The sequence below is a fragment of the Pseudorhizobium xiangyangii genome (assembly GCF_020531965.1).
GTDB lineage: Bacteria > Pseudomonadota > Alphaproteobacteria > Rhizobiales > Rhizobiaceae > Neorhizobium > Neorhizobium xiangyangii.
The window spans coordinates 1-56,394 of sequence record NZ_JAJAWH010000011.1; the positions used below are offsets into that span (position 1 = coordinate 1).

Sequence of the window (56,394 nt, forward strand, 5' to 3'; positions counted from 1 at the left end):
TCTCATCACGAAAACAAACGGCCCTTGAGCCGATCTCAAGCGCCGCCCAAAAAGCGGCGCTTTTGCTGTGTAATGGGAAAAGTTCAGGGTATGCTTGTCGTGCGTCCCTTACTCGAGACAAATCGCCTCCGGCAATTTGCTCGGCACTACGCATAAACCGCAACGCGGTTTACGCAATCGCGATAAATCCAAAAGGGATTTACGCTTAACGCGGGGTGGAGCAGCCCGGTAGCTCGTCAGGCTCATAACCTGAAGGCCGCAGGTTCAAATCCTGCCCCCGCAACCAAAACAATCAAACAATCAAACAATCAAACCCAAAAAAGCCCCGCATGGGGCCGTTTGCGTTGCTCACATCTCCACATCCAGCCCGGAAAACAGGTCGTGCAGGGAAGCGCGCTTCTGACGTGTCGTGGAAAGTCCATTCCACCGGGTTCGAAGCCCCATCGTCACGCTGGGTAAAAAAGTGATCCCGGCGGCCTGCAAATTTGCCCACGCAAAAGCCGAAGCCCATGGGGCGGCCGACACCAACTCCGGCCCGGAATTGACTTCCGACGCCTGTCATGTGCACGATGGCTATATTAGCGTCAGCCTCACTTGCCGAGGCCACTGTTCACTTGGAGAATTCCTCACGGTCAGATCGGGTGTCTATATGCGAGATGATGTTGCGCGGATCTTTATCGGGTTCGATTCAAAGGAAGTCGTAGCTTACCACGTCCTATGCCAGAGCATCCTGGAACACTCATCCATCCCCGTGGCATTTTCGCCGATTGTGCTAGATAACCTCCGGGGCATATTCACCAGGGAACGCAACCCTCTTCAGTCCACCGAATTTTCCTTTTCCAGATTTCTTGTCCCCTATCTCAGCAACTTTGAAGGATGGTCGATCTTCATGGACTGCGACATGCTGGCGCGAGCCGATATCGCAGAACTCTGGTCGTTGAGGGATGAGATGTACTCGGCCATGTGCGTGAAGCACGATTATGTGCCGAAGGTGGAGACAAAGTTTCTCGGGCAGACGCAGACGAAATACGAGAAAAAAAACTGGTCGAGCATGATCCTGTTCAACAATGCCAAATGCACGGCGCTGTCGAAGGATTACGTGAACACAGCAACAGGCCTGCAATTGCATCAGTTTAAGTGGCTCGGTAGCGAAGAGCAGATCGGCGAGATCCCGGTCACCTGGAACTATCTGGTCAACGAATATGAGCACAGGACGGATGCCCGCCTTGTGCATTTCACCGATGGCGGCCCGTATTTCGAGGACTACAAAAACGACGACTATGCGGGGGAGTGGTTCGCCCTGCGCGATCGCGTTGTTTCGGTGCAGGAAAAAGTGAGCCAGCCGGCGCAGTAGGATCATGAGCACCATCGAATCCGGAGGAAATCCCGAAGCGAAGAGCATCTCGGGGCTCACTCTATCTGACGATTGGCGCAGGGTTCTGGCACCTTATTCCCACATCGTCCTGGTGGCTAACAGTACAATCGTGAATGTTGCCGATATTGTACGGGAATATCCACCCACAGCGCTCTTCGTGTTTTTCAACAAGGTCTACAAGATTCTGGACGAGCCCTTTGAAGGCAACGCCGTTCTTGTCTCACGAGCACAGCCCAACGGCGCCAATATCGTTTACCGGGGTGAGGTTGGGGAGGTCGTGTCCTTTTTCGAGAAGGCAAACTTCCTGGGGATCATGAACATCCGGCTGGGCCAGGAGGAGAAGCTGAATTCTGCAGCCGACTTCAATGGGGAGCCGACCGCCCATCTAGACCTCGTCGGGCTTTGCCAGGATTTCTATACGGAAGGCAAGCTCCCCACCAGCGGCTTCGCAATGGCATTGTGGCTTGCCGATCTGGGGATCCCGGCGTCGATCGTTCTCGCAGGCTTTTCGGCCAGGCGCAGCGAGAAATGGCGGCTGGTCTCAGTTCATGACTGGAACCTGGAGCAGACCTTCCTTCGGACGTTTGCGCGGCTAGGAAGGATAGATCTTCACGGCGGCATCGAACAGAATGCCTATAAGAACCTCGCAAAACGCTTTCCTGAAATTTCGGCAGAAGACATTGCGCTATCCGCAGCTGAAGTACTGTCCGAAAGGCTTGCAGATACGAATGCTGAAGTTGATAAGCTCATCTCGCTCACCAACATCATCAGGGCCGGCGATAATTTCCTGCGCCGCCTGAAGCCGCGCATGTTCAAGAAGCGCTCGTAGGCCTAGGAACAAGTTATGGAAGCATGGCACGCTGGCGGAGCTGCTAGCTTGGGACCTGACCACGCCAAAGGGGAACTCCCGTTGCCGAAGCGACCTCGGCATCGGCAGTGAATACCGGATACCGGCGTGCCATCAGCCTTTGCAGTACCGCGCTATCCATATCACTGTGAAACCGCGGCAGATTTGATTGATTGTAAGCGTGCCCGGTCGCCTTGGGGTTGATTCCTGTCACGATCACCGCAGGCGCTCCGTTGTGGAGAGCGAACAGGATGGCGTTGATGCCGTTCGAGCACTTGGCTTCTGTTTCCAGCTCGACAGTCCTGAACCCCGAGACGCGATCCAGCAGTGCCATTCGTTGATAGCGATTGACGATATGGAGATGCTCGTACTGATAATTGAAGTCTCGCAGCCCTTCCTGCAGCGCCGGCATACCGTTACGCCACAGAAGGACGTGAAGCTCGCCAGTACGCCGGCCGTCGAGCACGCGCCGCACTTCGACGGCGTTGGTGTTCGTTCCCCGTATCTGGTTGAACATCATGAAGGTGATATCGGGAGCATTCACGCCCCAGTTCTCGGTTACGATCTGCGAACCATTGACGGAAATCACGCGGTAGCTCCGATCGAAACCGACTGGTTTGTTCGATACAGGCGCAGACCCGACCACGACGACCGGTCCTTCAAGAGAAACGGAACTTAAAGGGGGCGAAGGCCGCGTGAGCGAGTACTTCAGGTGGCGATAGAGACGAATCCTTGCATCGTTTAAGAACGCCATTCGTCACCTTCGAGCACGACGAGTTGCAGCGGGCCGCTTCCGCACATCATCGGTCACCCCCGCAGGAGGGTCAAGCACCCGATGAGGGCTCGCCACGGCCATCGTCCGTTCTCCGCTGCGGCTTGCATCGACCGCCTGAATAGGGTTGGTTCTCTTCAGTGAGGGCAGACTGGACACGATGACCGCACCGCAGATCGGGATATTTCTTTTACTGGGCGTGATGCTGATCGGCTTCGCGCTGGGCAGGTTCCGATATGAACTGGTCGCCCTCTTGGGTCTGGCGGCAGGTGTGCTTTTCGGATTCGTGCCGACAGGCGCGGTCTTCGCGGGCTGGTCCAGCCCGACGGTCATCACAGTCATCGAGATCCTGCTGATCGTTCAGGCGCTCGGAAACTCGCAGGTCATCGGCGGGGCCTCCACGGCACTTGAGTGGCTTGGCAATGATCGCCGACGCATAGTGCTCTCGCTTTGCGGGCTTGGCGCCTTCCTCTCTGCCTTCATGAACAATATCGGCGCCTTGGCGCTGGTCATGCCTTTGGCGGTGTCGGCAACAGAGCGGTATTCGGTCACGCTTCGCGAAATACTCATGCCGCTGTCGTTTGCCACGCTTCTCGGTGGTCTGGGCACAGTGGTCGGCACGCCTGCCAATCTCATCGGAAGCGAGTTGATCGCGGTAACGCGCGGTTATCCTGTCGGCTTTTTCGAAATCGGCGCGATCGGCGTGCCCCTGACCCTCGCCGGTCTGGGCTACATTTTCCTTACCACGGCGAGCGGCCGCGCTGATGCGATGGCGACGGAGCGGCAGAACGCCGAGGACACGCGCTTGGTTGTCATGGAAGCCCGGCTGCCTGCAGGCTCGGTTATGATCGGCCAGAGCATTGAGGCTCTTCATGCCGAACATCGGATCACGGTCCATAACATTGTGCGCGACAACCGTTTTGTCTTTGGCGCTGCCAGCCGCATTGTCATGGTCGGGGACGTGCTGGTCATGACTGCGCCCAGGCAGGTAGCCGACCAGGCGGTTGCCTCCAGGATGCTGGCTCTTCCAGGAGACCGGAGAGCCCCGCCCGATACCGTGCGCGTCGATGCCGTGGTCCTTCCTGACAGCATCTATGTGGGATCGCCGGTGGAGAACCTGTTCGCCGGTCAAACGGGTATTGTGGTTCAGGCGGTCGGTATTACGTCACGGCGAATCGAGGGGCGGCTGGCGGATGTCCAGCTGGCGGTTGGGGATGTGCTTGCGATCCGTGGCGCGCCTGCAGCGATTGAGGAGGAGTGCACGGAAAGTGGCTTGCTGCAGGTGGCGACGGTTCCCCAGCCGGCCGAGCAGAAGTCGGACCTCGTTCCCGTCGCCGTTTTTGTCGCGGGCATCGTCGCAACCGCGGTCGTCGGTGTGGAACCAGCACTCGCCTTCGGCGCGGTGGTCCTGGTGCTTGCCCTATTGGGCCGGCTATCCATCCGGCGTGGGCTGGAAAGCATGCATTGGCCGAGCATCATCATGCTGGCATCCATGATACCGCTTGGCTCGGCGGTCGCGACCACGGGCGCTGCGACGGCGTTGGCGGATCTGATCCTTGTCGCTGTTCCGGAAAGCAGCGGTATGATGCTAACGGCCGTCATGCTGCTCCTGGCTGTTTTGCTCACCCCGTTTGTCAATAACCCTTCGACCGTCCTGATCCTTGCGCCGATCGGAATTGCGGTGGCGGAACGCTACGGGGTGCCGACCGAGCCGGTCATCGTCGCCATCACGGTTGGCGCTTCGCTGGATTTCATGACCCCGTTCGGGCACCACAACAACACCTTGGTTATGGGAGTGGCCGGCTACAGCTTTCTCGACTTCCTGCGTCGGGGTGCGCCGCTCGTCCTTCTGAGCGTATGTGTAACGCTGGCCTGCCTGCAGTTCCTTTAGCTTGCCTGGTTCCGGGCATAGCCTCCCATAAGAAGGTGGCGTTCCGCCGTGGGGCGGTGCCGCTCCAGCTGAGCGGCACCGTCTTCGAAGGAGAGCGAAAATTCAGACCGGAATATCTCCGCCAGGTGCCACTTGTCTCGGGCGTTGCCTTGGCGGACGCGCGCGACGGCCTGCATCAACTCGGCGATGACGAGGATCGTCCGATGGGCTTCCGCTAGAGAAATTGTAGCAGAGGGGAGCACGATCACCGGGATTTTCGACGTTCGCAGCGTCGTGCCGTTTCGCCAGAGCAAAAAGTTGCGCCAGTCTGCGGCGCGGACAACAAAGCCGTCGGTAATGAGTTCGGTTACATATGTGTTCACCGTGGTCGACCGGCAGGGAGCGGCGCTGACAGGTGCCGTCGTCATGCAGAGAAGCACGCGCAGATGCCAAGGCACGACGATTATGGCGTTGCAATCCTTGGCCCCGACGCTTTGTCTTGCGTGGTCTGCTCGTGTCGCATTGTGGTGAGACATGGCGTTACCATATTATCTCTATCGTGATACTAGTCTAATGTGAACGGTTGGAATTGCTAGCCATGCCTTGCGTTATGGCGAATCCACCGGAGCACCACGGAGGAGGCCCGAGACATGAGAAGCGCATGATTTCGCAAAAGGCCAGATATGCGTTGAGAGCACTCATCGCTCTTGCGCGCTCGGAAGAAGACTGCCCCAGGACGATTTCCGAAATCGCGATCGTACAGAAGATCCCGAAAAAGTTTCTCGAGCAGATCATGCTGGATCTCAAGCACCAGGGGCTTGTTGCCAGCCGGCGCGGCAAACAGGGCGGCTATCTCCTGCTCAGGCCGGCGGACAAGATCACGTTCGGAGAGATACTGCGCATCATCGATGGGCCTATCGCGCCACTGCCCTGCTTGTCGCAGACGGCCTATCGCCGTTGCGCGGATTGTGACGGCGAGAGCCTGTGCGACGTCCGCGACGTCTTTCAGAATGTTGCGGATGCAACTCGAGAGATCCTGTTTTCGACGACGATCGCCGACGCCATTGCCGGTTCGACACCAGAGGATTTGCTGCAGGTATAGCGACGGATGGTGCCATCCATCTGAATTTGGTTTATCCTGATGCCTCGTCAAATAGGCGCGTTCTTCTATTTTGTTTCTGTCTGTTGGTTTGTGAATTGCGCGCAGGATTGCCGAAGGGAAACACTTTTTCGCTGCTCCTATTGGTAGTTGACCATCTCTATAAGGTAGGTAGTCTTTTGCCATCCACGGAGGGAAGACGATGTCTAAATATATTCAAGCACTCGGTGCGCTTGCACTCAGTCTGTCTTTGACAGTCGGGGTTTTCGTTCCTGCGCACGCGGAAACGCAGCTCCTGAACGTGTCCTATGACCCTACACGCGAGCTCTATAAGGATTTCAACGCGGCGTTCGCCAAGCACTGGAAGGCGGAGACGGGCGAGGATGTCACGATTCAGCAGTCGCATGGCGGTTCCGGCAAGCAGGCCCGTTCCGTCATCGATGGACTGGAGGCCGACGTCGTGACGCTGGCGCTCGAAAGCGATATCAATGCCATAGTCGATAACAGCGGCAAGATTGCTGCCGACTGGCGGGGTCGTCTGCCGAACAACTCCTCGCCATATACCTCGACGATCGTCTTCCTGGTTCGCAAGGGCAACCCGAAGGGCATCCTCAACTGGGGCGACCTGGTCAAGGACGACGTGCAGATCGTGACGCCGAACCCGAAGACCTCCGGTGGCGCCCGCTGGAACTATCTTGCCGCCTGGGCCTGGGCGAACGAGGAGTACAAGGGCGATCAGGAGAAGATCAAGGCTTACGTCGCTGATCTCTATAAGCACGCTCCCGTTCTCGACACCGGCGCACGCGGTTCGACGGTGACCTTCGCGCAACGTCAGATCGGCGACGTCCTGCTCGCCTGGGAAAACGAAGCCTATCTGGCGGGCGAGGAATTCGGTGAGGATGCATTCGACATCGTTGTTCCGCCGATCTCCATCCTGGCTGAGCCGCCGGTTGCTGTCGTTGACGCCAACGTCGATGCTAAGGGCACCCGCAAAGTTGCTGAAGCCTATCTTCAGTACCTCTATTCGGACGAAGGCCAGAACCTCGCAGCCAAGCATTTCTACCGTCCGTCCAAGCCGGATGTCGTGGATCCTGAACTTCTGAAGGCGCTGCCGGACGTGAAGCTCGTCACTATCGACGATCCGCTCTTCGGCGGTTGGAAGAAGGCACAGCCCGAGCATTTTGGCGACGGCGGGATCTTCGACCAGATCTACAAGCCAGGCAACTAAGGGCGAACTGGATCACGCATGGCCGATACCACTGCCGTTTCAGGACAGTGGCGACTGAAGCAGCCGAGCATCATCCCCGGTTTCGGGATGACGCTCGGCTTTTCCCTCGCTTACCTGTCCCTCATCATTCTCATTCCCATCGCTGGCCTGATCTGGCGCAGCGCATCGCTGGGCTGGTCCGGCTTCTTTTCGGTTCTTGCCGATACGCGCACCCAGGACGCTCTCTTCATCAGCTTTGGAACCGCCTTCGTGGCGGCTTTGATCAACGCAATCTTTGGCGTGATCGTTGCCTGGATTCTCGTCCGCTACGAGTTCCCGGGGCGTCGCCTGATAGACGCGATGGTCGATCTTCCCTTCGCTCTGCCAACGGCGGTCGCAGGCATAGCGCTTGCGACGCTCTATGCGCCAAAGGGATGGATAGGCTCACTTTTCATGCCCTTCGATCTGCGCATCGCGTTTACGCCGCTCGGCATCATCGTCGCCCTTGTCTTCATTGGGCTGCCCTTCGTGGTCCGGACCGTTCAGCCGGTCATGGAGGAAATCGATCGCGAAGTTGAGGAAGCTGCCGCCACGCTCGGCGCCAACCGTTTCCAGACCATCACCCGCGTGCTCCTGCCGGGCCTGATGCCGGCAATCCTGACGGGGTTCGCGCTCGCATTTGCGCGTGGGGTCGGCGAATATGGCTCGGTTATATTCATCGCCGGCAACATTCCCTATGTCTCCGAGATTGCTCCGCTTCTGATCGTTATCCGGCTGGAGGAATTCAACTATGCCGGGGCAACGGCAATCGCCACCATCATGCTCCTGATTTCCTTCACGATGCTACTCGTCATCAATCTCATTCAGGCCTGGAGCCGCCGGAGGTACGGTCATGGTTGAAGATATCCACATGACAAATGCCATCGTCGGCGAGCCTCCGGAGTTTCGCAACCCGGCCAGCGAAAGTCCGGCGGCGAAGGCTGCGTTGATCCTTGCAGCGCTGGTTTTCCTGACTTTCTTTCTGTTCCTGCCGCTGGTCTCGGTCTTTGTGGAAGCCTTCCGCAAGGGCGCCGGGGAGTATCTGGCAGCACTTGCCGAGCCGGACGCGGTTTCCGCCATCAAACTGACCTTGCTGGTGGCTGCCATATCGGTGCCGCTCAACCTTGTCTTCGGACTGGCCGCCGCCTGGGCGATTGCCAAATTCGAGTTCAAGGGCAAGGCGTTCCTGATCACACTGATCGACCTTCCGTTCTCGATTTCTCCGGTTATCTCCGGCCTGGTCTACGTCCTGCTGTTTGGATCTCATAGCCTGCTCGGGCCCTGGCTGAAGAGCTACGGCATCGAGATTCTGTTTGCGGTGCCGGGCATTGTGCTGGCAACGGTCTTCGTGACGTTCCCATTCGTCGCGCGGGAGCTCATACCGCTGATGGAAGATCAGGGGACTGGCGACGAGGAGGCGGCGCTGTCGCTCGGCGCTTCGGGCTGGCAGACCTTCTGGTACATCACCCTGCCGAATATCAAGTGGGGCCTGCTCTACGGCGTCCTGCTTTGTAATGCGCGTGCCATGGGTGAATTCGGTGCCGTCTCGGTCGTGTCGGGACACATCCGGGGACTTACCAACACCATGCCGCTTCATGTCGAGATCCTCTATAACGAGTATAATTTCGTCGCGGCCTTCGCGGTGGCGTCGCTGCTTGCGCTTCTGGCGCTGGTAACCCTCGCACTCAAGACGGTTCTCGAACTGCGGTTCGGAGCCGGTAATACCGGCGGCAAGCATTGAAAGGCCCAGCGTCTATGGAAGTCAGCATCAAGAACATACGCAAGGAATTCGACCGGTTTGCCGCACTCAACGATGTCTCGCTGAACATCGCGTCCGGTGAACTGATCGCATTGCTAGGGCCTTCGGGCTCTGGCAAGACAACTCTGCTACGACTTATCGCCGGGCTGGATTTTCCGACGGCCGGCAAGATCTACTTCGGGGACGAGGATGCATCCCACCGAAGCGTACAGGATCGCAATGTCGGCTTCGTGTTTCAGCACTACGCTCTTTTCCGGCACATGACCGTCGCCGAGAACATCGGATTCGGCCTGAAGGTCCGTTCAGGTGCAAGCCGCCCGCCGAAGTCGGAGATCCGTCGCCGGGTCTCGGAATTGCTCGAAATGGTCCAGCTTTCCGGTCTTGAGGATCGCTATCCCAACCAGCTCTCGGGCGGCCAGCGGCAGCGCGTCGCTCTTGCCCGCGCCATGGCCATCGAACCACGCATCCTGTTGCTCGACGAGCCGTTCGGGGCGCTCGATGCAAAGGTGCGCAAGGAACTGCGCCGCTGGCTGCGGGAATTTCACGACAGGACAGGACACACGACGGTCTTCGTGACGCACGACCAGGAAGAGGCGCTTGAGCTTGCCGACCGGGTGGTGGTGATGAGCGGTGGCAAGATCGAACAGGTCGGGTCCGCCGACGACGTCTATGACCGCCCCGGCTCGCCCTTCGTCTTTTCCTTCATCGGGGAATCCTCGCATCTGCCAATCACGTTAAGGGGCGGCCAGATTCTGTTCCAGGGGCAATCGATAGGCGTCGTGTCCGAGAGTGGTGAGGGTGCGGGCGAGCTTTTCTTCCGCCCTGAGGATGTGCAGTTGGTGGACGCCGCAGACGCCCTCTACGGAAAGGTCACGGCATGTCGGCGTCTGGCCGGCACCCGCATCGCCGAGATCGACATCGCCAATGAGGGCAATGCTCCCTATCACGTCGAGATCGAGGTTCCGCTTTATGAGCCCGTGGCGCTGGGCAGCGATCTCCGTTTTCGCCCGACGCGATGGAAGGTCTTCCCAGGCTGACGGCACGCCGATCCATAGCAGGCCAGATCCTTTCTTGGTTTAAGCGTACTCCAAGCCTCGTTCACTGAAACTATTGGCGGCCATTCCGGTTGGACCGGAAAGCATCTTCGGGATGGAATGGCCGCGATGTCCGATTTCGATTACGCACGCCATCGGATGATAGAAGCACATATCATCCGGCGTGGCCTGACGGAGCCAAGGCTCGTGGAGGCGATGCGAAGCGTGCCGCGGGAAGCCTTTGTCGGGGCAGGCCTCCAGGAGTTCGCCTACGCGGACGCCCCGCTCTCCATCGGCCAGGGCCAGACAATTTCGCAACCCTTCATCGTCGCGCTGATGATCGAGCGGGCGACTATCGCCGCGGACGATGTGGTCCTCGAGGTTGGAACCGGTTCGGGTTATGCGGCGGCGGTCGCCAGCCGCCTCGCTCAGGATGTCTACACGATCGAACGCATTCCCGCACTTGCCGAGGAGGCGGAAGACCGGTTGCAGCGCCTGGGCTTCGGCAACATCCATGTCAGGATAGGCGACGGCACGCGGGGATGGCCGGAGGTGGCACCCTTCGATGTCATTCTTGTTACCGCAGGTGGTCCTTCGGTTCCACCGACCTTGAAGGGGCAACTCGCCATCGGCGGACGACTTATCCTGCCGGTCGGTTCCGAAAGCGAGCAACGCCTGATACGGATCACCAGAACCGGGGCAACAACGTTCGATGAGGTGGATCTCGGCGGCGTACGTTTCGTGCCACTGATAGGGAAGGAAGGTTGGTGAACATCGACCAACTCTTCCGAGCGGTAGGGCGACGAGTTGATGCGGAGGATCGGCATTGGAAACTCGTGGTGCATTCCTCTAGAAGGGCTCTTGGAACAGCTTTAGGACGAAAGACCTTGATGGCGGAACAGCTAGCAAAACCCAGCAAGGAACAGGTTCTGGATTTGATTGAGGCAAAGCTCGAGAGCGCCACTCTTGAACAGGTGTCGCTGTCCGAAGTGGCCCAGGAACTCGGGGTCACGTCCCGCTCGATCTTCAAGCAGTTCCGGACCAAGTTTGAGATTGCCGATGCCCTGGCCGCGCGCCAGCTCTCCTGCCTGATGGCTGAATTTGAGCGCAATCTCGCAACCGGCCGCCCGGAGCAGAAGCTGGCGGTCTTTCTAGCGGGGCCGGCACTTCATTGGATTCAGATAATTGAGGCGCGTCCCGGCATGGCGTCGGTCATGGTGACGGCTGTCAGCAGGCAAAGGCGCGCCGTTACCAATTTCAGGGCGTTCATCCAGGAAAAGCTGCAGACCATCCTGGAGGAGGGGCAGCGAGTGGGAGAGTTCCGGCAGTTCGATACTCGTCTTTGGGCACGCACCATTTTTGATCTGATGGCGGTCGTGGGTGATCCACGGGTTGTCCAATTGATTCCGCTCCCGGAGGTGTCTTCGCGCACCGACCGCGTCGTATCCTTCATCCTGCAGTCCGTTCTGCGCGAAACGCCGGCAGAATCCGCCCTGTAAATGTGACCTCCGAGAACTCGAACGGCGTGGACGGTGCCAATTGACACCGCCCGCCGTTATGTGAAACATGGCCCTATTCCGAGGGGGGCATCTTAACGATGCTGAGATGGCGGTGAGCCGGACCCTTGAACCTGATCCGGGTCATACCGGCGTAGGAACGGAAACGGCCAGTCTTCGGCGCCAATTCTCTTCTCCGCTTTACCTGGATCTCCATGATTTGACCGTCGGGAGATCGATTGATGCCATTCACGACCAGAACCACTGACGGGTCCCGTCAGCCTCGCGGCACCTCGTCGCGATAGCGCAGGCTCTGATGTCTTTGCGCCACATGGGACCTGGCTTGTTGAGCCTCGTCGCGATCTGGCAGACCATCGTCTGGCTGATTGCACCGCCACGTTACATCCTGCCATCGCCGCTGGAAGTGGGGGCAACCCTCGTTCGCCAGTCGGATTTTCTGTTCCGGCACGGCCTGATCACGCTTTCGGAAGTTCTCGCGGGACTGGTCTGTGGATCGGTGCTCGGGTTTGGAGTCGCCTTCGGAATCGCGGCGCTGCCGCGGCTCGGCAGGCTCGTCTGGCCGATGATGCTGATCCTCCAGGCGCTGCCAGTCTTCGTGCTCGCTCCCATCCTCGTCCTGTGGTTCGGCTTCGGCATGGCCTCCAAGGTCGTCATGGCGACGATCATCATATTCTTTCCTGTGGCTTCTTCCTTCGCCGACGGCTTGCGTCGCACCGAACCTGCCATCCTCGATGCCGTTGCGCTGACCAGGGCCAGCCATTGGCAGACGCTTCGCTATATCCGCGTGCCGCTGGCGCTGCCGGGGTTGGTGTCCGGCCTGCGGATGGCTGCACCGCTGGCGCCGATCGGCGCAGTTGTGGGTGAATGGGTCGGCGCGTCGGCGGGCCTCGGCTTCGTCATGGTGCAATCAAATGCCCGCATGCAGACCGGCACCGTCTTCGCGGCGATGGCAATTCTTGCCGCCATGACCCTCGTCTTGCGCTGGATCGTCGATCGTCTGACGGCGCGACTCACGCCTTGGGCGCCCGAGCATGTCAGAACACCATCCGAAATCATTAGCCGGAGAATAAATAAATGATACGCCGCTTGCTTGCTCTTATTGCTCTTGCGCTCACCGTCTTGCCGGCACCTTCTCTGGCGGCTGAAAAGCTGACAGTGATGCTGGAATGGTTCGTCAATCCGGATCACGCACCCATGGTGATAGCCAAGGAGAGAGGCCTGTTCGAGGAAGCGGGCCTCGAAGTCGAGCTTCTACCGCCCGCCGATCCATCCGCCGTACCGCGGCTCGTCTCGGCCAGGCAGGCCGATGTCGGTGTTCACTACCAGCCGAACCTCTATCTGGACCATGCCGCCGGTCTGCCGCTGGTGCGCTTCGGCACGTTGGTCGAGACGCCGCTCAATACGGTGACGGTACTCGCCGACGGCCCGATCAAGGCGCTGGCAGACCTCAAGGGCAAGAAGGTCGGTCTTTCCGTCTCCGGTTTCGAGGATGCGATGCTTAAACGCATGCTGGCGGGCGACGGCCTTACCATGGACGATATAGAACTCGTCAACGTCAACTTCGCACTTACCGCCTCGTTGATTGGTGGCCAGGTCGATGCAACGCTCGGCGGTTTCCGCAATTTCGAGCTGACCCAGATTCGCCTCGAAGGTGCCAAGGGCATTTCCTTTTTCCCGGAGGAGCATGGGGTGCCGGTCTATGACGAGCTGATCTTCGTGGCTCACAAGGATCTCGCCCGAGACACTGCGGGCGACGACCGTCTGCGCCGCTTCCTGACGGCCGTCGAAGAGGCTGCCGTGTTCCTCACCAACCATCCGGATGACGCCTGGCAGCTCTTCATCAAGGCATATCCTGATCTGGATGACGAATTGAACCGCCAGGCCTTCATTGATACGCTGCCGCGCTTTGCCAAGCGCCCCGCGGCACTGGATCGCGGCCGGTACGAGCGGTTCGGAGCCTTCATGGCAGAAAGCGGCCTCGTGGACAGCGCCCCGAAGGTCGAAGATCTGGCGGTTGAGCTCCAGTGGAACTGAACGAAGAGAGCGCGCAGACCTTCGGACCTGGCGCGGTTGCGGATGCAGATGCGTCGGCAACTCGGCCGTTGCCGTTGCCGTTGGAGCGGGTGGCGGGGCAAGCCGCGAGGGCAATCGAAACGGGCCTCTCCTTCGGCCTTGCGGCAGTGCTGGCCCTTCTCCTTGCGCTTGTTCTCGTTTCCGTCGTGCTTCGTTACGCCTTTTCGACCGGTGTGGTGGGCGCGGAAGAGGCCGCCATCTGGCTCTTCGGTGCGCTCGTCGCGGCCGGATTGCCGCTCGGGCTTTCGGGGCCGCTTGCCATGCGGCTCGATGCGCTGTTGCGCGTGCTGCCCGGACCATGGCTGGTGCCGAGCCAGCTGGTGGCCGACGCCTTCACGATGATTGCGGGTCTCTCCCTTCTGGCCGGAGGGACCAGTGCCGCCGGTTTGATAGGCTCGACATCCGTGGCGCTCGGCCTTCCGGACTGGCTCCGCCCTGCGGGTCTGGCCGCGGGCGGTGGGCTGCTGATTGCCCTTCTGTTCCTGAAACGGGTTTCTGAGGGCCGTGCGATCCCAGTCCTCCTGTCCAGCGTCCTTGCGGCGTGTGCCTATGCCTGCGTTCAGGGGTTCACGATCGATCTCTCCTGGCCGCCAAGCCTGATCGCGCTGCTGATCGCGGGATTTGGGCTGGCTCTTGGCGCGCCGCTCGCCCATTGTCTTCTCGCAGGCGCCTTCCTGGTCATCCCCTTCGGTAGCGGCCTGCCCGAAGGCGCCATTGTTTCCACTGCAACCAGCGGCCTCTCTCGTTTCCTTCTCCTTGCAATCCCTTTCTTCCTGCTGGCCGGTGGGCTTCTCACCACATCCGGCGCGGCCGGGCATCTCGTCCGGCTGGCGGCAAGCCTGGTCGGCCACCGTCGCGGAGGGCTTGCCCAGACGGCATTGCTGACAAGCGTATTTTTCTCCGGCGCCTCCGGCTCCTCGGTGGCAAACGCAGCCTTCGGCGCCACGACCTTTTTCCCGCAACTCGTTCAAAACGGTTACCGGCGGGAGCAGGCGGGCGCGATCGTGGCTGCGACATCCGTGCTCGACAACGTCATCCCGCCATCGATCGCCTTCCTGCTGCTGGCCGCCGCGACTGACCTTTCGGTCGGCGCCCTGCTGGTTGGCGGCATCTATGCCGGCCTTCTGATGGCGCTCTGCCTGGCGGTGGCCATCCATGTCGCCAATCGCCATACGGCGCCCGCGCCTGCCGCAACGAATAGGGAGCGGGGCCAAGCCTTCGTGTCCGCGATCCCGGCACTCGGCCTGGTGCTCGTGGTTGTCACCGGCATCCGCCTGGGCGTGGTCACGACGACAGAGGCCGCTGCACTGGCAGCCTTCTATGCGCTTCTGCTCGTCATCGCGGCCGGCTCCAGGGTGCGCGGCATGGTTTGGACGTTCCGGCAGGCGGCAAGTGAGGCCGCCGCCGTTGGCTTGCTGATCGGTGCTGCCGGCCCCGTCACCTTCCTGCTTGCCGTCGATGACGTTGCAACGCTCGTGACAACCCTTGTGACAGCGTTCGGCAGCCATCCGCTGCCGGTCCTGTTACTGTGCAATCTGGTGCTGCTCGGTGTGGGACTGGTGCTGGATATCGGCGCAGCAATCCTGTTGCTCGGGCCGATCCTGCTTCCGGCGGCGGTCGCGGCCGGCATGGATCCCGTCCACTTCGGTGTCATCCTCGTCGTCAACCTGATGATCGGCGGGCTGACGCCGCCGGTCGGCATTCTCGTCTTCGTCGTGAGCGGCCTAACGGGTATCGAGGCGGCCAGCCTGTTCAAGGCCGTGTCTCCCTATCTCGTCGCACTCCTCGCCGCGCTTTCTGTTCTGTGCCTTGCCGCACTCATTCTCTGAGAGGTTTTCATGGTTTCGTTGACTCGCCGCACACTCATTTCCGCCGCTGCGCTTGCACCCGTACTCGCCGCCCCGGGCATCCTGCGTCCCGCAAACGCCCGTACTTCGACGCTGACTGTCGCCTCCCTTCTCGGCGAGGACAAGCCGGAGACGAAGGTCTGGCACCGCATTGCCGATCTGCTGGATGAACGCCTGCCGGGCCGCTTCCGCTTCCGGATCGTTACCAATGGCGCGCTGGGTGGCGAAAAGGACGTGGCGGATGGCGCCCGCCTCGGCTCCGTCCATGCAAGCCTCAGCACGGTCTCGACCCTTTCCGCCTGGGTGCCGCAACTGCAGGTCCTCGACCTTCCCTTCTTGTTTCGCGATGCCGGACACCTGCGGCAGGCCGTGTCCGGAAGCTTGGGTGCCGATCTGAAGCAGCGTCTTGCGGATCAGGGCTTTATTGTTAGCGACTTCATCGACTACGGCGCACGCCATCTGCTCGCAAAGGAGCCGATCATCCGCCCCGAACAGCTGCGCGGCAAGACGATGCGCGTCATCCAGAGCCGTCTCCACACCGCGCTGTGGAGTTCCTTCGGCGCAGTGCCCGTCGGGATCCCGATCACCGAGACCTACAATTCACTGGCGACGGGTGTTGCCGACGCCATGGATCTGACGGCTTCCGCCGCTGCGGGGTTCAAGCTGTACGAGGTCGTGCCGTTCCTGACCCGCACCGCCCATATCCGGTCGTCTGGCGTGATCTTCTATTCGGCGAGCTTCTGGAACACCCTGAACGACGAGGAGAAGGCCATTGTGACTGCGGTGTCGGGAGAGGCGGCAGGCTATTTCGACGGGCTGATGGAGGAGGACGAGGTGGCATCGCTTGAAACCATCCGGACGCATGGCGGCCGCGTGATCGAGCCTGAACGTCTGGAGGATTGGCAGACGGGCGCGCAGTCCGTTTGGGAGGAGTTTGCCGAAGTCGTCGGCGGCCGAGCGATCATCGACGCCGTGAGAGAAATCTAGGCGGTTACATATGCCGTCAGACCACTCTCCCTCCGTAAAATCCGGTGCCGGCACTTTGCTCCCCATGCGGCTTTGGCTATCAATCGAGGCAGGAGCATAGCAGGCGGAGCAGAGCGTGGACGAAGTGGAGTGCGTCGTCGTCGGTGCAGGCGTGGTCGGGTTGGCGATTGCGAGAGCCCTTTCTTTTGCCGGGCGGGAGGTGCTGATCCTCGAGGCAGGCGATGCAATCGGGACAGGAACCTCGTCGCGCAACAGCGAGGTGATCCATGCCGGCATTTACTATCCTGCCGGTAGCCTGATGGCGCAGCTGTGCGTGAGAGGCAGGCAGGCGCTTTACCGATATTGCGGGGAGCGTGGGCTGCCACACCGTAACTGCGGCAAGCTGATCGTTGCCACCTCCGCGGACGAACTCGCCATGCTGCCGGCGATTGCCGCACGGGCTGCCGCCAACGGCGTGTCCGATCTGAGGCAGATTTCCGCTGATGAAGCGCTCGATCTGGAACCCGCCTTGAGGGCGACGGGGGCGCTGTTGTCGCCCTCCACCGGCATCATCGATGCCCACGCGCTGATGGTGTCGCTGCTCGGCGATGCCGAACATGCGGGTGCCCTCATCGCCCTCAAGGCACCGGTGATCGGGGCACGGGTTGCAGATGTCGGGATCGAGCTCGATGTCGGTGGCGACGAGCCGATGACGCTGCGCTGCCGGATGTTGGTGAATGCTGCCGGCCATGGCGCCCCGGCCCTTGCAAATGCGATTGCCGGTATGCCGCGGGACAAGATCCCGCAGGCATATTTCGCCAAGGGCAGCTATTTCGCGATGACCGGCAGGACGCCGTTCACGCGGCTGATCTACCCAGTGCCGGTGAAGGGTGGGCTTGGCATTCACCTGACGCTCGATCTTGCTGGCCAGGCCCGGTTCGGCCCCGATGTCGAATGGGTGGACGGGCTGCATTACGAGGTCGATCCCGCCCGCGCCGAGAGTTTCTACCGCGGCATTCGCCGCTACTATCCCGGACTTGCCGACGATTCATTGATCCCTGCCTATTCCGGCATCCGTCCGAAGATCGTGCCGCCGGAAGTGGCGGCGCAGGATTTCGTCATCCAGAGCGTCCAGATCCACGGTGTGCCGGGGCTCATCAACCTGTTCGGTATAGAATCGCCAGGCCTCACCTCCTGCCTCGCGATCGGGGATTTCGTGCAGGCAATGGTAAGCCGGGGCTGACGCGTCAGATGTTGCGGCGCTTGCCCTCCAGGAGGTCGAGTACCTTGTTGGCGGCATCGAGCACATTGGTGCCGGGGCCGAAGACGGCAGCAACTCCGTTGTCCAGCAGGAAGTCATAATCCTGTCGGGGTACGACACCGCCGACGACGACGATGATATCGGCACCGCCCCGCGATTTCAGCGCCTCCACGAGCTGGGGCGCAAGTGTCCGGTGGCCCGCTGCAAGCGACGACATCCCGAGAACTTGCACTTTTTCCTTCACGGCCAAATCTGCCGCTTCCTCCGGCGTCTGGAACAGGGGGCCGGCGAGCACGTCGAAGCCGATGTCGCCGAAAGCGGATGCGATCACCTTGGCGCCGCGGTCGTGCCCGTCCTGCCCAAGCTTGGCAACCATGATCTTCGGCCTGCCGGCCGCCTTGCCGTAATCGGAAAGTCGGGAAACGATCGTCTTGTATTCCGGGTCGCCCTCGTAGGCATTCCCGTAGATGTCACCGACCACTTCCGGCACGGCGGCGTGGTCGCCAAAGGACTTGCGCATGGCATCGGAAATCTCGCCGACGGTGGCGCGGGCGCGCGCCGCCTCGACGGCCGCTTCGAGCAGGTTGCCCTGGCCGGATTTTGCGACGTCGGCAAGGGCGGCGAGCGCCAGTTCGACCTGTTTCGGGTCACGCTGCCGGCGCACGTCTCCCAGTCGCTTTATCTGGGACTTTCGTACAGCGGTGTTGTCGATGGCGAGGATGTCGATCTCGTCCTCGTTTTCGAGCCGGAATTTGTTGACGCCGACGATGATCTCCTCGCCACGGTCCACCTTGGCCTGACGCAGCGTTGCAGCTTCCTCGATCAGGCGCTTGGGAAGGCCGTCGGCCACCGCCTTGGTCATTCCGCCAAGGCCTTCGACTTCCTCGATCAGCGCCCAGGCCTTTTCCGCTAGTTCGTTGGTCAGGCTCTCGACGTAGTAGGAACCGGCGAGCGGATCGACGACCTTGGTAACACCGGTCTCGTGCTGAAGGATGAGCTGGGTGTTACGGGCGATGCGGGCGGAGAAATCGGTCGGCAGTGCCATCGCTTCGTCCAGCGCATTGGTGTGCAGCGACTGGGTGCCGCCGAGCACCGCCGACAGCGCTTCGTAGGCGGTGCGGATGACGTTGTTGTAAGGGTCCTGCTCAGCCAACGAAACGCCGGAGGTCTGGCAATGGGTGCGCAGCATCAGCGAGCCGGGTTTCTTCGGCTCGAATTCCTCCATGATGCGCGACCACAGCAGGCGCGCGGCGCGCAGCTTGGCCGCTTCCATGAAGAAGTTCATGCCGATGGCGAAGAAGAAGGACAGCCGCCCGGCGAAATCGTCGACGTTGAGGCCCTTGGCGAGTGCTGCCCGCACGTATTCACGGCCGTCGGCCAGCGTGAAGGCAAGTTCCTGTACCAGCGTCGCACCGGCTTCCTGCATGTGATAGCCGGAAATCGAGATGGAGTTGAAGCGCGGCATTTCCTTTGCCGTATACTCGATGATGTCGGCGACGATCCGCATCGAGGGTTCGGGCGGATAGATATAGGTGTTGCGGACCATGAACTCCTTGAGAATATCATTCTGGATGGTCCCCGAAAGTTCGGCTCGCGAACAGCCCTGCTCCTCGCCGGCGACGATAAAGGAGGCGAGGATCGGGATGACCGCGCCGTTCATCGTCATCGATACCGACATATCCTTCAGCGGAATGCCGTCGAACAGGATCTTCATGTCCTCGACGCTATCGATCGCAACGCCCGCCTTGCCGACATCGCCCTCGACGCGTGGGTGATCGCTGTCGTAGCCGCGGTGGGTGGCTAGGTCGAAGGCGACGGAGAGGCCTTTCTGGCCGGCGGCAAGGTTGCGGCGATAGAAAGCATTGGATGCTTCGGCGGTGGAGAAGCCGGCATACTGGCGGATGGTCCACGGCCGGCCGGCATACATGGTGGCGCGTGGTCCACGCACGAAGGGCTTGATGCCAGGCAGCGTGTCGAGGTGGTCAATGCCTTCGAGGTCGTCAGCCGTGTAGAGCGGCTTGACATCGATGCCTTCGGCCGTGTGCCAGACCAGCGTTTCCGGAGAGGCTTTCAGCTCCTTCTCGGCCAGCACATGCCAGTCCTTCGGAACTTTCGTCGGATCCTCGATCCGGCTCCCTGCCGTCATGCTCGTCTTAACATCTTTATCCGACACCGATTTTCTCCTGAATATGCGGTTTCGTTCACGCGCGTCATGGACGCCGTGATGATCAATATACAACGCGGACGGGGCGCTGAAAGCTGCCTCGTAAGTTTAGTTGTCAGGTGACGCGCTCCAGCGTCTCCCTGCACGACTACAGGGTAGGCACCCGCCACCGTTCGAGCGCCCTCGCGCCACTTTCGCTGAGGCCATAGACGCCTTTGTCGATCCTTTCGAACCAGCCGTAATAATTGTTGAGCAGGATCTGACCGGCGGTGGGCGTCACCACCTTGAGGTCGCGCGGCCGCAATGGGCCATCGACGAGTGCCGCAGCGCAGGCGAGCGACTGCTGGCGATAGGCAGTCATGATCGGGACCTTTGTCGAGCCACCGAGGGCGGGGTCGCCCTGGCGTTTGCGGTGTTCCTTGACCAATCGTGTGCGCCGCTTCGGATTGGTGCGCGGCATTGGAGATACGGAACTGACGATGATGCTGACCTCGCCCGCATCGGAGACACCCAGCATGCCGATGCCGAGCCGTCGGCAGAGGTCACGGTAACGCTTGTCAGCCTCCCGCCCCCTGCCTTTGGCGGAAACGCGGGCGGCAATCCAGACCTCGTCGGCCGCAGCGGCCCGATCCACCGCCTGCAGGACCAGTTCAAGATTGAAGGAGAGCTTTAGCTCGCAGACAACCACGACCGCGGTGTCACCTTCGATAAGGCCGACGACATCGCAGCCGCCGATCTCGCCCTTGACGGCATAACCGGCATTTTCCAGGAAGTGTTTGACGGGAAGGTAGAGGGAGGTTTCCATGAAAGCCCGGAATCAATGATCGGCGGGAGCCTTAGCACGGCTTCCGCGGAACCCATGCTTCGATCGTGACGAGCGATGGGATAGCATGCTCGCCGACCTTCCGATCTACTCGAACTCCATGATCAGTTCATCGACTGCCAGGCTCTGGCCGGCGCTGGCGGCAACACGCTTGACGACGCCCTTGCGCTCAGCCTTCAGCACGTTCTCCATCTTCATCGCCTCGACGCTTGCGAGTGTCTGGCCGGCTTCGACGGGATCGCCTTCCTTGACGGTGATCGCGGTGATGACACCCGGCATCGGGCAGAGCAGCATCTTCGACGTATCCGGCGGCAGCTTGATGGGCATGAGGCGTGCGAGCTCGGCGACGCGCGGGTTACGTACCCGTGTCGTCACATCAATGCCGCGCCAGCGAAGCCGGATGGCTGAACCGGTGAGATCGACCTTCACGCCCATGTGGCGCCCGCCAACATGGAAACTCGCATGGCTTCGGCCGGGTTGCCATCCGGTTGCGACCGAAATGGCGGCGTCCTGTCCGAACCGCGCGAAAACTCCGTCCGGAGATGTTTCGAGGACGCCTTCCATCTCTGCGCCTGCAATCGTCACGACCCAGCTGTTGCCGACGACACGGCGGTGATTGCCGATGGTGCCGGAGATCTGCACCGCGCGCTTCTGAAGCGTCTGGTTGATCACCATGGCGATGGCGGCGAGCGCACGTACCGCATCCGCATTCGGGGCGACACCGGAAAAGCCCTCCGGAAATTCTTCCGCAATGAAGGCGGTAGTGATCTTGCCCGATCGGAAGCGGGGATGCTCCATGACGGCGGACAGGAAGGGCAGGTTATGGCCGATGCCTTCCACCTCGAAATCGTCCAGCGCCGCGCCCATCGCATCGACGGCCGTAATTCGATCGGGAGCCCAGGTGCAGAGCTTGGCGATCATCGGATCGTAGTACATCGAGATTTCGCCGCCTTCGAAGACGCCCGTATCGTTGCGGATCACGGTGCCGTTCCCACGCTTGCCCTCCGCCGGAGGACGGTAACGGCTGAGGCGGCCGATAGACGGCAGGAAGTTGCGGTAGGGATCTTCCGCATAGAGCCGGCTTTCAATCGCCCAGCCGGTAAGCGTCACGTCGTCCTGAGCGAAGGAGAGTTTTTCACCGGCGGCGACGCGGATCATCTGCTCCACCAGGTCGATGCCGGTGACAAGCTCGGTGACAGGATGCTCCACCTGCAGGCGGGTATTCATCTCGAGGAAGTAGAAATTGCGGTTGCCATCGACGATGAATTCCACCGTGCCGGCCGAATGGTAGCCCACGGCCTTCGCCAGCGCGACCGCCTGCTCACCCATCGCCTTGCGGGTCTCCCCGTCGAGGAATGGCGAGGGTGCCTCCTCGACGACCTTCTGGTTGCGGCGCTGGATCGAGCATTCCCGTTCGCCGAGATAAAGGACCGTACCGTACTTGTCACCGAGCACCTGGATCTCGATGTGGCGCGGCTGGTCGACGAACTTCTCGATGAAGATGCGGTCGTCGCCGAAAGAGGATTTCGCCTCGTTCTTGGACGACTGGAAGCCCTCTCGAGCCTCCGCGTCGTTCCAGGCGATGCGCATGCCCTTGCCGCCGCCGCCGGCGGACGCCTTGATCATTACTGGATAGCCGATCGCCGAAGCGATTTTTACCGCCTCGTCGGCATCTTCGATCAGGTCCATATGGCCCGGAACCGTCGAAACACCGGCTTCGGCCGCGAGCTTCTTGGAGGTGATTTTGTCGCCCATCGCCTTAATGGCGCCGACCGGCGGGCCGATGAAGGCGATGCCGGCTTTTTCGAGGGCTTCGGCAAAGGCCGGGTTTTCCGAGAGGAAGCCGTAGCCGGGATGGACCGCATCGGCGCCGGACTTGTGGATCGCGTCGAGGATCTTGTCGATGACGATATAGGACTGGTTGGACGGCGAGGGCCCGATATGGATGGCCTCGTCGGCCTGTTTCACATGCAGTGCATCGGCATCGGCGTCCGAATAGACGGCGACCGTCTTGATGCCCATCTTCTTCGCCGTCCGGATGACCCGGCAGGCTATTTCGCCACGGTTGGCAATGAGGATTTTGGAAATCGCCACGCTTACACCTCGACCTTGTCTTCGAAAGCCTGGGGAAAATTCTTCCGGGCCAGAGCTTCATTGATTTTCAGTTTCGCTGTGTAGGAAGCAGGATCGAACGCCCTTTCCGCGGCAAGGATCTCCCGTCCGAACAGGCGGCAGAGCCGCTCCCCGTCGAGATTACCACGCTCGAAGGGTTCGGCGCCGAAATACTGCCAGATCGCCTGCACGAATCCGGTATCCGCCAGGGCAACGGTCTGGTCCATGGTCCGGTGGCGGGGCATGGGGACAAGCTTCGTGACCTTGGAATTGGCCCGTCGCAGGGTAAACTGCCACTGCGTGCCGAGAAGGCCTGCCGGGAAGCCACGATGTTTTGGCATTTCGGGAGTTTTTGCCATCAGAAATAATCCGGTCTCATTCTTGGATGGAACATCGCATCACACCTCGAACACATCCTCGAACGACTCCGGAAAGCTCTGCCGCGCCACCTTTTCGTTGATTTGTAGCATGGCTTCATAGGAGAGCGGGTCGAAATCCTTCCCGGCGGCGATCACCTCGCGGCCGAAGAGCAGGTTGAGTCGAGCGGCATCGAGATTACCGCGCTCAAAGGGTTCGTCGCCGAAATGGTGCCAGAGCGCATGCAGGAAGGCGGCGTCGATCCGGTGCTCGGCCATGCCCGGGCGTCCGTGCCGGGGCAAGGTCTTGATCGGTGTCACGCCCTTGGGATTGGCTCGGCGGATGGTGAACTGAACGCCCGTGCCCGGCATTCCGCCCGGGAAGCCACGGTGTTTCGTCATGTCGGGCAGGTTGGCCATCGTTCAGTCTCCTTGCGCTTCTGCGGACCGGTCTTGGCCGATCTTGTCCTGCGTCTTCGTGTCGAAGTCGGAGGCATCGTGGCGCTCGTGCAGTTGCTCGGACGGGTCGCCCGAGGTCTTGTTGACCATGGAGCCGCGCCGGACGGCCGCCCGCTCGCCCACCTGGCTCGTCCATCGTCGGACGTGTTCGTATTCCTCTACCGATAGGAAATCGCCTGCATCATTATAGGCGTCCTTGGCGGCGAGGCGGCCATACCACGGCCAGATCGCCATGTCTGCGATCGTGTATTCGGCTCCGGCCATGTATTCGTGATCCGCCAGATGACGGTTGAGAACGTCCATCTGCCGCTTCACCTCCATGGCATAGCGGTTGATCGCATATTCGATCTTCATCGGCGCATAGGCGTAGAAATGGCCGAAGCCGCCGCCCAAAAAGGGTGCGGATCCCATTTGCCAGAACAGCCAGTTGAGCGCCTCCGTCCGCGTGCGAACGTCTGTCGGCAGGAAGGCGCCAAATTTCTCGGCGAGATAGACGAGGATCGAGCCCGACTCGAAGACCCGCACCGGCTCGCCGCCACCCTTGGGCGCATGATCCATCAGTGCCGGGATCTTGGAGTTCGGGTTGACCTCTACGAAGCCGGAGCCGAACTGGTTGCCATCGCCGATCTTGATCAGCCAGGCGTCATACTCGGAATTGGCGTGGCCGGAGGCCAAAAGCTCCTCCAGCATGATGGTGACCTTCTGGCCATTCGGCGTCGCGAGCGAATAGAGCTGCAGCGGGTGCTTGCCGACCGGCAGGACCTTTTCGTGCGTGGGGCCGGCAATCGGACGGTTGATGCTGGCGAACGCGCCGCCGCTTTCGCTATCCCAGGCCCAGACCTTCGGCGGGACATACCCGGCGGGCAGGTTCTTCTCGGATGGAAATTCGGTGTCGGCCATGAAAGTCGTGTCCTTATTCTCGGGTTCGGCACCCCCGCGAGAGAGGCGCGGAAGCAATATAGGGAGCCGAAGGCTGCGTCCCCAACCTATCGCGGTTACCCTACAGCGGAATGGTGTCGTGCTTCTTCCAGTGCGTCGTCACCTGCTTGTTCCTCAGTGAGGCGAAGGCGCGGGCGATGCGGCGACGCGAGGAATGCGGCATGATCACCTCGTCGATAAAGCCGCGCTCGGCCGCCACGAACGGGTTGGCGAAGCGTTCCTCGTATTCCGCCGTGCGGGCGGCGATCTTCTCCGCGTCGCCGAGTTCCGATCGATAGAGGATTTCGGTCGCGCCCTTGGCACCCATCACGGCAATCTCGGCGGTAGGCCAGGCATAGTTGATATCGGCGCCGATGTGTTTCGATGCCATCACGTCGTAGGCGCCGCCATAAGCCTTGCGGGTGATGAGCGTTACCATCGGCACGGTTGCTTCCGAATAGGCGAACAGCAGCTTGGCGCCGTGCTTGATGACGCCGCCGTATTCCTGCGCCACGCCCGGCAGGAACCCGGGCACGTCGACGAGCGTCAGGATCGGGATCGAGAAGGCGTCGCAGAAGCGCACGAAGCGTGCTGCCTTCCGGGACGAGTCGATATCGAGGCAACCGGCCAGTACCGTCGGCTGATTGGCGACGACGCCGACCGTCTGGCCTTCGAGCCGCAGGAAACCGGTGATGATGTTGCGGGCAAACGCCTCCTGGATCTCGAAGAAGTCGCCCTCGTCGGCCAGAGCGTGGATCAATTCCTTCATGTCGTAGGGCTTGGCTGCGCTGTCTGGAATGAGGGTATCGAGTCGATTCTCGAGACGGGCCGGATCGTCGTGGAACGGCCGGACCGGCGGCTTTTCGCGATTGTTGAGCGGCAGGAAATCAAAAAGCTGGCGCACCGCCTCCAGGGTCTCGATGTCGTTTTCATAGGCAGCGTCGGCAACCGAAGATTTCTTGGTATGCGTGCCTGCGCCGCCGAGTTCTTCCGCGGTGACGATCTCGTTGGTGACGGTTTTTACGACGTCCGGGCCGGTGACGAACATGTAGGATGAATCGCGCACCATGAAGATGAAATCGGTCATGGCTGGCGAATAGACCGCGCCGCCGGCGCAAGGCCCCATGATGACGGAAATCTGCGGGATTACGCCGGAGGCCTCGGCATTACGCCGAAATACTTCCGCATATCCGGCAAGCGAGGCGACACCTTCCTGGATGCGGGCGCCTCCGGAATCGTTCAGTCCGATCACCGGCGCGCCGACCTTCACGGCCATATCCATGATCTTGCAGATTTTTTGCGCGTGCGTTTCCGACAGAGAACCGCCGAGCACGGTGAAATCCTGGGAGAAGACATAGGTCTGCCGGCCGTTGATCGTGCCCCAGCCGGTCACCACGCCGTCACCGGCGATCTTTTGCTCGGCCATGCCGAAATCCACTGCCCGGTGGGTGACGTACATGTCGAACTCCTCGAAGGATCCCTCGTCGAGGAGAACTTCGATCCGTTCGCGCGCCGTCAGCTTGCCTTTCGAATGCTGCGCAGAAATACGGCGCTCGCCACCACCCAGCCGCGCTTCCGCACGACGCTTCTCCAATTCTCCCAGAACTGCGCGCATAGGACCTCCTGAACAGCTTTTCTTCTTTTGTAGTCGCTTGCGACGCCGGCGCAAACCTCCCGTGGCGGGAGTATGTATATTTGTCTTGGGCCCGCATCCGCTACCTTGGTATCACCCGGAAAGAAACTAGATCATTGGGTCATGAAGAAGGAGACCATCCAATGCAGGCACTCGTCCTGGAGGAGAAAGGCGTGCTTTCGCTCCGTGAGATCGACTTGGCCCTCGATGTGGGTCCGGATGACGTGAAGATCGCCATCCACACGGTCGGTGTCTGCGGCAGTGACGTGCACTACTACACGCACGGCGCGATCGGTCCCTTCGTCCTGCGTGAGCCGATGGTGCTGGGGCACGAGGCCGCCGGCACGGTGGTCGAGGTAGGCTCGCAGGTCCGGAACCTGAAGGTGGGCGACCGCGTCTGCATGGAGCCTGGCGTCCCGAACCTCTCGTCGCGGGCGTCGAAGCTCGGGCTCTATAATGTCGACCCCGACGTGCGCTTCTGGGCGACGCCGCCGATCCATGGCGTGCTGGCGCCCTATGCTGTGCACCCCGCAGCTTTCACCTACAAGCTGCCCGACGGTGTCTCCTTTGCAGAAGGTGCGATGGTCGAGCCGTTTGCGATCGGCATGCAGGCCGCGACCCGCGCCCGGATCCAGCCGGGAGATGTAGCAGCTGTGATCGGCTGCGGCCCGATCGGCATCATGGTGGCGCTGGCGGCGCTCGCTGGCGGCTGCAGCCGGGTGTTCATCTCCGATCTCAGCGCCGAAAAGCTGAAGATCGCCGGTCAGTATCCGGGGATCGTGCCGGTTAATATTACCGAGCGGCCGTTCACAGAAGTCATCACAGAACAGACCGGCGGATGGGGTGCGGATGTGGTGTTCGAGGCGAGCGGCAGCCCGAAAGCCTTCGCCGGCATGTTCGATCTCGTGCGTCCGGGTGGCGTCGTGGTGCTGGTGGGGCTGCCGGTCGCCAAGGTGGAGTTCGATGTGGCGGGTGCCATCTCCAAGGAGGTGCGGATCGAGACGGTCTTCCGATATGCCAATATCTTCGACCGCGCGCTGGAACTCATCGCGTCCGGCAAGGTGGACCTGAAGCCGCTGATCACCGGGACCTTCGACTTCGGTCAGTCCGTGGCAGCCTTCGAGCGGGCCGCAGCGGCGCATCCATCCGACGTGAAACTACAGATCCTCGTCGGCGAGGGCTGAACCTCGCCGCTGCGCCTGCATGAAGATCGGCGTCATCATTGCGCTTCACAGGTCGAAAGGAGGGGTCAGTCCGTGTTCTTCGGCAAGTGCCGCAAATGCATCCCGCGTCGCAGGATCCAGGGGCAAGCCGGAGCGGGCGCGCTCCTCGGCAACCTTCCACTCCCGATCGCCGGGCGCCATGACGGTCATACCCTCTCGCGCCGGCGACGTGCGAAGGACCTCCACATACCGCTTGATACCGGTCTGGAAGACCTCGTGGCTGACGAAGGCCCCCGGCTTCAGCGCCAGTACGAAGGCGCCCATGCCGCGCGGAGTGGACATGTCCGGGCCGCCCATGGGCAGGATATCGAAGCTCAGGCGCATGCCTGAAATGACCGCGCTCAGGATTTCCGCAAAGCCGGCAAGACCGGCACCCTTGAAGCCGAACTCTCCGCCGACGGGCGCCAGCATCTCGACGAGCGAGGGATCCAGTGTGTTCTGCCCTGCCTCGTCGGAGGCCACCCCTTCCGGTAAAGGCACGCCGAGGCTGCGATAGAGCTGCACGCGGTTATACGGGACGGCGCTCGTAGCCATGTCGAGAAGCCACGGGTTGTCGTTGTCCACCGGCACGGCGAAAGCGATGGGGTTTGTGCCGTGGAAGCGCATTGCACCATCGTGAAGGCGAACGAAGCTGTCTGAATTGCAGACTGCAAGCCCGATATATCCCTGTTCCGCGGCTGCCATGGCATAGGCGCCGGCCGGGCCGAAATGAGAGCCGTTGCGGATCGACACAGCGCCGATGCCAAACTGGCCTGCCAGTTCGACGGCGTGCTTCATGCCGCAATAGGCGCCAAGCGCCCCGTGGCCATCGTCGGCATCCAGCGAAGCGACCGCGCCAAAGGAGTGGATGATGCGGGTATTGGGACGTCGATTGACGCGGCCGCCGTTCATCACCTTCACGTAGTGGTCGAGCAGTCTCACCCCATGGCTGTCAACCCCATGGCGGGAGCCGTGCATCATCGCCCGGGTGGCAGCATCGGCCGTGGCTTCGTCCGCGCCGATTGCTGCGAACACTTCGCGGCAGAACCGGTCGGTGGCCTCGATCGGGGCATAGACGACATCGCTGGTCTTCGGGTTGGGGGTCGAATTCATGGGGTCTGGTCTCCGCCTGCTATCAAGATCTGTCCGGGCATGAATGCCGTCTCGTCGCTGGTAAATAGATGGCTGCCGCTGCCATTTTCTCCGCTTTGCCGAGCCGGCCATCGGCCGGAAGGCGCGGCGCATCCGACAGGGTAAACAAGATAACGTCTTGTGTGTACAGTATACGTCTTTTTCGCCCTGACAAGTGCCGAGGCGGTGGCTTTGCGGAGGTTTGATGGTTCTTTAGCAAACTGCTAAGTTCGCACCGGGAGGCGAAGTCAGAAGGTCTGGCTTCGGGAATACGGCGCACAGTTGGAGGGATGATGAATTCGGACGGCGAGGCGGGATTGGGCATGTCTACTGTGAAGGCCTTGGGAGGAGCGGTTCCGCGCCTCTATCAGCAAGTTTTCGATATTCTTGCGGGGCAGATCGGGCATGGCGCATTGCGGGAAGGTGCGCGTCTCAGCGAGTCGGCCGTTGCCGAGCAGTTCGGCATCAGTCGCGCACCCGCGCGGCAGGCGCTGGCGGAACTCGAGCGGCAGGGGCTGCTGCTCAAGTCCTCTGGCCGTGGCTACAAGGTAGGCAAGCCGAAATTCCTCGTCACCGCTGCAGTCCAACCCGTTGCGTCGTCCGGCGATGAACTTCGGCTTACCCAGCTTGCGACCTGGTCGCGCATCTACGGAGAGGTAGAGAGCGAGATTGCTGCGCGCACGTCCTTTGCCGGATGGCGGGTGAACGAAACCGAGCTTGCCCGCTTTTATGACGTCAGCCGAACGGTTGCGCGCGATGTCGTGGCGCGGTTGCAGCAGCGGGGCGTCGTGCGCAAGGACGATCGCTCGCGTTGGGTGGCACCGGCCATGACGCCGGACCATGTCGGGGAACTTTATGAGCTGCGCTGGCTGCTGGAGCCAGTGGCGCTTGAAAAGGCTGCCCCTCGGTTGCCGGCCGAATTCCTGACAGGAGTGCGCAAGAGACTGGAGGACGCGACGGCCAACGCTGCCGGCTTGGCTGGACCGGATCTCGACCGTCTTGAAGAAGACCTGCATGTGACGCTGCTGGGCTACTGCAGCAACGGCCCGATGATGCAGGCGATCAGCCTGCCCCAGGCGCTGCTGATCGCGCATCGGTTCCTGTACCGCTGGATGCCACGATTATTTGGTGCCGAGCCGTTTTTGCCGGAGCATATGGAGATCATCGAGCGGTTGGAGGCAGGCAGGGTGAGCGATGCCGCCGACTCGCTTCGGCGGCATCTGCAGATTTCACGGGATCGCGCCATCGACCGCATCGAGAGGGTGACGCGCGAGGTTCACCCCGAAGACCTGCCCTATCTCGAAAAGCTCGACTGAGTTCGCTGGTGTTTTGGACCAGCTTTCAAAAGCGAACAGGCTAGCTCACGGCCAGCTTGAAGAGCTTGTTGCTTCTGTCGATTTTCAAGCCTGACAACATCCCGCTCGCGAAGGCGCCGGTGTCGATGTTGATCCTGCCGGGACAGACCTCTACCTGGCGCACCGGTGTGTGACCGTGGACAATGAGGAAATCGTCACTCGGAGCCGATGCGCCCAGTTCCGGCCTCAGCCACAGAAGATCCTCGTCCGATTGCTGCGCGAGGGGTACCCCGCGACGGATGCCTCCATGGACGAAGGTGAAGTTGGGAACGGACAGCAGCGAGGGGGCTGATCGCAGAAATTCAACATGTTCGGGACTGATGCGGTTCTCAAGAAGCGCCTTCATAGATGGCGCGCTACCTGCAGGATCGAGCCCGAAGGAGCGGAGAGTTTCCCTTCCGCCCAGACGAAGCCAGTGATGGCCCGGATCCGGATGATCCAGGTAGGAGAGCATCAGGTCCTCGTGATTGCCTGCAAGGCAGAACCGTTCGAAGCCGGATGGTGGCGGGCCGAGCAGGTGATCCAGGACCGCGGCGCTCTCGGGGCCCCGATCGATGTAGTCACCGAGCAGAATGATCCACTTTTCTCCGGAGACGGAGGCGGCGTCCTGAACTATCAACTGCTCCATCTTGCGCAGGAGCGGATAACATCCGTGGATATCACCGATGGCATAGATAAGCTCCGGTCGGTCATCGAAGAACAGCTTTGGGCGGGACCGGACGTCCGATGCGCCGCCGCGAAAGGGCAGGCGTTTGATGAGATGCCGGACCATCACGGTGTAACGAGACGTGGAATGTACATGGGGACCAACTTCAACTGACGTGTCCTGCGCTACGCCTATCCATGGCCGCTCTCATAGAGACAATGTGTGGAGGGGTGTTTGTCAAGCGCTATGGAACAAGGAGGGCTTCGGGCGTCGGCACAAGCCCCGACATGTTGCGGCGCTCCTTGACGTTTGGTGCTGCAAGAGGCATTTGACGCTCACATAGAAGAAGCGCGGCACACTGGCCACCAGCCATGCGCCAGAAGTCGCTTGAAAGAGAACACAAGATGGCAAAAGCAACCTCCTCAGCGCCCTCCCAGCGCATGCTTCGTGTTGGCGAACAGGTTCGTGCGGCGATTACCCAGGTGCTTCAGCGCGGCGAAGTGCGTGACGAGCTTCTGGAAAAGACCGTGATTTCGGTTTCGGAAGTGCGGATGTCGCCGGACCTGAAGATTGCGACCGCCTATGTCACGCCGCTTGGCCTGCCGGATCACAAAGCCGTCATCGATGCGCTGAACCGCAACTCCAAGTTCATCCGCGGACGACTGACCGGCCAGTTGCGGCAGATGAAATACATGCCGGAAGTCCGCTTCCGCGATGACACCAGCTTCGACAACTACAAGAAGATCGACGAACTGCTGCGTTCACCCGAGGTCAGTCGCGACCTGGGTCCTCCGGCCTCCGAAGACGAAAAATAAGAAAAGAAGAATGTCCAAACCTCGTAAACCAAAGGGCCGCCCGGTCTCCGGATGGCTGATCCTCGACAAGCCTATCGATTTCGGCTCCACGGAGGCCGTCTCCAAGATCAAGTGGCTGTTCAACGCGCAGAAGTGCGGCCATGCGGGCACTCTTGATCCGTTGGCCTCCGGCATGTTGCCGATCGCGCTCGGCGATGCCACGAAGACGGTGCCCTATGTCATGGACGGGCGCAAAGTCTACGAATTCACCGTCACCTGGGGTGAGGAACGCCTGACGGATGATTTGGAAGGCGAAGTGGCGCAAAGCTCCGACACACGCCCGACGGAGCAGGAAATCCGCGATCTCCTGCCGCAGTATACCGGCACGATCAACCAGGTGCCGCCGCAATTCTCGGCGATCAAGATCGCCGGCGAGCGCGCCTATGATCTCGCCCGGGATGGTGAGGTGGTGGATATCCCTGCCCGTGAGGTTCAAATCTTCCGGCTGACGCTGCTCGGTTGCCCCGATGCCGACAGCGCTCATTTCGAGGTGGAGTGCGGCAAGGGTACCTACGTGCGGGCGCTTGCCCGTGATTTCGGCCGTGACCTCGGCTGTTACGGCCATGTCTCGGCGCTTCGCCGGACGTTCGTCGCGCCGTTTGCGGAAGACCGCATGGTGCCGCTAGCCGATCTGGTGGCGCTGGAAGAGATCGAGGACCGGGATGAGCGGTTCGCCGCACTCGACGCCCACATCATCGACACCTCCGAGGCGCTTTCCAGTCTCCCCCATCTGCCCGTCACGGACGAGCAGGCGCACCGATTGCGAATGGGCAACCCGATCATCCTGCGAGGCCGCGATGCGCCGCTTTCCGAAGCGGAAGCCTATGCGACGGTGCGCGGGCGACTCATTGCGATCGGCGAGATCGGTGAGGGCGAGTTCCGTCCCAAGCGCGTGTTTGGATGACGAAAGAGCAAGCCCCTTCCAATCCGGGGCTGCTTAGGGTATAGGCAGCGCCAGCATTGGATGCCTGGGTAATACTTTCGGCATCGATTTTGCTTTTCACGGCCATGGCTGGACGACATCCCGGCCCTTGGCGACCCCATGATCCTCATTAAGAAAGGACCTGTCCGATGTCGATCACTCCCGAGCGCAAGGCTGCGCTGATCAAGGAATACGCAACTGTTGAAGGCGACACCGGTTCTCCGGAAGTTCAGGTAGCAATCCTGACCGAGCGCATCAACAACCTGACGGACCACTTTAAGGGCCACAAGAAGGACAACCACTCCCGTCGTGGCCTTCTCGCAATGGTTTCCAGCCGCCGCTCGCTTCTTGATTACCTCAAGAAGAAGGACGAAGGCCGTTACACCAAGCTGATTACCAGCCTGGGTGTTCGCCGCTAACGAAATCTGGCGGGCGTCTCATCAGAGGCGCCCGCCATTCTTATTCTTCGGGAAACCGAAGCAATGGCCAGTAGGCCATATCACATGGCGGACCGGATGGCCGGTTTCGCCAAATCAACCGCTGACCTGCCATGGGGCAGGATTGCCGGATGCTTTCGCCAGACCTCGTCGTCTGGCTCGGCGACAGGATGGCTCAGGGCCATCCCTCGAAACGAAAGCCTCCCGTTGTCTTGCCCGTGTCACGTCAACATTTGCGCATGGCCTGCCCATCTGAGGCAAGCAAGCTGCGCTACGAAGGACCAGACATGTTCAATACACATTCTGTCGAAATCGAGTGGGCCGGACGCCCGCTGAAGCTGGAAACGGGCAAGATCGCCCGTCAGGCTGACGGCGCCGTTCTCGCCACCTACGGTGAAACCGTCGTTCTCGCGACCGTCGTTTCCGCCAAGGCTCCGAAAGCCGGTCAGGACTTCTTCCCGCTGACCGTCAACTACCAGGAAAAGACCTACGCTGCCGGCAAGATCCCGGGTGGCTACTTCAAGCGCGAAGGCCGTCCGTCGGAAAAGGAAACCCTGGTTTCCCGCCTGATCGACCGTCCGATCCGCCCGCTCTTCCCTGAAGGCTACAAGAACGACACCCAGGTCGTCGTCACCGTCGTCCAGCACGACCTTGAGAACGATCCCGACGTATTGTCGATGGTTGCTGCGTCTGCAGCGCTTACGCTTTCCGGCGTCCCGTTCATGGGCCCGGTCGGCGGCGCGCGCGTTGGTTACATCAATGGCGAATACGTCCTCAACCCGCACCTCGACGAGATGCAGGAATCGACCCTCGACCTCGTCGTTGCCGGCACCCAGGACGCCGTCCTGATGGTTGAGTCCGAAGCCAAGGAACTCAACGAAGAAATCATGCTCGGCGCCGTCATGTTCGGCCACAAGGGCTTCCAGCCGGTCATCGATGCGATCATCAAGCTCGCAGAAGTTGCCGCCAAGGAACCGCGCGACTTCCAGCCGGAAGACCACTCGGAACTTGAAGCCGAAATGCTGAAGCTTTTCGAAGCCGAACTTCGCACCGCCTACAAGAACACCCAGAAAGCTGAGCGCTACGCTGCCGTCGACGCCGTCAAGGCAAAGGTCAAGGCTCACTTCTTCCCGGAAGGCGTCGAGCCCAAGTACACCGCTGAAGTCATCGGTGCGACCTTCAAGCACCTGCAGGCCAAGATCGTTCGCTGGAACATCCTCGACACCAAGAGCCGCATCGACGGCCGCGACCTGTCGACCGTTCGTGCGATCGTCTCGGAAGTCGGCATCCTGCCGCGTACGCACGGCTCGGCACTCTTCACCCGCGGTGAAACGCAGGCGATCGTGGTTGCCACGCTCGGTACCGGTGAAGACGAACAGTACGTCGATAGCCTCACAGGCATGTACAAGGAGCGCTTCCTGCTCCATTACAACTTCCCTCCCTACTCGGTTGGCGAAACCGGCCGCATGGGCTCCCCGGGCCGCCGCGAAATCGGCCATGGCAAGCTCGCATGGCGCGCCATTCGTCCGATGCTGCCGAGCGCCGAGCAGTTCCCCTATACGCTGCGTATCGTTTCCGAGATCACCGAGTCGAACGGCTCGTCCTCGATGGCAACTGTCTGCGGCACGTCGCTCGCACTGATGGACGCTGGCGTTCCACTGGCAAAGCCGGTTGCCGGCATCGCCATGGGCCTGATCCTCGAAGGTGATCGCTTTGCGGTTCTCTCCGATATCCTCGGCGACGAAGATCACCTCGGCGACATGGACTTCAAGGTTGCAGGTACTGCCGACGGCATCACCTCGCTGCAGATGGACATCAAGATCGCCGGTATCACCGAAGAGATCATGAAGGTCGCGCTTGCCCAGGCACAGGGCGGTCGCACGCACATCCTCGGCGAAATGGCCAATGCCATCTCCGAGGGCCGTTCGCAGCTCGGCGAATTCGCTCCGCGCATCGAAGTGATGAACATCCCGGTCGACAAGATCCGTGAAGTCATCGGTTCGGGCGGCAAGGTCATCCGCGAAATCGTCGAGAAGACCGGCGCCAAGATCAACATCGAAGACGACGGCACCGTCAAGATCGCGTCTTCCTCCGGCAAGGAAATCGAAGCGGCCCGCAAATGGATCCACTCGATCGTTGCTGAACCGGAAGTCGGCGCCGTTTACGAAGGTACTGTTGTGAAGACCGCTGACTTCGGCGCCTTCGTCAACTTCTTCGGCGCCCGCGATGGCCTCGTGCACATCTCGCAGCTCGCGGCTGACCGCGTTGCCAAGACCCAGGACGTCGTCAAGGAAGGCGACAAGGTCTGGGTCAAGCTGATGGGCTTCGACGAGCGTGGCAAGGTTCGCCTGTCGATGAAGGTCGTCGACCAGGCTACCGGCCAGGAGATCAAGAAGGCCGACGGCGGCGAAGCTGCCGAGTAAGGCTTCCTTCTCCGACATCATCGAGGCGCGGGAGAATTTCCGCGCCTTTTCCATTTCTGTCGCTGGAAACAACTCGCCATGAGCCGAGACGCATTCAAGACCCTGTTCCACCCCTTCGCAACCGAGGCGGTTCCCATGCCGGAAGCCGGCGACCGCGTGCTGTTCCTCAGCGCGGAGGCAGGTCAGTTGCCGGAGGGTTTCCATGGCGAAATTACCGCCATTCAGCCTTTCAGGCCACTTTTCCGCGCAATCCGTGAAAACGCCTTTCCGGTGGCGGAGGACCGCGACTACGACGCAGCGCTTATTCTTTGCGGCAAGCACCGCGGCGACAACGAAAACCGCGTCGCGGAGGCGCTGGAGCGTGTAAAGGCTGGCGGCATGGTCGTCATCGCCGGAGGCAAGGAGGACGGCATCCAGCCGCTGCGCAACACGCTCCTGAAGCTCGGCATCCAGCTCGACTACACGCCGAAATATCACGGCGTAGCAATCTGGTTTGCGCGGCCCGAAAGTGTCGAGCCATTGATAGCTGCGCTCAAGAGGCCTTCCGTAATGGTCGAAGGCCGGTTTGAGGCGGCGCCGGGCATGTTCTCGCATGACCGGGTTGATCCGGGCTCCGAACTGCTGGTGAGCCGCCTGCCGACGGATTTTGACGGCAATGTCGCCGATTTCGGCGCCGGCTGGGGCTATCTCTCGGTCATGCTGGCGCAAAGGTCTCCGCGCGTGAATCGCATAGATCTGTTCGAGGCCGACTACCGGGCACTGGAGTTCGCCAAGCGCAATGTCGCCCGCAATTGCCCGGATCTCGAGGCGCGCTTCTTCTGGCAGGATCTTGGTTCGGAGCCGCCGAAGGAAAAATACGACATGGTCATCATGAACCCGCCCTTCCATGAGACGCAGGTGTCCGACCCCGAGCTCGGCAAAACGATGATCCGCACCGCCGCGTCGGCACTCCGTAATGGCGGCAGACTGATGCTCGTCGCCAACCGTGGCATGACTTACGAGCCGGTACTGGGGACGGAGTTCAAGGAAAGCGGGGAGACCTGCCGCAACGCCCGCTTCAAGATCCTCTGGGCGAAGAAGTAGTTCAAACGAAAAGAGGCCCCGCTGGTGACAGCGGGGCCTCTTTCAGTTCTGGGAATGATCTCACTCCACGTCGGCGGTGCGCAGATGTTCGAGGACGGGCAGTGAGGTGATGTTATAGCCGGCGTCCACGTAGTGGATCTCGCCGGTCACGCCGCGCGAAAGATCCGACAGCAGGTACAGTGCGGAGCCGCCGATGTCCTCGATCGTCGCCGTGCGGCGCAAGGGAGCGTTCTTCTGGTTCCAGGAGTACATGGCGCGCGCGTCCGAGATGCCGGCGCCCGCAAGGGTGCGTACCGGGCCTGCGGAGATCGAGTTGACGCGGATGTCCTTCGGGCCAAAGTCCGCTGCCAGATAGCGCACGGAGGCCTCCAGCGCAGCCTTGGCAACGCCCATCACGTTGTAGTTCGGAATGACGCGCGTAGAGCCGCCGTAGGTGAGGGTGAGCATCGACCCGCCATCCGTCATCAGCTCTGCAGCGCGCTTGGCGACCTCTGTGAAGGAGAAGCAGGAGATGACCATGGTGCGGCTGAAGTTGTCACGCGTTGTGTTCGCGTAGAGGCCCTTGAGCTCGTTCTTGTCGGAAAATCCGATGGCATGGACCATGAAATCGAGCTTGCCCCAGCGTTCCTTGATGGCGTCGAACGTGGCGTCGACAGAGGCAATGTCTTCCACGTCGCAGGGCAACAGGAAGTCCGAGCCGACTTCGGCGGCGAGCGGCTTCACCCGTTTGCCCAACGCGTCGCCTTGATAGGTGAAAGCAAGTTCCGCGCCCTGTGAGGCTACGGCCTTCGCAATACCCCAGGCGATGGAGTGGTTGTTCGCGACCCCCATGATCAGGCCGCGTTTTCCCTGCATGATGCCTGTCATGAGTTTTATCCGTTATGACGCTGGAAGACGAGCGTGGCGTTGGTGCCACCGAACCCGAAGGAATTGGAAAGAACCGTATCGATCTTGGCGTTGTCGATACGCTTGCGGACGATAGGAACGCCTTCGAACTCGGGATCCAGCGTCTGGATATGCGCGCTTTCGCCGATGAACTTTTCCTGCATCATCAGCAAGCCGTAGATCGATTCCTGCACACCGGCGGCGCCAAGCGAGTGGCCCGTAAGCGACTTTGTCGACTGGATATGCGGGATCTTGGCTCCGAACACTTCGCGGATTGCGCCGATTTCCTTGCTGTCGCCAACCGGCGTCGAAGTGCCGTGCGTGTTGATGTAGTCCACTTCGCCCTTTACCGTCGACAGCGCCTGGCGCATGCAGCGGATGGCGCCTTCGCCAGACGGAGCAACCATGTCGTAGCCGTCCGATGTCGCGCCGTAGCCGACGAGCTCGGCATAGATCTTGGCGCCGCGCGCCTTGGCGTGCTCCAGTTCCTCAAGAACGAGGACACCGGCACCGCCAGCGATGACGAAGCCATCGCGGTCGGCGTCATAGGCACGCGAGGCGAGTGCGGGCGTATCGTTGTACTTGGTCGACATCGCGCCCATGGCGTCGAACAGGTTCGACATCGTCCAGTCGAGGTCTTCGTGACCGCCGGCGAACATCATGTCCTGCTTGCCCCACTGGATCATTTCGGCGGCGTTGCCGATGCAATGCGCGGATGTCGAGCATGCCGACGAGATCGAGTAGTTGACGCCGTGGATCTTGAACCAGGTCGCAAGCGTGGCCGATGCGGTCGATGACATGGCCTTGGGCACCGCAAACGGGCCGATCCGCTTCGGGCTGTTGTTCTTGATTGTGATGTCGGCAGCTTCGATGAGCGTACGGGTCGAAGGGCCGCCGGAGCCCATGATGATGCCGACGCGCTCGTTCTCGCTGTAGTCCTTCTCCTCGAGACCGGAATCGGCAAGCGCCTGCTTCATGGCCACGTGGTTCCAGGCGCCGCCCTGGGAAAGGAAGCGCATGGCGCGACGGTCGACGAGGTCCGTCGGATCCAGGGACGGCTTGCCCCAGACCTGGCACTTGAAGCCATGCTCTGCGAAATCCGGAGAGGAGGAAATGCCGGACTTAGCCTGGCGGAGAGATTCGGTGACTTCGGCGGCATCGCTTCCGATCGAGGATACGATACCGAGACCCGTGACAACTACCCGTCTCATCTGATGGACCTTTTCTACTCGTTCTGGCCGTTTGGCGGCAGGGCCGCTTAGGCCGTCTTGTCTTTCGACAGACCGACGCGAAGGTCGGCCGCCTGATAAATGGTTTCACCGTCGGCCTTCAGCCAGCCGTCGGCAGTGCCGAGCACCAGTCGTCCGCGCATCACCCGTTTGAAGTCGATGCCGTACTCCAGCAGCTTGGTTTCCGGGCGAACCATGCCCTTGAACTTCACTTCGCCGGTCGAGAGCGCCATGCCGCGGCCAGGTTCACCCAGCCAGCCGAGGAAGAAACCGGTCAGCTGCCACATTCCGTCGAGGCCGAGGCAGCCCGGCATGATGGGATTGCCCTGGAAGTGGCACGGGAAGTACCAGTCGTCCGGACGGACGTCGTACTCTGCGCGAATGTAACCCTTGTCGTACTCGCCGCCGGTTTCGGAAATGTCGGTGATGCGATGGACCATCAGCATCGGCGGCAGGGGAAGCTGCGCATTGCCGGGTCCGAACAACTCGCCGCGACCGCAGCTCAGGATTTCTTCGTAAGAGAAGCTCGACTGTCTTTCCGTCATTAAATTCCGGGTCCCCTTATGCCGATGTCTGACCTTACTATGGCAAATCCGGCAGAAATTGAAGCACAACGATGAACGCGGCGAAAGTCTGCCCTCTCTTTAGGGCAAGCCATAGGCCGCATTGTCAGGTCCGCATATAGGAAGCTGAGGCGGCAAACCAGTGGCTTCCGGCCAAATAACGCGTTTTGCAACGCTCAGCAGGCGGGAACTCCGTCGGGGCTATTGAAAGCAACGGCGCTAAAAGTTATATCGCAAAGTCAAGAATGAACGCGCGGACAGACGTGGGGCATATCGGCACGATGGCAAACGCCATGATCAGCATCGACACGAGACTGCGCGATTGCGGCTTGCGCCCGACGCGCCAGCGCATCGCGCTCGCCGATCTACTGTTCGCCAAGGGCGACCGTCACTTGACCGTAGAGGAATTGCACGAGGAGGCGCTGGCCGCCGACGTGCCCGTTTCGCTCGCGACGGTTTACAATACTTTGCACCAGTTTACCGAGGCCGGCCTTATCCGCGTTCTCGCGGTGGAAGGTTCGCGCACCTATTTCGACACCAACGTCTCCGATCACCACCACTTCTTTGTCGAGGGCCGCAACGAGGTCCTGGACATTCCGATCAGCAATATCGAGATCGGCAACCTTCCGCCGGCACCGGAGGGACTGGAGATCGCCTACGTGGACGTTGTCATCCGCCTGCGCGAAAAGAAGTCGTAACAGGCCCTACCGCTTCTTCATTACGTCATCCGGATCGCGCCCCGGCCGAGGCCGGTATCGGGGAATGGTCCATCCGTATTGGATTGCTCCGCCGCGAAGTGCGAGCGCGACTGCGAATCCGGCGGCCGAGCTGACATACAGCGGAATGCCCATGGCCTGGGATGCCGTGAAGGTGGAGGCTCCGGCAAGCGCAGACAAAATATAGATTTCCGGGCGCAGCAGTACTGAAGGCTCATCAGCCAGCAGGTCGCGCAGCACGCCACCACACGTGGCGGTCAGCATGCCCGTGACGATCGCGATTGTCGCTGACCCCGTTGCCTCCAGCCCCAGGACCGCGCCCATCACGCAATAGGCAGCAAGGCCGATCGCATCCAGCCAGATCAGCAGCCAGTATCGCCATTCGATGAGGTGGGCCGTGAAGAAGACGACAATGCCGGTCGCAACGCAGACCAGGATATAGGTTGGATCGACAACCCAGAAGACGGTCTTTCCGAGCACCAGGTCCCGCAACGTACCGCCACCGACGCCCGTTACGGCCGCGAAGAACAGAAAGCCGATGAGGTCCAGCTGCTTGCGCGAGGCAGCCAGGGCACCGGTCGCAGCGAAGACGACGACGCCAGCGTAGTTCAGGACAGTAAGCACTTCCACCTCCGAGCCCGGTCAGATCACCAGCGTCGCGCAAGTGCGATCGATTAAGCTGGCCTATGTTTCCATCTTCTTACGCGCAGAGCGCGAAGAGGCGAAGGGGTTCAAGGAGCCATGCCTGTGAAAAAGCACCTGATGATCGCCGCACAAGTGCTGATGCTGGCACTGCTACCGTCCGCCGCCTTGGCCCAGCAGGAGCTGCTGAGCGATCCTGAGATCTACGAGATGGATCATTTCCGCAAGCAGTGCCAGACTGCCGAGTTCGGCAGCGCCTTCATGACCAGGCTGGACATCAACAATGACGGCATCGTCGACGCCCTGAGCAATCACGGCGAGCTCACCTGCGACGGCAAGAAGGGCGCCGAATGCAACGAGGACGGCTGCCCCTACAACTTCTATCTTCGGGCCAAGGAAGGCGGCTATTTCATGATCGCCACGGCCCGCATCTACAGCTACGACTTCATCAAGCGCTTCGGCAACATGGTGTTCGTCATGAAAATGCATCCGCGCTTCTGCGAACGGACCGACGACAAGCCCTGCGAAATGACGGTGCGCGTGCGCGGCGGGCGCTTCGTCACCATCTCCAAGAAATAAGGCTGGTCTATTGCGCGGCAGGGAAGACGCTGTCGATCCGTCCTGTCACGTAGTAGCCCAGCAGGCCAAGCCACTCGCGCACGGCGGTGGATGTGAGCTGCGCATTGGTCGTCGGTTGCGAGAAGTCGAAGCCGATTTTGAGGATGCCATTCGTCCGGTAATCCACGGGCCAGGGCATCACCGGAATGCTGGCCTTCCTGAACAGCGCCATGGATCGCGGCATATGGAAAGCCGACGTGACCAGCAGGCAGTCCGTTAGCTCGCTCTGGGCCAGGATCTCTTTTGTCTGTAGCGAATTCTCGTAGGTAGTGCGGGAGGCGTTTTCCTTCACCAGTCGGTCGGTGGATACACCGAAAGCCGAGAAGAAGCGCTCTGAGGCCGCAGCCTCACCCTCATAGGCGCCGCTGATTGACCCATCGCCACCGGAAATGAGGATGCGGGCTTGTGGATGGCGGAGCGCCAGCCGCAGTGTTTCGACAAAGCGGTCGCCCGCCTGGTTGAATTCGATGCCGCCCCGGCTCGTCGTCACTTCGTTTTCCAGTGCGCCGCCCAGCACGATGATGCAGGAGAGATTTTCAGGCTCTGTGGCCGGTTTTGCAAACCTCGCTTCTAGGACCTGCAGCGCCACGCCGCCGGAGGTCGTGTAGAGCGTCAGGAACAGAACCAGCGCTGCAAATAGCGACAGCATGCCGCCGAAACGGCGCCAGCCCAGGAACGCAAACATGGCGCCAAGGGCGCAGAACAGGAAGGCGAGGGAGAGCGGCTGCGCCATCAGCCAGAAGAGCTTCGAAAGAATGAACATGCTTCAATCTCTCGCAACAACCCGTACGGGCTGTCAACGCCGGCGTTGCGTGCCTCTAACGATAGGCTGTTGGAAGTGCAGGTGCAGCGGCCGCGGCAGGAGGACCGTTGCAATTGCGACCGCGACAACGACGAGTGCGACGACCCACAGCGCATTATTGCCCAGATAACGCGTTAGGAATGCGCCCGCGACGGCACCGCAGGCCATGCCGGTCCACGGCACGGTCTGGATGATCCAGCCGGTCGGATTACGGTCGCCGACGAGCCAGCGGCCGATGCCGCGCCCGAAGCGCGACAAGGCGCCGGTCACGTAGGTAAGGCCGATCGGCAGGCCCTCGATATGCTCTACGGTCGCATTGATCATGCCCATGGCGAGAATGACCAGATAGAACTGTAGTCGCGGGTATCCGTCCTCCGGCACCATTGCGGCAGCGGCGATGGTCACGGCAACGCCGGTCAAGACCACGAAGGTCCGCCGCGCAGACAGCCTGTGGGCGAGAATGATGCCGAGCGCGTTGCCGGCGACGAATGCCCAGAGCGCGAAAAAGAGGACCAGCGCATGCCCGTAGTCGCCGTCGGCAAAGGAAAGTGCGGCGCGCGTCGTATTTCCGGTCATGAAGGAAACGAAGTCGCCGGATAAAAGCAGGCCGACGGCGTCGGTCATCCCGGCCACGAATGAAATCGCCGCGACGAGCGCAAGTCCGGTTACGGTGCGCCTCTTGCGAACGAAGCGTCGACGTTGGGCAAGGGTCATGAGCGGTAGTTTCCCCGGGGCGCAGCAGCGAAGCCGGTTGCTGCCGGTCCATTCTAGACTCTGATTCTGCCGCTATGGAAGATGTCCTGTCCGGATCGTCAATCTGCCGCAGAAGCGTGATTTATCGGCCAGCAATCCACTCAGTCATGCCAGCTGCTGCGGCTCGACCCGTGGCGAAGCAGGCGGTCAGCAGGTAGCCGCCTGTAGGCGCTTCCCAGTCGAGCATTTCGCCGGCAGCAAAGAGCCCCGGAATGCTCCCGAGCATGTAGCGCTCGTCGATCGCCTCCAGGGCGATGCCACCTGCGGAAGAAATCGCCTCCTTGATCGGTCGCGGACGAAGTACCGGCAAAGGTAGCGCCTTGATAAGCGATGCAAGGTGTTCGGCGGCCAAACTTGCGGCATCCGGTATGAGTTCTCGGACAAGTGCCGACTTGACGCCTTCGAGGGTAGCACTTTTCCGTAGCCGGTTGGAGAAGCTCGCCTTTGGGTCCTGCCGGACAAGATCGCGGATGAGACGTGCCTCCGTACGGCCGGGTGTGAGGTCTACGACAAGGGATGCTTCACCCGCTTGTTCCAGTCTGTCCCGCAGCGCGGCCGAATGTGCATAGACAAGGCTCCCCTCGATCCCGTCCCTGGAGATGACGAATTCGCCCGGGAAGGTGCCGGCATCGGAGGCGGCGCTGACCGATTTCAGCGGCGCCCCGGCGAAGCGCTCGCGAAAGGTGTCGCTCCAGCCGACATCGAAGCCGCAATTGGCGGGGCGAAACGAACGGACATCGACATCCCTTTGCCGCAACCATGGCACCCAGGCCGCATCCGAGCCGAGGCGCGGCCAGCTGGCGCCACCAAGCGCCAGCAATGCGGCATCGGGACGAACTGCAACAGGACCGCCCGGGGTTTCGAACGCGTAGGCACCGCTTTGGAAACCCACCCAGCGATGACGCGTGGCAAGCCGGACACCTTGGGTCTCCAGCCGGCGAAGCCAGGCCCTGAGCAGGGGGGAAGCCTTCATGACGGTAGGGAAGACGCGGCCCGAGGAACCGACGAAGGTCTCTGTGCCAAGCCCGGTCGCCCAGGCGCGGATATCGTCAGGCGTGAATGCATCCAGCGCTGCGCGCAGCCTGCCGGAAGCTGCTCCGAAACGGGTCCTGAAGACGTCGAAATCCTCGGAATGAGTGATATTGAGCCCGGACTTGCCTGCCAGCAGGAATTTCCGGGCAAAGGTCGGCATGGCCTCGTACACGGTGACGGAATGCCCCTTCGCGGAAAGCACTTCGGCTGCCATGAGGCCCGCCGGGCCGCCACCGATGATCGCAATGTCCTTGCCGTCCATGCACCTGCCTCTTTGCGCGCCGTCAGATTTAACTCTGCGCATCTTAACTTCCGAAAACGGATTCCGTCTTCGGGTCGATGCGCTAGCACGCGCGTGCTAGCGATGGCAGGTGGTTTCTGTCAGGCTGTGCCGATAACCGGCATCAGCACTTGCCCGTTCCCTTGCAGTCGGGGCACGTCTCACCGTCTACCTCGCCTGTCCCACCGCAGCGGCGGCAAACGATCTCGAGCGTATCGGGCGCACTTAACGGCGCGGCATCGGCGTTCCTGCAGGTGGTCGAGGCGTTGCGTTCCTTTTGCATTTGTTGCCTCCCTGGGATGACAGCCGGGTCGGCTTTAACCGATCCCGGCAGAGACTTACTCGGCCGCCTGGCTCTGCGCCCTGTCTGGTTTCGGCAGTTTGCCCGACAGGATTTCATCGGCGGAGGCCTGGTGGTCCTTGACCGAACTCGTCCACCGGCCCCAGGCGGTCGGGTCGATCTTGTCGCCGTTGCTGCCGAGGTTCTGGAGTCGGTGCTGGTCCTCTTCCGTCAGCATCTGCTTCTGCAGCGGACCGAGACGTTTGACGTCGTCCACGCGGATGCCGAGCTTTTCGCCAACCCGGCGACCGTAGTCGTCATGGACGAGGAAGAAGTGCCATACCATCCGCTCCTGCACGTCACGTTCGCATTGGCCGAGCAGGTCGCCCATGTTGACAACGAGATCGTCCCGCTCCCAGTCCATCATCGTGCAATAGCGGCCGCGGGCATGGACATAGTCGTTGCGACGCTCGATGACGCTCCGGGTCAGCCGGCCGTGAATTTCAGGCGAATTGTTCGGCTGCTCGTGCCGGCTTTCCTGAAGCCCGTTGTGGATCGAGGGTTCGAAGTTGATATGCGGGTTCTGTCCGGGTGAAAGGTCGCGACGGTAGGACATCGTGCCGCCGGACAGGTTGGTGGAGACCTTGGCGTTCTTGGCCTGGTTCACCGGCAGTTGCAGGTAGTTGGTGCCGACGCGGTAGCGCTGGGTATCCGAATAGGAGAACGTTCGGCCGACCAGCATCTTGTCGTCGGAGAAATCGAGCCCATCGACGAGAACGCCGGTTCCCATGGCGATCTGCTCGTTCTCGTTGAAGAAGTCCTCGACATTACGGTTGAGCGTCATCACGCCGACATGGCGGAGCGGGAAGTCGCTCTCCGGCCAGATCTTGGTGTCGTCGAGTGGATCCCAATCGAGTTCGGGGTGATCATGGTCCTCCATGATCTGGACGAACATGTCCCACTGGGGATGGTTGCCTTGCTCGATCGCCGTGAACAGATCCTTGGAGGCAGAGCCGAAATCCTGACCCTGCACCGTTGCGGCTTCTGCGGCCGTGAGGCTGGCGACGCCGCAACGCGGATGGAAGTGATACTTCACAAGACAGGTATCTCCGTTCTCGTTGACCATCTTGTAGGTGTTGACGCCGAAACCTTCCATATGGCGGTAGCTTGCCGGGATGCCGCGCGGCGAAAACAGATGCGTCAGCATGTGCATCGATTCCGGCGTCTGGCTCATGAAGTCGAAGATACGGTTCGGTTCCTGCCGGAACGTCACCGGATCGGGCTTCAGCGAGTGGATGACATCCGGGAACTTGATGGCGTCGCGGATGAAGAAGACTGGCAGATTGTTTCCGACGAGGTCCCAGTTGCCGTCCTCGGTGTAGAATTTGACGGCGAAGCCGCGCGGATCGCGGGCCGTTTCGGAGGAATCGCGCCCGCCGATCACCGTGGAAAACCGGATGGCAAGCGGCGTCTTCTTGCCGGCGGCCTGAAAGACTTTTGCGCGGGTATACTTCGATGCTGGTTCGTCACCGATCTTGCCAGTTGCTTCCAGCTCGCCGTAACAAACGAAGCCTCGCGCATGCACGACGCGTTCGGGGATGCGTTCGCGATCGAAATGCGTGATCTTTTCGAGGAACTGGTAGTTTTCCAGCGTTGCCGGACCGCGGCTGCCGATGGTTCGCTGCGACTGATTGTTGGTGATCGGGTGACCCTGGCGATTGGTGAGCACATGATCATCCGTGCCCGGCGGCATGCCGGATCCGCCCTGAGACTTGTTCTTCTCGTCCATCGTGTACCCTCCTTGTGTGGATTGGCAAAAGCGTGGCCATCCGCCGGACGTAGCCACCCGTGGGGAAACACGCTGGAGCCGATTCGGTTCCACCGAGGAATGAGGTCGCAATCAACCGATGCCTACCGCGTCAGGAGAGCAGCGCTTGCGTCAGCGGATGATGCGGATCGGCAAGCCCGTCCAGCACGTTGAAGTGGTGCCGGTCCGGCTCCTCGACGACGCTTGTTTCGGCAGCGAGACCCTTCCAGATATTGGCCAGAAGCGCATTCTGGCGGATGAACTCCGAGCGTTCCGCCGCCCCGACCCAGCATGTGAGGCGGGCATCGTGCATCGGTTCCAGCAGCGCCGGACTTTCCCGCCATGCCTCCTGCCGATCGATTTGCAATTGCGCGTTCATCGCGATGTGCATCAGGGGGCGCAGATCGTGCAATCCGGATAACGACACGGTGTGAGCGATCCGCAGACGTATCGTTTCAGGCAGCGGCGAGGTCATGCTGATCATCCGCGTGACCAGCTGTCCGCCGGCCGAATGGCCGACGAGGCGGATCGGACCGCCCACCAGTTCCGCCGCCTTTTCGATTGCAATCCCGATCTCCGTCGTGATGCCGGAGAGGCGGATTTCGGGGCAGAGCGTGTAGGAGGGTATGGCGACGGCGTACCCGTGCTCTACCGCGCCCCGCGCCAGATGCGACCAGTAGGACTTGTCGAGCCTGAGCCAGAAGCCACCGTGGACGAAAACCACCAAGCCGATCGGCGCCGATGCGGGCATGAACAGGTCGAGCCTGTTCCGTTCACCGCCGCCATAGGGAATGTCCAGCTCCGCATGACCGGCCTCCGCCAAAGCCTCGCGATATAGTCGCGCCGGCTCTACCCAGAGGCCGGGCCAACGATCTCCGCCGGCAATGTTCGGGCCGTTGGCATAGGCATCATCCCAGTCCGCTATCCGATGGCGCATCTCATCCCCGATATCTTCATGTTCGACCGGCGGCATACTTGCATCTGCCGGGGACGGGAGAAAGGGGCGATAGCGACCGCCGTTGCGAAAATTATTACAAACTTAAAATTTCTCTCTTGCCAGTCGGGAGAACCGATGCTTTTCTGAACGAAAGGCAAAAATGCCGCGGACGTCGCACCGGACATATCCGGGTGGTGGACCATATGAGTTGGGAACTCGAAGATGAAACTGGGACCGACAGGCCATCTGGATACGTTTGCCCGCGACAATCTTCCGCCGCCGCAGGCATGGCCGGAAATTGACCTTCAGGGCTTCGACTATCCCGAATGGATGAATGCAGGTGTCGAACTCACCGACCGCATGGTCGAGCGTGGGTTTGGCGATCACACGGCACTGATCGGCAATGGGCGCCGCCGCACCTACAAGGAACTCTCCGACTGGACGAACCGTATCGCGCGGGCACTGACGGAGGATTACGGCCTGAAGCCCGGCAACCGGGTATTGATCCGTTCGGCCAACAATCCGGCCATGGTCGCCTGCTGGCTGGCGGCCACCAAGGCCGGAGCGGTCGTCGTCAACACCATGCCGATGCTGCGTGCCGGTGAGCTTGCCAAGGTCGTCGACAAGGCGGAAGTGACGATGGCGCTATGCGACACCCGCCTGATGGACGAGCTGGTCGCTGTTGCCAAGGAAAGCCGGTTTCTCATCCAGGTGATCGGTTTCGATGGCACGGCCAACCACGACGCCGAACTCGATCGTGCGGCGCTCGACAAGCCGGTTAAATTCGATGCGGCAAAGACCGGTCGGGATGACGTGGCCCTTCTCGGCTTCACGTCCGGCTCTACCGGCGTGCCGAAGGCGACGATGCATTTTCATCGCGACGTGCTGATCATTGCGGATGCCTATGCGAAGGAAGTGCTCGGCGTCACGCCGGACGATGTCTTCGTCGGCTCGCCACCGCTTGCCTTCACCTTCGGCCTTGGAGGGCTTGCCGTCTTCCCGCTGCGCTTCGGGGCGGCGGCGACGCTGCTGGAGCAGGCGACTCCGCCGAAGATGATCGAGATCATCGAGACCTACAAGGCGACGATCTGCTTTACCGCTCCCACAGCCTACCGTGCCATGCTGGCGGCCATGGACAAGGGTGCCGATCTTTCCTCGCTCCGTGTCGCAGTTTCGGCCGGTGAAACACTGCCCGGCCCGGTCTATGACGAATGGGTGCAGAAGACCGGCAAGCCGATCGTCGACGGCATAGGTTCGACGGAAATGCTCCACATCTTCATTACCAACCGGCTGGGGGATTCGAAGGCAGCCTGCACGGGCAGGCCGCTTGCCGGCTATCAGGCGATCGTCGTCGACGACGAGATGAACGAACTGCCGCGAGGAAGTGTCGGGAAGCTGGCCGTCAAGGGTCCGATTGGCTGCCGCTATCTCGCCGACGACCGGCAGGCAGACTATGTGCGTGACGGCTGGAACCTCACCGGTGACAGCTTCGTGCAGGACGAGGATGGCTATTTCCATTTCGCCGCCCGCTCTGACGACATGATCGTGTCCGCCGGCTACAACATCGCCGGTCCGGAAGTGGAAGCAGCACTTCTGAAGCACGAGGCCGTCGCCGAATGTGCAGTGATCGGCGTGCCGGACATCGAGCGGGGCGCTATCGTCGAGGCGCATGTGGTACTGGTCGACAAGGGCGCCGCCTGTGCGGCTCTTGTGAAGCTCCTGCAGGATCACGTGAAGAAGGAGATCGCGCCGTACAAGTATCCGCGCTCGATCGTCTTCGCCGACACGCTGCCGAAGACGGAATCGGGCAAGATCCAACGCTTCAGGCTAAAGCAGGCGAAAGCGGCATGACGCTGCCGGCACGGGGAAAATGTGCTGCACGCCGATTGGGCAGTGGACGTTCTTTTGCAAGTATGGAAGGTATCGCAAATACCGCTCGACGGTAATGCCGAAAAGGATTTCCGGCGGCGAGATCAATAGGTCCGCTATCGGGGTGGGACATAAAGAACAACTGGGAGTTTACGATGAAGAAACTGGTTTCCGCAGCCACGCTGGCGCTCAGCATGAGTGTCTCTGGCCTCGCCTTCGCCGAGCCCGTTAAGATCGGCCTGATCACCACGTTGTCCGGCGGTGGCGCCGGCCTCGGCGTCGATACCCGCGACGGCTTCATGCTGGCCATCAAGCAGGCCGGCAACAGCGAGATCGAGGTGGTCACCGAGGACGATGGACAGAAGCCTGAACTGGCCGTTCAGATCGCTGACAAGATGATCCAGAGCGATCAGGTCGATATCCTGACCGGCATTGTCTGGTCGAACCTGCTGATGGCCGTTGCGCCGAGCGCGGTAGCCCAGGGCAAGCTCTATGTCTCGACCAACGCGGCACCGGCGGCGCTTGCTGGCGCCAACTGCAACCCGCTCTATTTCAACGCCGCCTACCAGAACGACAACCTTCACGAGGCCATGGGCGAATACGCCAACAAGGACTACAAGAAGGTCTTCATCATGGCGCCGAACTATCCGGCTGGTAAGGATTCGCTGACCGGCTTCAAGCGCTACTACAAGGGCGAGCTGGCGTCGGAAGTCTACACACAGGTAGGCCAGACGGATTACGCCGCGGAGATCGCCCAGATCCGTGCCTCCGGCGCGGATGGCGTGTTCGCCTTCCTGCCGGGCGGCATGGGCATCGCCTTCTTGAAGCAGTACGCCCAATCGGGTGTCGAGATCCCGGTCATGGGTCCGGGCTTCTCCTTCAGCCAGGACGTGCTGCCGGCGATCGGCGATGCTGCTCTCGGTGCGAAGGCATCCGGCCAGTGGGCTCCGGACTTCGATACGGATGTCAGCAAGAAATTCCTGGCCGACTTCCAGGCGGAGTATGGACGTCTGCCATCCATTTACGCCGTCCAGGCGTATGATGCGGCGCAGTTGATCCTTTCGGCGGCGGCCAAGGCCGATGTGAAGGACACCGAGGCGTTCCGAGCTGAACTCCTGAAGGCGGATATCAAGTCGCCGCGCGGCGATTTCAAGTTCAATACCAACCAGCACCCGATCCAGGATATCTACCTGACGGAAGTGGTGAAGCAGGCCGACGGCATGCTCACCAACAAGACGGTAGAGAAGATCTTCGATGATCACGGCGATGCCTACGCCAAAGACTGCAAGATGTAAGGTCAACCTGTGACTGTTGCACTTGCTCTCGAGCAGTTGCTCAACGGCCTCCAGCTCGGCGTCATGTTGTTTCTCATGGCTGCCGGGCTGACGCTGATTTTCGGCGTCATGGGCCTGATCAACCTCGCTCACGGCTCGCTCTACATGGTGGGCGCCTTCGCCTGCGCTACTGTCGCGGCGGCGACGGGTTCGTTCTGGATCGGACTGGTCGCCAGTCTCGCTTGCGCCGCGGCGGCCGGTGCGATCATCGAGCTTCTCGTCATCCGTCGGCTCTATGATCGCGATCATCTCGACCAGGTGCTCGCGACCTTCGCGCTGATCCTGATATTCTCCGAAGGCACGCGCTGGCTGTTCGGGTCGTTTCCGCTCTATCTCGACATCCCGCCGCTGCTGCAGGGTGCTGTGGCACTGCCGGGCGGTGCGCAGTATCCTGTCTACCGGCTGGCGATCATCGCTGCCGGCGCGTTGGTTGCGTTCGGGCTCTATCTGCTGATTGGCAAGACGCGGCTCGGCATGCGCATCCGGGCGGGTGAAAGCGACCGTGAGATGATCGGCGCGCTGGGGGTCGACATACGCACGCTCTATACGGTCGTCTTCGCGCTCGGCGCCGCATTGGCGGGCCTGGCCGGTGCCATGGTCGGCGCGCTGCAATCGGTGCAGGTCGGCATGGGCGAGCCTGTACTGATCCTCGCCTTCGTGGTCATCGTCATCGGCGGTATCGGCTCGATCAAGGGTGCGCTACTCGGCGCTTTGCTGGTCGGCGTCGTCGATACCATGGGGCGCCTTCTGCTGCCGCAGCTCTTCGGCCTTTTCGTGCCGCCGTCCCAGGCTGGCATGATCGGCGCCGCTGCCGCCTCCATGCTGATCTATGTGATGATGGCGCTCATACTTGCCGTCAAGCCGCGCGGGCTTTTCCCCGCCGCTCATATGTGAGGCGACGACAGTGGCAATGACCCGCGAAAACCTCATCAATATCATTTTGGCTGTCCTGCTGCTTGCAGCACCGCTGGCCGCAAACGCCTTCGGTCAGCCGTTCTATGTGACGCTCGCGACCCGTATCGTCATTCTGGCGCTTGCCGCAACCGGCCTCAATCTGGCGCTCGGTCTTGGCGGCCTCGTCTCCTTCGGCCATGCGGCCTTCTTCGGCATCGGCGGTTATGCGGCGGGCATCCTCGCCACGCATGGCTTCTCCGGCGACCCGCTTCTGTTTGGATTTTCGGGCACGAACCAGATGCTGGTCATCTGGCTGGTTGCGATGGTCGTTGCCGGTCTCGTCGGGCTGCTGATCGGTGCGATCAGCCTGCGCACCTCCGGCGTCTATTTCATCATGATCACGCTGGCCTTTGCGCAGATGGTCTATTATTTCGCGATCTCCTGGCCGGCCTATGGCGGCGAGGACGGCCTGTCGATTCTGGTGCGCAACCAGTTTCCCGGCGTCAACACCATGCGGCCGCTGGGCTTTTTCCTCATCTGCTATGCTGTACTGATGGCGGTGCTCGGTCTCTTCGTGCTGATCCGTGGCTCGCGCTTCGGTTCCGCACTGCAGGCGGCGCGCCAGAACGAGGTGCGCGTGGCGACCGTCGGCATTGCGCCTTTCCGAATCCGGCTTACGGCCTTCGCCATCTCGGCAGCGATCACCGGGCTTGCGGGCGCCCTGTTTGCCGATCTCAACCGCTTCGTCAGTCCGTCCATGCTGTCCTGGCACATGTCCGGCGAACTGATCGTGCTGATCATCCTGGGCGGCGCCGGGCGCCTGTTCGGGCCGCTTGCCGGTGCCACATTGTTCGTGATCATCGAATATGTGCTGGGCGGGTTGACGGAGCGCTGGCAATTCTTCCTCGGCCTGATCCTGCTCGGCACGGTGCTCTTTGCGCGGGGTGGCCTGCTTGGCCTCTTCGCTGGAAAGGCCAAGCATGGATAAGATCATGGCTGAACCGGTTCTCGAACTGTCCAATCTTTCCAAGGCTTTTGGCGCACTGAGAGCAACCGATGGCGTCTCGCTCGACTTGCACCCCGGCGAAATCCATGCCCTGATCGGGCCGAATGGCGCCGGCAAGTCGACACTCATCCACCAGATCTGTGGCACGCTCAGGCAGGACACCGGCACGATCCGCTTTGCCGGCGAGGATATCGGCGCCCTGAACACCGCCGAACGTGCGCGTCGCGGCCTTGGACGCACCTTTCAGGTTTCCTCCCTGGCGCCTGACTTCTCGGCGCTGCGCAATGTCATGCTGGCGGTGCAGGCGCAGGAGGGTTCGAGCTTCCGGTTCTTCAAGCCGGTGATGCGCGACGTTGGCCTGATTGACCGGTCGATGGCCATGCTGGAACGGGTCGGCCTCAAGGACCGCGCGCGCATTCCGGCCGCTGAACTTTCTCATGGCGAGCGCCGGCAGCTGGAGATCGCCATTGCGCTGGCGCTGGATTCGAAGGCCTTCCTGCTCGACGAACCCATGGCAGGCATGGGACCGGAAGGTTCCAAGACGTTGACGGGCTTCCTCGATGGCCTGCGTCAGGAGGCACCGATCCTGCTCGTGGAGCACGACATGGATGCGGTCTTCGCGCTGGCGGACCGGATTTCGGTGCTGGTCTACGGCAAGGTAATCGCCACCGGCACGGTGGACGAGATCCGCCGCGACCCGGCCGTGCGCACCGCCTATCTCGGAGATCACCCCTGATGCTGCTCGACGTTTCGAAGATCGAAGCCTTCTACGGTGCGAGCCAGGCCTTGTTCGGCGTGGATATCTCCGTCGCTGAAGGTGAGGCTGTAGCCCTGATGGGGCGCAACGGCATGGGCAAGTCCACGACCATCCGGGCGATCTGCAACCTCAATCCGCCGCGCGCGGGCTCGGTTCGGCTTGCCGGAACCGATCTCAAGGGAAAGCCGTCGCACCGGGTCGCCAAGCTCGGCATTGGACTGGTACCGGAAGGGCGGCGCTGCTTCCCGAACCTGACGGTACACGAAAACCTCGTGGCGGCCGCGCGCCTCGGCGAATGGACGCTTGCGCGCGTCAACGCGCTATTCCCGCGCCTGGCAGAGCGTCATGCGCAGATGGCCCGCTCGCTTTCCGGCGGCGAACAGCAGATGCTGGCGATTGGCCGTGCCCTGATGACCAATCCCCGGCTTCTCATTCTCGACGAGGCGACCGAAGGTCTGGCGCCGGTCATCCGGCAGGATATCTGGGCGGCGATCCGCACGCTGAAGGCGGAAGGGCTTTCGATCCTCGTGGTCGACAAGACGCTGTCGGAGTTGCTGCCGGTGGCGGATCGCTGCGTGATTCTGGAGAACGGCCGCAGCGTCTGGAGCGGGGCTCCAGCCGGGCTTACGGCCGATATCCAGGATCGTTATCTCGGCGTCTGAGCCGCGAACATCGGCCCACCCTTTTGGGCCGGGAAGCCGTAGCCGTTGATCATCACCAGGTCGATATCGCTCTCGCGTGACGCGATATCTTCATCGAGCAACCTGCGTCCCTCATAAGACATCGCGGCAAGCAGGCGCTTGACGATCTCTTCGGCGGTGAAGCTGCAGGGTGTGATGCCCTTTTCCGCCCGGCAGTTTTCGATGAACGCGGTCACCTCCGGATCGAGCTGCCGTTTGCCATCCGGATTGTAGGCATACCAGCCACGGCCTGCCTTCTGACCGAGACGGCCCGCTTCGCAGAGACGATCGGCAATCTCGACATAGCGCTCGGATGGATTACGGCCTGCGGCCTGGCGTTTGCGGCGCGCCCAGGCGATCTCCAGTCCCGCCATGTCGTAAACGGCAAAGAGCCCCATCGGAAAGCCATAGCTTTCCAAGGCTGCATCGATCTCATGGGGGAGCGCGCCGTCCTCCAGCAGGAATTCCGCCTCGCGGCGATAAGCCGAAAAGATCCGGTTGCCGATGAAGCCTTCGGTGACGCCGGTGACGACCGCGAGCTTGCGCAGCTTTTTCGCCACTGCAAGCCCGGTGGCGAGCACGTCCGGCGCTGTCTTGCCGCAACGCACCACCTCCAGAAGCCGCATGACATGCGCCGGCGAGAAGAAATGCAGGCCGAGCACGCGTTCGGGATGCAGGGTCGAGGCAGCGATCTCGTCGGGGTTCAGATAGCTCGTGTTGGTCGCCAGCACGGCGTCAGGGCGCAGCACGCGGTCGAGCCGGCGGAACAGGTCGACCTTGACGTCCAGATCGTCGAACACCGCCTCTATGACGAGATCGGAGGGGGCTAGATCCAGATCCTGGGCCGTCACAGAAAGCCGCGTAGTCTGTGCCTCGAACCCGGCCTGGTCCAGCCGGCCGGAAGACAGGTTTCGCTCCAGAAGAGCGATAATGCCTTGGCGGCCTCTTTCTGCGGCCTCGCCCGTCTGGTCGAGGCCGATCACCCGATAGCCTGCGCCGAGTGCGGCGACTGCTATGCCGCTTCCCATCAGGCCGAGACCGCAGATGCCGATCGTCTCGACGGGGCGCGGCTCGATACCATCGAGGCCTTCGACCTTGGACGCCTGCCGCTCGGCAAAGAAGACATGCCGCAATGCCGCGGCTTGCTCGCTGTCGCGCAGTCGCAGGAATGTGTCGCGCTCGTCCGCCAGACCTTCAGCGATGGCCCGCGTGGCCATCTCGACCAGTCGGATGGCTTCGGAGGGCGCTTGCTGACCACGCACCTTCTTCAGAATTTTCGACCGGGCTTTCTCGACATCGGTGGGTTCGGCAGAAGGCACGGCAAGCGATCCGGTACGTCGAAGATCGTGGCCCGCCAGCGCTGTCGCTGCGGCAATTGCGGTCTCTATCAGATCTGCCTTGGACACCGCATCGATGATGCCGAGGGAAGACGCCTCCGCGGCCTTCACGCTGCGGCCGCTGCCGATGAGATCGATTGCCGCGGGAATGCCTGCCAGCCGCGGCAATCGTTGTGTGCCGCCGGCGCCGGGGACGATGCCGAGCTTCACTTCCGGCAGGCCCATCTGCGCGACGGGTGCCGCGATGCGGTGATGGCAAGCGAGCGCCAGTTCCAGTCCGCCGCCGAGGGCCGCGCCATTGATGGCCGCGGCGACCGGCTTTGCAAAGACTTCGATACGCTCGATCACAGTAGGCAATATCGGATCGACCGACGGCTTGCCGAATTCCCTGATGTCAGCCCCGCCGATGAAGGTTTTTCCGGCGCCGGTGATAACCATTGCCCGAATTTCGACCGATCTTTCCACTTGGTCGAGCGCTGCCATCAGGCCGGCGCGGACATCGGCCGAGAGTGCATTGACCGGTGGGTTGTCTATGGTGACCAGCAGCACGGCCTGCCGCAGTTCACCGCGGACGCTGCCGGAAAAGGCGAGAGAACCACCGCTCATGTCTCTACTCCGGCACCACGGCGATGGCCTGGATCTCGATCTTGGCCCGATCCTCGATCAGGGCCACCACCTGCATGGCGGCCATGGCTGGATAATTCCGCCCCACCACCTCGCGGTAGGCCTGGCCGATGCCCTTCAGGTTGCCGAGATATTCGCTCTTGCTGGTGAAATACCAGGTCATGGTGGTGATGTGCTCGGGCCCGGCGCCGGCCGCCGACAGAATGGCGACGACGTTCTTCAGCGTTTGGCGCACCTGTTCGACGAAATCGTCGGTCTCGAATTCGCACTGGCCGTTCCAGCCGATCTGGCCGCCGACATAGATCTGCCGGCCTCGTGCGGCCACGCCGTTCGAATAGCCGATCGGCTTCGCCCAACCTTCGGGCTGAAGGATGTCATGCATACGTCTTCTCCGGAGGCGCGGCCTTCAGGAGCTCGCGCGCGATGATGAGTTTCTGGACTTCGGTGGCGCCCTCGTAGATCCGCAACGCCCGGATCTCGCGGTAGAGTCTTTCGACGATCTCGCCACGCTTCACGCCGCGTCCGCCGAACATCTGCACGGCGCGGTCGATTACCGATTGGGCGGTCTCGGTCGCAGTCATCTTGGCCATGGCGGCTTCCTTGGTGGTCGGCAAGCCCTGCACGTCGCGGCGCCAGGCCGCGCGGTAGGTGAGGAGCGCGGCCGCATCGATTCCGGTCGCCATGTCGCCGAAGGCGGCCTGGGTAAGTTGCAGGTCGGACAGGTGATTGCCGAACATTCTTCGTGCCTTGGCATGGGCGAGTGCCTCGTCCAGCGCCCGGCGGGCGAAGCCGAGCGCGGCGGCGGCGACGGATGCGCGGAAAATGTCGAGCGTGCGCATGGCGATCTTGAAGCCTTCACCGGGGCTGCCGAGGAGCCGGTTAGCGGGAATGCGGCAGTTGTCGAAGCGGATGGTTGCGAGCGGATGCGGTGCGATCACATCGATTCGCTCGGCAATTGAGAAGCCGGGGTCGTCGGCGTAAACGACGAAAGTGGAGACGCCGCGGGTGCCCGGCGCCTCTCCGGTGCGGGCGAAGACCGTGTAGACGTCAGCGATACCGCCGTTTGAAATCCACGTCTTCTCGCCGTCGAGTACGTAAGTGTCGCCATCGCGCCGGGCGGCGCAGGCCATGGCTGCAACATCCGAGCCGGCTTCCTTTTCGGAAA

At 61.4% G+C, this 56,394-nt stretch carries 52 protein-coding genes, 1 tRNA gene, 1 pseudogene and 1 riboswitch (1 of these 55 only partly in view); of the genes and pseudogenes, 31 read left to right on the forward strand and 23 right to left on the reverse strand.

The window, feature by feature from the left end; genetic code table 11:
* Positions 1-209: 209 nt before the first annotated feature.
* From LH464_RS11500 to LH464_RS11510, 3 genes are all read left to right on the forward strand, one after another.
* Positions 210-286, forward strand: a tRNA-Met gene (locus tag LH464_RS11500).
* 363 nt (positions 287-649) lie between these two features.
* Entirely contained in the window at positions 650-1,354 is a 705-nt protein-coding gene (locus LH464_RS11505; RefSeq protein ID WP_226786679.1) for a glycosyltransferase, read from the forward strand.
* Positions 1,355-1,358: 4 nt separating this feature from the next.
* Positions 1,359-2,204 carry a 3-deoxy-manno-octulosonate cytidylyltransferase gene (locus tag LH464_RS11510; RefSeq protein WP_226786528.1) on the forward strand — a complete coding sequence of 282 codons (846 nt, stop codon included), beginning with the start codon at positions 1,359-1,361 and terminating at the stop codon, positions 2,202-2,204.
* 43 nt (positions 2,205-2,247) lie between these two features.
* Here LH464_RS11510 and LH464_RS11515 read toward each other — a convergent pair whose 3' ends face one another.
* Positions 2,248-2,976, reverse strand: coding sequence for a membrane-anchored protein (locus LH464_RS11515; RefSeq protein ID WP_315859633.1), 729 nt, complete (start codon positions 2,974-2,976; stop codon positions 2,248-2,250).
* A gap of 178 nt (positions 2,977-3,154) precedes the next feature.
* Between LH464_RS11515 and LH464_RS11520 the strand changes: the two genes are divergently transcribed.
* Entirely contained in the window at positions 3,155-4,885 is a 1,731-nt protein-coding gene (locus LH464_RS11520; RefSeq protein ID WP_226786530.1) for an SLC13 family permease, read from the forward strand.
* Here the strand turns inward: LH464_RS11520 and LH464_RS11525 are convergent.
* Entirely contained in the window at positions 4,882-5,400 is a 519-nt protein-coding gene (locus LH464_RS11525; RefSeq protein WP_226786531.1) for a hypothetical protein, read from the reverse strand. The two genes, LH464_RS11520 and LH464_RS11525, sit on opposite strands and share 4 nt — an antisense overlap.
* Positions 5,401-5,525: 125 nt before the next feature.
* Between LH464_RS11525 and LH464_RS11530 the strand changes: the two genes are divergently transcribed.
* The 12 genes and pseudogenes from LH464_RS11530 (at position 5,526) to LH464_RS11585 (ending at position 17,648) form a co-directional block, all read left to right on the forward strand.
* Positions 5,526-5,966 carry an RrF2 family transcriptional regulator gene (locus LH464_RS11530; protein WP_226786532.1) on the forward strand — a complete coding sequence of 147 codons (441 nt, stop codon included), beginning with the start codon at positions 5,526-5,528 and terminating at the stop codon, positions 5,964-5,966.
* Positions 5,967-6,165: 199 nt separating this feature from the next.
* Positions 6,166-7,191 carry a sulfate ABC transporter substrate-binding protein gene (locus LH464_RS11535; protein ID WP_226786533.1) on the forward strand — a complete coding sequence of 342 codons (1,026 nt, stop codon included), beginning with the start codon at positions 6,166-6,168 and terminating at the stop codon, positions 7,189-7,191.
* 18 nt (positions 7,192-7,209) lie between these two features.
* A complete protein-coding gene (gene cysT, locus LH464_RS11540) occupies positions 7,210-8,070 on the forward strand; it encodes a sulfate ABC transporter permease subunit CysT (RefSeq protein ID WP_226786534.1) in 861 nt (286 codons plus the stop codon).
* A gap of 10 nt (positions 8,071-8,080) precedes the next feature.
* The gene (cysW, locus tag LH464_RS11545) at positions 8,081-8,950 is read left to right on the forward strand and encodes a sulfate ABC transporter permease subunit CysW (RefSeq protein ID WP_390624970.1); all 870 of its coding nucleotides are present in this window, start codon (positions 8,081-8,083) and stop codon (positions 8,948-8,950) included.
* A gap of 14 nt (positions 8,951-8,964) precedes the next feature.
* Entirely contained in the window at positions 8,965-10,005 is a 1,041-nt protein-coding gene (locus LH464_RS11550; protein ID WP_226786536.1) for a sulfate/molybdate ABC transporter ATP-binding protein, read from the forward strand.
* A 126-nt stretch (positions 10,006-10,131) separates the two neighbouring features.
* A pseudogene (locus LH464_RS11555) lies at positions 10,132-10,770 on the forward strand (protein-L-isoaspartate(D-aspartate) O-methyltransferase); the annotation flags it as partial.
* A gap of 122 nt (positions 10,771-10,892) precedes the next feature.
* Positions 10,893-11,501, forward strand: a complete 609-nt coding sequence (locus LH464_RS11560) for a TetR/AcrR family transcriptional regulator (protein ID WP_226786537.1) — start codon at positions 10,893-10,895, stop codon at positions 11,499-11,501.
* Between the two features lie 71 nt (positions 11,502-11,572).
* Positions 11,573-11,676, forward strand: a riboswitch (TPP riboswitch).
* A gap of 138 nt (positions 11,677-11,814) precedes the next feature.
* The gene (locus tag LH464_RS11565) at positions 11,815-12,597 is read left to right on the forward strand and encodes an ABC transporter permease (RefSeq protein WP_226786538.1); all 783 of its coding nucleotides are present in this window, start codon (positions 11,815-11,817) and stop codon (positions 12,595-12,597) included.
* Positions 12,594-13,553, forward strand: coding sequence for an ABC transporter substrate-binding protein (locus LH464_RS11570; protein WP_226786539.1), 960 nt, complete (start codon positions 12,594-12,596; stop codon positions 13,551-13,553). Before LH464_RS11565 ends, LH464_RS11570 begins: the two co-directional genes overlap by 4 nt.
* Before the next feature lie 68 nt (positions 13,554-13,621).
* The gene (locus LH464_RS11575; RefSeq protein WP_390624971.1) at positions 13,622-15,421 is read left to right on the forward strand and encodes a TRAP transporter large permease subunit; all 1,800 of its coding nucleotides are present in this window, start codon (positions 13,622-13,624) and stop codon (positions 15,419-15,421) included.
* A gap of 9 nt (positions 15,422-15,430) precedes the next feature.
* Complete coding sequence (locus LH464_RS11580; RefSeq protein ID WP_226786540.1) at positions 15,431-16,426, forward strand: TRAP transporter substrate-binding protein; 996 nt, start codon at positions 15,431-15,433, stop codon at positions 16,424-16,426.
* A gap of 115 nt (positions 16,427-16,541) precedes the next feature.
* A complete protein-coding gene (locus tag LH464_RS11585; RefSeq protein WP_226786541.1) occupies positions 16,542-17,648 on the forward strand; it encodes an NAD(P)/FAD-dependent oxidoreductase in 1,107 nt (368 codons plus the stop codon).
* A 4-nt stretch (positions 17,649-17,652) separates the two neighbouring features.
* Here the strand turns inward: LH464_RS11585 and scpA are convergent, their stop codons facing one another.
* The 7 genes from scpA to LH464_RS11620 all read right to left on the reverse strand — a co-directional run bounded on the left by scpA (position 17,653) and on the right by LH464_RS11620 (position 26,113).
* A complete protein-coding gene (gene scpA, locus LH464_RS11590) occupies positions 17,653-19,812 on the reverse strand; it encodes a methylmalonyl-CoA mutase (RefSeq protein ID WP_226786681.1) in 2,160 nt (719 codons plus the stop codon).
* 166 nt (positions 19,813-19,978) lie between these two features.
* The gene (locus LH464_RS11595; RefSeq protein WP_226786542.1) at positions 19,979-20,635 is read right to left on the reverse strand and encodes a DUF2161 domain-containing phosphodiesterase; all 657 of its coding nucleotides are present in this window, start codon (positions 20,633-20,635) and stop codon (positions 19,979-19,981) included.
* A gap of 105 nt (positions 20,636-20,740) precedes the next feature.
* Positions 20,741-22,747 (reverse strand): acetyl-CoA carboxylase biotin carboxylase subunit, encoded by a 2,007-nt coding sequence (locus LH464_RS11600; protein ID WP_226786543.1) that lies wholly within the window; start codon positions 22,745-22,747, stop codon positions 20,741-20,743.
* 2 nt (positions 22,748-22,749) lie between these two features.
* Positions 22,750-23,124, reverse strand: coding sequence for a hypothetical protein (locus tag LH464_RS11605; RefSeq protein WP_226786544.1), 375 nt, complete (start codon positions 23,122-23,124; stop codon positions 22,750-22,752).
* A gap of 39 nt (positions 23,125-23,163) precedes the next feature.
* On the reverse strand, positions 23,164-23,541 hold the full coding sequence (locus tag LH464_RS11610; protein WP_226786545.1) for a hypothetical protein: 378 nt from the start codon (positions 23,539-23,541) through the stop codon (positions 23,164-23,166).
* Between the two features lie 3 nt (positions 23,542-23,544).
* Positions 23,545-24,480 carry a glutathione-dependent disulfide-bond oxidoreductase gene (gene yghU / locus LH464_RS11615; protein ID WP_226786546.1) on the reverse strand — a complete coding sequence of 312 codons (936 nt, stop codon included), beginning with the start codon at positions 24,478-24,480 and terminating at the stop codon, positions 23,545-23,547.
* 100 nt (positions 24,481-24,580) lie between these two features.
* Positions 24,581-26,113 carry an acyl-CoA carboxylase subunit beta gene (locus tag LH464_RS11620; RefSeq protein WP_226786547.1) on the reverse strand — a complete coding sequence of 511 codons (1,533 nt, stop codon included), beginning with the start codon at positions 26,111-26,113 and terminating at the stop codon, positions 24,581-24,583.
* Between the two features lie 161 nt (positions 26,114-26,274).
* Between LH464_RS11620 and LH464_RS11625 the strand changes: the two genes are divergently transcribed.
* Positions 26,275-27,315 (forward strand): NAD(P)-dependent alcohol dehydrogenase, encoded by a 1,041-nt coding sequence (locus LH464_RS11625; protein ID WP_226786548.1) that lies wholly within the window; start codon positions 26,275-26,277, stop codon positions 27,313-27,315.
* Between the two features lie 45 nt (positions 27,316-27,360).
* Here LH464_RS11625 and LH464_RS11630 read toward each other — a convergent pair whose 3' ends face one another.
* Positions 27,361-28,446, reverse strand: coding sequence for an Ldh family oxidoreductase (locus tag LH464_RS11630; RefSeq protein ID WP_226786549.1), 1,086 nt, complete (start codon positions 28,444-28,446; stop codon positions 27,361-27,363).
* 341 nt (positions 28,447-28,787) lie between these two features.
* Between LH464_RS11630 and LH464_RS11635 the strand changes: the two genes are divergently transcribed.
* A complete protein-coding gene (locus tag LH464_RS11635) occupies positions 28,788-29,780 on the forward strand; it encodes a GntR family transcriptional regulator (protein ID WP_226786550.1) in 993 nt (330 codons plus the stop codon).
* Positions 29,781-29,820: 40 nt separating this feature from the next.
* Here the strand turns inward: LH464_RS11635 and LH464_RS11640 are convergent, their stop codons facing one another.
* Complete coding sequence (locus LH464_RS11640; protein WP_226786551.1) at positions 29,821-30,591, reverse strand: metallophosphoesterase; 771 nt, start codon at positions 30,589-30,591, stop codon at positions 29,821-29,823.
* A gap of 278 nt (positions 30,592-30,869) precedes the next feature.
* Between LH464_RS11640 and rbfA the strand changes: the two genes are divergently transcribed.
* The 5 genes from rbfA to LH464_RS11665 all read left to right on the forward strand — a co-directional run bounded on the left by rbfA (position 30,870) and on the right by LH464_RS11665 (position 36,184).
* Entirely contained in the window at positions 30,870-31,280 is a 411-nt protein-coding gene (gene rbfA, locus LH464_RS11645; protein ID WP_226786552.1) for a 30S ribosome-binding factor RbfA, read from the forward strand.
* 10 nt (positions 31,281-31,290) lie between these two features.
* On the forward strand, positions 31,291-32,223 hold the full coding sequence (gene truB / locus LH464_RS11650; RefSeq protein WP_226786553.1) for a tRNA pseudouridine(55) synthase TruB: 933 nt from the start codon (positions 31,291-31,293) through the stop codon (positions 32,221-32,223).
* A 167-nt stretch (positions 32,224-32,390) separates the two neighbouring features.
* Complete coding sequence (gene rpsO / locus LH464_RS11655) at positions 32,391-32,660, forward strand: 30S ribosomal protein S15 (protein WP_226786554.1); 270 nt, start codon at positions 32,391-32,393, stop codon at positions 32,658-32,660.
* A 305-nt stretch (positions 32,661-32,965) separates the two neighbouring features.
* Positions 32,966-35,101, forward strand: a complete 2,136-nt coding sequence (gene pnp / locus LH464_RS11660; RefSeq protein ID WP_226786555.1) for a polyribonucleotide nucleotidyltransferase — start codon at positions 32,966-32,968, stop codon at positions 35,099-35,101.
* Between the two features lie 78 nt (positions 35,102-35,179).
* Complete coding sequence (locus tag LH464_RS11665) at positions 35,180-36,184, forward strand: class I SAM-dependent methyltransferase (protein WP_226786556.1); 1,005 nt, start codon at positions 35,180-35,182, stop codon at positions 36,182-36,184.
* Positions 36,185-36,244: 60 nt separating this feature from the next.
* On the opposite strand, the gene fabI is transcribed toward LH464_RS11665, so the two are convergent.
* The 3 genes from fabI to fabA are packed head-to-tail and all read right to left on the reverse strand — an operon-like array spanning position 36,245 to position 38,843.
* Positions 36,245-37,051: an enoyl-ACP reductase FabI gene (fabI, locus tag LH464_RS11670; protein WP_226786557.1), complete on the reverse strand. Its 807-nt coding sequence runs from the start codon at positions 37,049-37,051 to the stop codon at positions 36,245-36,247.
* Positions 37,052-37,056: 5 nt separating this feature from the next.
* On the reverse strand, positions 37,057-38,280 hold the full coding sequence (fabB, locus tag LH464_RS11675) for a beta-ketoacyl-ACP synthase I (RefSeq protein WP_226786558.1): 1,224 nt from the start codon (positions 38,278-38,280) through the stop codon (positions 37,057-37,059).
* Positions 38,281-38,327: 47 nt separating this feature from the next.
* A complete protein-coding gene (gene fabA, locus LH464_RS11680) occupies positions 38,328-38,843 on the reverse strand; it encodes a 3-hydroxyacyl-[acyl-carrier-protein] dehydratase FabA (RefSeq protein WP_226786559.1) in 516 nt (171 codons plus the stop codon).
* A 299-nt stretch (positions 38,844-39,142) separates the two neighbouring features.
* On the opposite strand from fabA, the gene irrA reads away from it, so the two are divergent.
* Positions 39,143-39,559 carry an iron response transcriptional regulator IrrA gene (irrA, locus tag LH464_RS11685; RefSeq protein WP_226786682.1) on the forward strand — a complete coding sequence of 139 codons (417 nt, stop codon included), beginning with the start codon at positions 39,143-39,145 and terminating at the stop codon, positions 39,557-39,559.
* A 6-nt stretch (positions 39,560-39,565) separates the two neighbouring features.
* Here irrA and LH464_RS11690 read toward each other — a convergent pair whose 3' ends face one another.
* Positions 39,566-40,207: a trimeric intracellular cation channel family protein gene (locus LH464_RS11690; RefSeq protein WP_226786560.1), complete on the reverse strand. Its 642-nt coding sequence runs from the start codon at positions 40,205-40,207 to the stop codon at positions 39,566-39,568.
* A gap of 111 nt (positions 40,208-40,318) precedes the next feature.
* On the opposite strand from LH464_RS11690, the gene LH464_RS11695 reads away from it, so the two are divergent.
* Positions 40,319-40,798: a hypothetical protein gene (locus LH464_RS11695; protein WP_226786561.1), complete on the forward strand. Its 480-nt coding sequence runs from the start codon at positions 40,319-40,321 to the stop codon at positions 40,796-40,798.
* A gap of 7 nt (positions 40,799-40,805) precedes the next feature.
* On the opposite strand, the gene LH464_RS11700 is transcribed toward LH464_RS11695, so the two are convergent.
* From LH464_RS11700 to LH464_RS11720, 5 genes are all read right to left on the reverse strand, one after another.
* On the reverse strand, positions 40,806-41,600 hold the full coding sequence (locus LH464_RS11700) for a YdcF family protein (RefSeq protein WP_226786562.1): 795 nt from the start codon (positions 41,598-41,600) through the stop codon (positions 40,806-40,808).
* Positions 41,601-41,633: 33 nt separating this feature from the next.
* Entirely contained in the window at positions 41,634-42,353 is a 720-nt protein-coding gene (locus LH464_RS11705) for a YoaK family protein (RefSeq protein ID WP_226786563.1), read from the reverse strand.
* Positions 42,354-42,474: 121 nt separating this feature from the next.
* A complete protein-coding gene (locus tag LH464_RS11710; RefSeq protein ID WP_226786564.1) occupies positions 42,475-43,686 on the reverse strand; it encodes a TIGR03862 family flavoprotein in 1,212 nt (403 codons plus the stop codon).
* Positions 43,687-44,042: 356 nt separating this feature from the next.
* Positions 44,043-45,773: a catalase gene (locus LH464_RS11715; protein ID WP_315859637.1), complete on the reverse strand. Its 1,731-nt coding sequence runs from the start codon at positions 45,771-45,773 to the stop codon at positions 44,043-44,045.
* Positions 45,774-45,903: 130 nt separating this feature from the next.
* Positions 45,904-46,764: an alpha/beta hydrolase gene (locus LH464_RS11720; RefSeq protein WP_390624967.1), complete on the reverse strand. Its 861-nt coding sequence runs from the start codon at positions 46,762-46,764 to the stop codon at positions 45,904-45,906.
* A 186-nt stretch (positions 46,765-46,950) separates the two neighbouring features.
* On the opposite strand from LH464_RS11720, the gene LH464_RS11725 reads away from it, so the two are divergent.
* From LH464_RS11725 to LH464_RS11750, 6 genes are all read left to right on the forward strand, one after another.
* Entirely contained in the window at positions 46,951-48,579 is a 1,629-nt protein-coding gene (locus LH464_RS11725) for an AMP-binding protein (protein WP_226786565.1), read from the forward strand.
* Positions 48,580-48,752: 173 nt separating this feature from the next.
* Positions 48,753-49,892: an ABC transporter substrate-binding protein gene (locus tag LH464_RS11730; RefSeq protein ID WP_226786566.1), complete on the forward strand. Its 1,140-nt coding sequence runs from the start codon at positions 48,753-48,755 to the stop codon at positions 49,890-49,892.
* Positions 49,893-49,901: 9 nt separating this feature from the next.
* A complete protein-coding gene (locus LH464_RS11735) occupies positions 49,902-50,825 on the forward strand; it encodes a branched-chain amino acid ABC transporter permease (RefSeq protein WP_226786567.1) in 924 nt (307 codons plus the stop codon).
* A gap of 16 nt (positions 50,826-50,841) precedes the next feature.
* Positions 50,842-51,813, forward strand: coding sequence for a branched-chain amino acid ABC transporter permease (locus LH464_RS11740; protein WP_226786684.1), 972 nt, complete (start codon positions 50,842-50,844; stop codon positions 51,811-51,813).
* Positions 51,814-51,817: 4 nt separating this feature from the next.
* Positions 51,818-52,567: an ABC transporter ATP-binding protein gene (locus LH464_RS11745; protein WP_226786568.1), complete on the forward strand. Its 750-nt coding sequence runs from the start codon at positions 51,818-51,820 to the stop codon at positions 52,565-52,567.
* Positions 52,564-53,250, forward strand: a complete 687-nt coding sequence (locus LH464_RS11750) for an ABC transporter ATP-binding protein (RefSeq protein ID WP_226786685.1) — start codon at positions 52,564-52,566, stop codon at positions 53,248-53,250. Before LH464_RS11745 ends, LH464_RS11750 begins: the two co-directional genes overlap by 4 nt.
* Here the strand turns inward: LH464_RS11750 and LH464_RS11755 are convergent.
* The 3 genes in view from LH464_RS11755 to LH464_RS11765 are tightly spaced (at most 4 nt apart) and all read right to left on the reverse strand, a layout consistent with a single transcriptional unit that may run on beyond the window.
* Complete coding sequence (locus LH464_RS11755) at positions 53,235-55,211, reverse strand: 3-hydroxyacyl-CoA dehydrogenase NAD-binding domain-containing protein (protein WP_226786569.1); 1,977 nt, start codon at positions 55,209-55,211, stop codon at positions 53,235-53,237. The genes LH464_RS11750 and LH464_RS11755 overlap by 16 nt on opposite strands.
* A 4-nt stretch (positions 55,212-55,215) precedes the next feature.
* Entirely contained in the window at positions 55,216-55,611 is a 396-nt protein-coding gene (locus LH464_RS11760) for a RidA family protein (protein ID WP_226786570.1), read from the reverse strand.
* A protein-coding gene (locus LH464_RS11765; protein ID WP_226786571.1) for an acyl-CoA dehydrogenase family protein crosses the window boundary here: on the reverse strand, positions 55,604-56,394 show its 3' portion. The gene runs 409 nt beyond the window's last position; the window shows 791 of its 1,200 coding nt (coding positions 410-1,200); the start codon falls outside the window, past its right edge; the stop codon is at positions 55,604-55,606. The genes LH464_RS11760 and LH464_RS11765 overlap by 8 nt, the downstream gene beginning before the upstream one ends.

What these genes read in the sequence shown, in the direction of transcription:
- LH464_RS11510 (WP_226786528.1), top strand. Translation starts at nt 1,359, where the DNA reads ATGAGCACCATCGAATCCGGAGGAAATCCCGAAGCGAAGAGCATCTCG.
- LH464_RS11635 (WP_226786550.1), top strand. Translation starts at nt 28,788, where the DNA reads ATGTCTACTGTGAAGGCCTTGGGAGGAGCGGTTCCGCGCCTCTATCAG.
- LH464_RS11695 (WP_226786561.1), top strand. Translation starts at nt 40,319, where the DNA reads ATGCCTGTGAAAAAGCACCTGATGATCGCCGCACAAGTGCTGATGCTG.
- LH464_RS11715 (WP_315859637.1), bottom strand. Translation starts at nt 45,773, where the DNA reads ATGGACGAGAAGAACAAGTCTCAGGGCGGATCCGGCATGCCGCCGGGC.
- LH464_RS11550 (WP_226786536.1), top strand. Translation starts at nt 8,965, where the DNA reads ATGGAAGTCAGCATCAAGAACATACGCAAGGAATTCGACCGGTTTGCC.
- LH464_RS11640 (WP_226786551.1), bottom strand. Translation starts at nt 30,591, where the DNA reads ATGGTCCGGCATCTCATCAAACGCCTGCCCTTTCGCGGCGGCGCATCG.
- LH464_RS11740 (WP_226786684.1), top strand. Translation starts at nt 50,842, where the DNA reads ATGACCCGCGAAAACCTCATCAATATCATTTTGGCTGTCCTGCTGCTT.
- LH464_RS11745 (WP_226786568.1), top strand. Translation starts at nt 51,818, where the DNA reads ATGGCTGAACCGGTTCTCGAACTGTCCAATCTTTCCAAGGCTTTTGGC.
- LH464_RS11630 (WP_226786549.1), bottom strand. Translation starts at nt 28,446, where the DNA reads ATGAATTCGACCCCCAACCCGAAGACCAGCGATGTCGTCTATGCCCCG.
- LH464_RS11730 (WP_226786566.1), top strand. Translation starts at nt 48,753, where the DNA reads ATGAAGAAACTGGTTTCCGCAGCCACGCTGGCGCTCAGCATGAGTGTC.
- LH464_RS11710 (WP_226786564.1), bottom strand. Translation starts at nt 43,686, where the DNA reads ATGGACGGCAAGGACATTGCGATCATCGGTGGCGGCCCGGCGGGCCTC.
- scpA (WP_226786681.1), bottom strand. Translation starts at nt 19,812, where the DNA reads ATGACGGCAGGGAGCCGGATCGAGGATCCGACGAAAGTTCCGAAGGAC.
- LH464_RS11725 (WP_226786565.1), top strand. Translation starts at nt 46,951, where the DNA reads ATGAAACTGGGACCGACAGGCCATCTGGATACGTTTGCCCGCGACAAT.
- fabA (WP_226786559.1), bottom strand. Translation starts at nt 38,843, where the DNA reads ATGACGGAAAGACAGTCGAGCTTCTCTTACGAAGAAATCCTGAGCTGC.
- LH464_RS11565 (WP_226786538.1), top strand. Translation starts at nt 11,815, where the DNA reads ATGTCTTTGCGCCACATGGGACCTGGCTTGTTGAGCCTCGTCGCGATC.
- LH464_RS11755 (WP_226786569.1), bottom strand. Translation starts at nt 55,211, where the DNA reads ATGAGCGGTGGTTCTCTCGCCTTTTCCGGCAGCGTCCGCGGTGAACTG.
- LH464_RS11520 (WP_226786530.1), top strand. Translation starts at nt 3,155, where the DNA reads ATGACCGCACCGCAGATCGGGATATTTCTTTTACTGGGCGTGATGCTG.
- LH464_RS11580 (WP_226786540.1), top strand. Translation starts at nt 15,431, where the DNA reads ATGGTTTCGTTGACTCGCCGCACACTCATTTCCGCCGCTGCGCTTGCA.
- LH464_RS11570 (WP_226786539.1), top strand. Translation starts at nt 12,594, where the DNA reads ATGATACGCCGCTTGCTTGCTCTTATTGCTCTTGCGCTCACCGTCTTG.
- LH464_RS11595 (WP_226786542.1), bottom strand. Translation starts at nt 20,635, where the DNA reads ATGGAAACCTCCCTCTACCTTCCCGTCAAACACTTCCTGGAAAATGCC.
- irrA (WP_226786682.1), top strand. Translation starts at nt 39,143, where the DNA reads ATGGCAAACGCCATGATCAGCATCGACACGAGACTGCGCGATTGCGGC.
- LH464_RS11605 (WP_226786544.1), bottom strand. Translation starts at nt 23,124, where the DNA reads ATGGCAAAAACTCCCGAAATGCCAAAACATCGTGGCTTCCCGGCAGGC.
- pnp (WP_226786555.1), top strand. Translation starts at nt 32,966, where the DNA reads ATGTTCAATACACATTCTGTCGAAATCGAGTGGGCCGGACGCCCGCTG.
- LH464_RS11705 (WP_226786563.1), bottom strand. Translation starts at nt 42,353, where the DNA reads ATGACCCTTGCCCAACGTCGACGCTTCGTTCGCAAGAGGCGCACCGTA.
- cysT (WP_226786534.1), top strand. Translation starts at nt 7,210, where the DNA reads ATGGCCGATACCACTGCCGTTTCAGGACAGTGGCGACTGAAGCAGCCG.
- fabB (WP_226786558.1), bottom strand. Translation starts at nt 38,280, where the DNA reads ATGAGACGGGTAGTTGTCACGGGTCTCGGTATCGTATCCTCGATCGGA.
- LH464_RS11505 (WP_226786679.1), top strand. Translation starts at nt 650, where the DNA reads ATGCGAGATGATGTTGCGCGGATCTTTATCGGGTTCGATTCAAAGGAA.
- LH464_RS11530 (WP_226786532.1), top strand. Translation starts at nt 5,526, where the DNA reads ATGATTTCGCAAAAGGCCAGATATGCGTTGAGAGCACTCATCGCTCTT.
- truB (WP_226786553.1), top strand. Translation starts at nt 31,291, where the DNA reads ATGTCCAAACCTCGTAAACCAAAGGGCCGCCCGGTCTCCGGATGGCTG.
- LH464_RS11665 (WP_226786556.1), top strand. Translation starts at nt 35,180, where the DNA reads ATGAGCCGAGACGCATTCAAGACCCTGTTCCACCCCTTCGCAACCGAG.
- LH464_RS11720 (WP_390624967.1), bottom strand. Translation starts at nt 46,764, where the DNA reads ATGCCGCCGGTCGAACATGAAGATATCGGGGATGAGATGCGCCATCGG.
- cysW (WP_390624970.1), top strand. Translation starts at nt 8,081, where the DNA reads ATGACAAATGCCATCGTCGGCGAGCCTCCGGAGTTTCGCAACCCGGCC.
- LH464_RS11700 (WP_226786562.1), bottom strand. Translation starts at nt 41,600, where the DNA reads ATGTTCATTCTTTCGAAGCTCTTCTGGCTGATGGCGCAGCCGCTCTCC.
- LH464_RS11620 (WP_226786547.1), bottom strand. Translation starts at nt 26,113, where the DNA reads ATGCGCGCAGTTCTGGGAGAATTGGAGAAGCGTCGTGCGGAAGCGCGG.
- LH464_RS11760 (WP_226786570.1), bottom strand. Translation starts at nt 55,611, where the DNA reads ATGCATGACATCCTTCAGCCCGAAGGTTGGGCGAAGCCGATCGGCTAT.
- yghU (WP_226786546.1), bottom strand. Translation starts at nt 24,480, where the DNA reads ATGGCCGACACCGAATTTCCATCCGAGAAGAACCTGCCCGCCGGGTAT.
- LH464_RS11535 (WP_226786533.1), top strand. Translation starts at nt 6,166, where the DNA reads ATGTCTAAATATATTCAAGCACTCGGTGCGCTTGCACTCAGTCTGTCT.
- LH464_RS11560 (WP_226786537.1), top strand. Translation starts at nt 10,893, where the DNA reads ATGGCGGAACAGCTAGCAAAACCCAGCAAGGAACAGGTTCTGGATTTG.
- LH464_RS11625 (WP_226786548.1), top strand. Translation starts at nt 26,275, where the DNA reads ATGCAGGCACTCGTCCTGGAGGAGAAAGGCGTGCTTTCGCTCCGTGAG.
- fabI (WP_226786557.1), bottom strand. Translation starts at nt 37,051, where the DNA reads ATGACAGGCATCATGCAGGGAAAACGCGGCCTGATCATGGGGGTCGCG.
- rbfA (WP_226786552.1), top strand. Translation starts at nt 30,870, where the DNA reads ATGGCAAAAGCAACCTCCTCAGCGCCCTCCCAGCGCATGCTTCGTGTT.
- LH464_RS11610 (WP_226786545.1), bottom strand. Translation starts at nt 23,541, where the DNA reads ATGGCCAACCTGCCCGACATGACGAAACACCGTGGCTTCCCGGGCGGA.
- LH464_RS11515 (WP_315859633.1), bottom strand. Translation starts at nt 2,976, where the DNA reads ATGGCGTTCTTAAACGATGCAAGGATTCGTCTCTATCGCCACCTGAAG.
- LH464_RS11525 (WP_226786531.1), bottom strand. Translation starts at nt 5,400, where the DNA reads ATGTCTCACCACAATGCGACACGAGCAGACCACGCAAGACAAAGCGTC.
- rpsO (WP_226786554.1), top strand. Translation starts at nt 32,391, where the DNA reads ATGTCGATCACTCCCGAGCGCAAGGCTGCGCTGATCAAGGAATACGCA.